This window comes from Nocardia sp. NPDC058705 (assembly GCF_042749305.1).
In the GTDB taxonomy this organism is placed as follows: Bacteria; Actinomycetota; Actinomycetes; order Mycobacteriales; family Mycobacteriaceae; genus Nocardia.
The window spans coordinates 338,288-395,958 of record NZ_JBHYRN010000003.1 but is presented as its reverse complement, the minus strand read 5'-3'; the positions used below and the strand labels follow the sequence as shown (position 1 = coordinate 395,958).

Sequence of the window (57,671 nt, the reverse complement as noted above, 5' to 3'; positions counted from 1 at the left end):
AGGACCAGGGCCCCGGCATCCGTGACATTCCGCGCGCGCTGGAAGACGGCTACTCCACCGGGCGTGGGCTCGGACTCGGACTGCCCGGCGCGCGTCGGCTGATGGACCGCCTCACCATCGATTCCGCCCCGGGCCGCGGGACGTTGATCGAGATGTGGAAGTGGGTACCCGACGTTGTATGAGGACGGGATCATCGGGCGCATGGAGTGGTCGACGGCCGGCCGGGCGCTGCCCGGTCAGGACGTCTCCGGTGACCGCTCGCTCGTGCTCGACACCGGCGCGGGCATCCTGTTCGCGGTGCTCGACGGGCTCGGTCACGGTGCGCCCGCGGCCGAGGCGGCCGATCGGGCCACGGTCATCCTCACCGAGAACTGCGGCGAACCCCTGGATCTGCTGATGGTGCTCTGCCATCGTGCGATGGTCGAAACCCGTGGTGCCGCAGTGTCTTTGGCGTTGATCGAGCCGGGCGAGACGATGCAGTGGCTCGGCGTGGGCAATGTCGATTCGCGACTGCTCACCCTCGGCCCGGCCGGTCCGGAGCTGCGGGCGACGATGCTGCTCACCGGTGGGATCGTCGGCTACCGACTGCCCTCGCACCTGCAGCCGCAGACCCTGCCGATCCGGCCCGGCGATCTATTGCTGATGGCCACCGACGGGATCGTCGCGGTCGGCCCGGAATCGATGGACCTGGCCAAACCCGCTGTCACCATCGCGGGCGATCTGCTCGCCCGCGACGCGAAGGATACCGACGACGCGCTGGTGCTCGCGGCACGTTTCCGTGGGCCCCAACCATGAGGCCGCGAGCCCCGAGGCCTCGACACTGCGGCCCGCACCCCCGGACCCCGCCGATGAGAGGTTGGCGATGAGCGCTGTCCTTGTCGCATTTCTCGACGACTATTCGGCGGCCATGCGCCGCCACGTCGCCGCACCGGGCCAGGCCGGCCTCTCAGAGGGCTACGACCTCGGCAGGCGAGCTCTCGTGGAGGACATCAGCCTGCTCGACCTCACCGAGAACCACTTCCGGGCCGTTGCCGAGGACCCCGATATCCGGGAGGACCCGCGCCGCGCCGAAGTGGCCCTGGAATTCCTGCTGCAGACGATGGCGGCCCTCGACATCGCCACCCGCGGGTACCTCGACGGCACCCGCCGCTACGAGCAACAGCGTTCCCGCGCAGAGGATCTCGAAGGCCGCGACGCGTTTCGCACCGCGCTGGTGGAGTCGTTGCAGGACGGGTTCTTCGTCGCCGACGACCACGGCACCATCGTCGAAGTGAACTCGGCCTTCGGCGTGCTCACCGGGTACGGCGCCAACGAGGTTCCCTTCCCGCTCCCGCATCCGTGGGCGCTGGCAGATCGCAAGGGATATCCCCAGATCGGTACGGAGGCAGCGCGATTCGTGATGCCGGTGCGGCATCGCGACGGCCGGGAACGGTGGCTGGCGGTGAGCGCGAGCTCGCTGGTGAAGCAGGAGAACGACGAACGGATCTTCGTCGGCACCGTGCGCGATGTGACCGCCGAACACGACGCCCAGGCCCGCGACCAGGCCGCCTCCCGCCTGGCGACCGCCGTCGGCGCGGCGACCAGCATGGTGGAGGTGCTTGCGGTCGGACTCGACGAACTGCGCCGCACCATGGGCGCCGAAACCGCCTTGGTCGCGATCTGGCCGAGCCGCACCGGCCGCCCCGATGTCTACTCCTGCGGGGTGACGCCCGCGAGCCCAGCAGCGGAGCCCGAGCCCGAAACCAGCAGTGTCGCACCACAATTCATGGTCGCGCCGATGCGGCAGAGCGGACCGCGCGCGGACGGCCCTGTCGTGCTCGACGACGACACCCAGGCACTGCTTGACCGCTCGCGCAGGCAGTCCGCCCGCGGCCTTTCGGCCATCACCGGTGACGAAGGCGGGGTCGACGCGGTCGTGGCGCCGCTCGGCGAAACCGGTGACGCGGCGCTGTGGGTGCGTTTCGGCGCGCCGCGCGCGGTCAGCGCCCCCGACTGGGCGCTGTACTCACTGCTTGTCGGCCATCTCAGCGTGGCGCTGCAGCGTGCCCGCAACTTCGATCAGGCGCGTGCCACCTCGCTCACCCTGCAGCGGGCGATGCTCGGCCCGATCGAACTGCCGCCCCGATTCTCCGTGCACTACGAGCCCGCCCTGCCGCCCCTCGAGATCGGCGGCGACTGGTACGACGTGGTGCCGTTGCGCGACGGCACCATCGGCGTCGTGGTCGGCGACTGTGTCGGCCGTGGCCTGTCGGCCGCCGTGGTGATGGGCCAATTGCGTACTGCCGCAAGGGCTCTGCTGTTGCGTGGCGCCGGACCGGCGCAGTTGCTGGCCGAACTCGATGCCGTGGCCTCGCGGATTCCGGGCGCCATGTGCACCACGGTGTGCGCGGCCGTGCTCGATCCCGAGCGCGGAATGGTGCGGTACTCGAACGCGGGTCACATGCCGCCGGTCCTCGCGCCGCCCGGCGGTCCGGGCCGGATCCTGGAAGGCGGGCGCGCGGTCCCCCTCGCCACCTTCGACACTCCGCGCAGGCCGGAGGCCACCACCGCGCTCCCGCCGGGCGCCACCCTGGTGCTGTTCACCGACGGCCTCGTCGAACAGCGCGGGTACGACATCGCCGAGGGCTTCGTCAAGATCGCCGAAGTGCTCAGCGAAACCGGTGCGGCACTCCCCCGCGATGTCGCCGACGCGGTGCTGTCGCGGCTGTGCCCGCCGGCGGGTTACGACGACGACGTCGCCATGGTCGTCTACCGTCAACCCCCTGAGCCGTTGCGTCTGGACTTCCCCGCTGCCGCAGCCGAATTGGCCGGAGTGCGCCGTGGCCTCTACCGCTGGTTCGCCACCGCCGCCGTCCCACACGATCTGGCCGCCGACCTCGTCGCCGCCGCCAACGAGGCCTGCAGCAACAGCGTCGAACACGCCTACCGCGACACCGAACCGGGCCGCGTGAGCCTCACCGCCCGCTGCGACGGCGACCGGGTGGTCATCGAGATCACCGACAACGGCAAGTGGATTCCCACCCCCACCGATCCCGGTTATCGCGGTCGCGGGGTCGAGATGATGCGGGTGCTCACCGAGGATCTCACCTTCGACCACGACGAGAACGGCACCCGGGTTCGCATGTGGGTGACCCTGCCCTCGATCACCTTCCCCACCGCGAACCCGCTGCGCGCCTCCTCGCGTCCGCCCACCGTCAGCTCGCGGCAGAACTCATTCTGACCGGGTCGTCGCGTACGCCTCGACGTCGAAGGTCTGCAGCAGCCGACGGAACCGGAAGCTGAAATCCGGCCACAGGGTGGCGTTGTGGCCGTTCTCGTCGACGAACCAGCTGGTGCAGTCGCCCGCGTTCCAGACCGTGCCGTCGAATTTCGTCTGCAGGTCGCGGTTGTAGGCGGCCTGCGCGTCCGCGCGGACCTCGACCGTGCGCAGGCCGGTGCCGTCCATCGTGGTGATCGCGTCGATGATGTAGTTGATCTGGGCTTCGATGGTGAAGATCGCCGAGGTGTAGCTCAGCGCGGAGTTCGGGCCGATCATCAGGAACATGTTCGGGAAGTTCGCGATGGTCGTGCCCTTGTACACGTTCATTCCCCCGGCACCGAAAACCTCTGCCAGCGTGCGCCCGTCGCGCCCGGTGATCAGCTCGTAGGTCGGTGAGTCGGCGATCCGGAAGCCCGTGGCCAGCACGATGGCGTCGACTTCGCGGTCGGTGCCGTCGTCGGCGACGATCGACTGTTCCCGGATCTCGGCGATGCCGTCGGTGACGACCTCGACATTGTCGCGAGTGAGCGCGGGGTAGTACACGTTGGAGATCAGCATGCGTTTGCACCCGAGGCGATAGCTCGGAGTGAGCTTGCGGCGCAGCTCCCGATCCCGGATCACCCACCACATCTTCACCCGCGCACCGGCCGCGAAGAAGTCGGCCAACGGCGGGTACTTGGACTGCCAGAACACGAAAGTCTCGCGCAGCCAGTACACGCCGCTGCGCGCGAGCCGCTGTGCACCGGGCACTCGGCGGTAGTAGAGACGTTCCAGCCGACTGTACTTGCGGCCCATGCGCGGCAGCACCCAGGGCGCGCTGCGCTGGTACAGGTCGAGGCGGGCCACCGCACCGGCGATGGACGGCACGATCTGGATCGCGGACGCCCCGGTACCGACCACCGCGACCCGCTTGCCGGCGAGCTCGACGTCGTGATCCCAGCGCGCCGAATGGAAGATCGGCCCACGAAAGGTGTCGATGCCCTTGATATCCGGTCGATTCGGGGCACTCAGCGGACCGGCCGCCGACACCATGATGTCGGCGGTGTAGGCGCCGTCGGTGGTCTCGATCTCCCAGCGCGCGGCGTCGTCGTTCCAGCGCGCGCCGGTGACCTCGCAGTCGAAGACGATCGACTCGCGTACTCCGTGCCGATCGACCACATCCTGGACATACCGCTGAATCTGCGGCTGCGTCGAGAACGAATGCGTCCAGTGCGGATTGCGGGCGAACGAATACGAGTACAGCTGTGACGGAACATCGCAACCAGCACCGGGATAGGTGTTGTCACGCCAGGTCCCGCCCACCTCGCTCGACCGCTCGAACACGACGAAGTCGGTGATTTCCAACTGGCGCAACCGAATAGCCACGCCCAAGCCGGCGAAACCCGCGCCGATGATCGCGACGCGGGTGTGGTGCGGTGCGGTCATCGCGTCTTCGTCGTGGTTTCGTAGGCGTCGATGTCGAACTTGCGCACCATGCGCCGGTATTTGAAGCTGAAGTCGGGCCACAGGGCGGAGTTGTTGCCGTGCTTGTCGAGGAACCAGCTGGTGCAGCCACCGTTGACCCACACGGTGCGCGCCATCTTCGGCTCGAGCTGCTTGTTGTACTCGACCTGTGCGTCCACGCGGACCTCGAACGACTGCAGGTTGCGCTGCTCCATCGTGGTGATGGCGTCGACGAGGTAGTTGATCTGGGACTCGATCACATAGATCAGCGAGGTGTAGTTCAGCCCGGAGTTGGCGCCGAGCATGAAGAACATGTTCGGGAAGTTCGCGACCGTGGTGCCCTTGTACATCTGGTAGCCCTCGACATCGGCTGCCTCGGACACGGTTCGGCCGTCGCGGCCGGTGTAGAGGTTGAACGTCGGTGAATCGGCGACGTGGAAACCGGTGGCCAGCACGATCGCGTCCACCTCCCGCTCGGTGCCGTCCTCGGACACGATCGAACCCGCACGTACCTCGGCGATGCCGTCGGTGACGACGTCGACATTGTCACGGTCGAGCGCACCGTAGAACTTGTTCGACACGAGCATGCGTTTACAGCCGATGCGGTGCTGGGGCAACACTTTTCGACGCAGTTCCGGGTCGCGGATCTCGGTCCGCATCTTGAACCGGCCGACCATTTCCAGCGCGATGCCGGTCCACGGGTACTTCACCTGGGTGATCACGAACAGCTCGCGGGTGGTGTAGATCAGCGCCCGGATCAGCCGTTGCAGACCGGGAACGTGCTTGAAGGCGAAGCGTTCCACCCCCAGGTACGGGCGGGAGATCTGCGGCATCACCCAGGTCGCGGTGCGCTGGTAGACGTCGAGGTGCTCCACCTCGGGCGCGATCGACGGCACGATCTGCACCGCCGAGGACCCGGTGCCGATGACTGCGACCTTCTTGCCGGTGAGGGTGGCGTCGTGATTCCAGCGCGCGGAGTGGAAGATCTCCCCCTCGAAGCTCGAGATGCCCTTGATATCAGGGAGATTCGGCTCGGCGAGCACACCCGCCGCCGAGACGATGAAGTCGGCGGTGAAGGTGCCCTTGCTGGTCTCGATATCCCACCTGCGGTCGGCGTCGTTCCAGCGAGCCGCGGTCAGCGCGCAGTCGAAGATGTGCTTGTCGCGGACACCGTAGCGTTCGGACACGGCGCGCAGGTACTGCTCGATCTCCGGCTGCGGCGAGAACGAGCGGGACCAGTCGGGGTTGAGCGCGAACGAGTACGAGTACAGGTGCGACGGAACATCGCAGCCCGCACCGGGATAGGTGTTGTCGCGCCAGGTGCCGCCGACATCGGGTCCACGTTCGATGACCACGAAGTCGGACAGGCCGCGCTGGCTCAGCCGGATGGCGGTGCCGAGGCCGGAAAGTCCGCTGCCCACGATCATGACCTGGACGTGGCGGGTGTCGTTATTGCTCATGCGGTGACCTCAGCGGGATTCGTAGATACGTTTGTGGCCGGAGACGGCGGCCAACCGGAACGGGCGGCGAGTTTCCTCGACCATGGCGTGGTAGGCGCCGTCGCTGGGCGAGGTGGCCTCGTGCAGTTCCCGGTAGCGCTCGTACCCGAGCAGCTCACGCGAGCTGATCGCCGCCAGATTCGCCTCGGTCCGCAGATGCTCACGGTAGCCGGACTGCACAGTGCCACTGAAGAATTCGGCGACGCTACCCGACCCGTAGCTGATCATCGCCAGCGCCTTGTCGGTGAGGTCCCCCGAATGGTCGAGCAGCGAGGCCAGGCCGAGATAGAGCGAGGCGGTGTAGCTGTTACCGACCGTGCGGTTGTAGGTGGTCGTGGCACCGAGGGCGGCCTCGATGGCGTCGGCATCGGCGGTGTGGCCCTGGCTTTCGAGCAGGTGGCGGTGCGCCTTGTAGGCCATTTTGGTGAAGGGCTGGTGGTAGCAGAACGCGGCGAACTCGCCGAGGTCACGCCCACCCTGGCGCCGGTAGTCGGCCCACGCCTCCTGGGCGGCCTTCTGGTAGGCGTTGACCGAGGTCTTGCCGTCGACGATGGCTTCGGTGCGGTAGTTCGGGCGCCAGAAGTCCATGATGTCGGCGCTGTAGAGGCCCGAGATCGGGTCCAGCGCCAGGATGGCCGGGTTCGCGGTGACGAGCATCGCGACGGCGGCGGCGCCCTGGGTCGGCTCACCGGGGGTGTCGAGTTCGTACTTGGCGATGTCGGCGGCGATCACCAGCACGCGCTGCGAGGGGTCGCGCGCGATCAAACCGGCCGCGAACTGCAGCCCGGCGGTGCCGCCGTAGCAGGCCTGCTTGAGTTCGACGACCCGGGCGGCATTGGGCAGCCCGATCAGCGAATGCAGGTACAGCGCAGCGGCTTTGGACTGATCGACGCCGGTCTCGGTGGCCAGCAGCACGGTGCGGATGTTGTCGGTGCCGTGCCGTTCGAGGATGGGCTGGGCGGCGGCCGCGGCGATGGTGACGATGTCCTCGTCGGCGGCGGCGACGCTCATCTTCTCCTGGCCGATGCCGAGGTAGAACTTGTCGCGATCCACCCCGAGTCGCTCGGCGAGGACGGCGTGATCGAGGGCGTAGTGGGTCGTGGCGAACGAAAGGTCGTGGATACCGACCGGCGTAGTTGTCATCGTGGGCTTCCGTTGCTCGTGGTGGTCCGCTCGAATTGGGTATGGGCGCGCATCAATTCACCGCGATTGGTCTGGGCCGCCATCAGCGACAGCTCCCCGCACAGCACGGTGGCCGCCCCGATCACCGCGAGGCGCCGGGCGTTCTCGCCGGGCTGCCGGTCTTCACGGCAGCCGAGGCGTTGCAGGTTCTCGTCGACGAAGCTCGCATGCTTGCCGTTGCCGACCGTGCCGACGATCAGGTTGGGCAGGGTGCACGAGAAGTAGAGGTCGCCGTCACGGTCCTCGGCGTGGGTGATGCCCTGGGAGCCTTCGACGATATTGGCGGCGTCCTGACCGGTGGCCAGGTAGTACGCCAGCAGCATGTTGGCGTAATGGGCGTTGGCGGAACGGATTCCACCGGCGAGGAGAGTGCCGATCAGGTTCTTGCGGATATTGAGCTGGGTCACCTGCGCGGCGGTGGTGTGTAAGCGTTGCTCGACGACCTCGCGCGGGATGAGCAGTTCGGTGATGACGTTCTTGCCGCGACCGAGGATGCCGTTGACGGCGGTGGCTTTCTTGTCGGTGCAGTAGTTGCCCGAGATCGAGCCGTAGCGCACCCCTGGCATGGTCGAGAGGATGTGATCCATCAGGTGATCGCTGGCCAGGGTCGCCATGTTGTGGCCCGACGCGTCACCGGTGGTGAATTCGAAGCGCAGGAACAGCAGGTTGCCGGTGATCTGGTGGTGCAGGTCGATCAGCCGAGCGAAACGACTACTGCCCGCGACCACCTCCTGCAGCTCGGCCATCCGGCCTTCCAACTGCTGGACCGTGGTGTACGCGGTGTAGGCGTCGTCGGCTTCGAGGAGGATCGAGCGGGTCATCCGCTCGTCGATCAGGGTCGCGACGATGCCCTTCTCGGCGAGGGTGCTGATCCGCGCGCCGCGCCCGACCGAGGGCCACAGCGGGGTTTCGTAGGTGGCCAGGGGGACGTCGACGGCATCGTCGACGACGTTTCCGGTGATGCGCACAGGTCCCACCCACTGCAGCGGCACCGCCGCGTACGACATGTCATTCATGGGTGACTCCTTCTCGAAGTTCGGATTCGCGCCACCAGGGACTCCGGTGGGCAAGTGCTGCGGCGTCGATGCCGCGCAGCCGGCAAAAGGTCGCGACGTCCCCGGTGATCAGCAGGTCGGCCGCGGTCAGGTCGGCCGGGGTACGGGCGCCGAGCACGGTGAGGATGGTGCGCAGTTGGTCGAGCCAGGTCCCGATCTTGGTGATCAGAGCCTCGGTGTCGTGGCTGACGAGGGTTTCCAGAAACGCGCCCGCGACACCGGTTGCGTTGGCGCCCAACGCGAGTGCGCGTGCGATGTCCAGTGGTGAGCGGATACCGCCGGAGGCCGCGATGTCGATGCCGGGGATTGCTGCGCAGTCGAGCAGGCAGTTCGGGGTGGACTGGCCCCAGCTCTCGATGAACGCGAAATCGCCGCCGACGCGTCGATCGTTCTCGATGCGCGCGAAGTTGGTGCCGCCGCGTCCGCCGACGTCGGCCACGGCGACGCCCGCGTCGCGCAGCCAGGTGACGGTCTGCCTGCTCAGCCCGAACCCGACTTCCTTGACGAAGACGGGCACGGCGGTGGCGGCGACGATCTCCTCGATCCGGCGCGGCCAGGCCCCGAAGGAACGGTCTCCCTCTGGCATGACCACTTCCTGTACGGCATTGAGGTGGATCTGCAGTGCATCGGCCTCGAGGAGGTCGATGGCGCTGCGCACCTGGTCGACGGTGGCGTTCGCGTTGACATTGGCCAGCACGAAGCCGTGCGGGTTCTCCTGCCGCAGCACCCGATACGTGTCGGCGACCGACGGATCCCGGAAGTAGGCGCTCATCGAGCCCGACGCGATGGGGATGCCGGTTTCGCGGGCGGCGATGGCGAGTTGGCGGTTGATCTCGCCGGTCTTGGTGCTGCCGCCGGTCATCGCGTTGACGTACAGCGGTGTGGCCCACTGCTTTCCGGCAACCTCGACGGCCAGGGAGACATCGGCGGCATCGATACCCGCGAGGGCATGGTGGACGAAGGTGACGGAGTCGAAGTCGCTGACACCCGTGGCCTGACGGTGGTGGTTCACCGCGTGGCGGACGTGGTCGTCCTTGCGATCGGCGATCATCGGCGCTCCCCTTCGAGGTGGGTCCGCAGGGGCAGGGGGCGGATTCCGGCGGTGAGCCAGCGGCCGGTGAGTTCGGCGATCGCGGCGGGGCGGGTACGTTCGATGAGCGCGATGCCGCAGTCGCCACCACCGGCGCCGGAGGGTTTCGCCGCAGCGCCGACCGCGGCGCCCGCGGCGCAGAGCGCGTGCAGACGCGGGGTCATGATGCCGAGGCCCGAACTTGCGTCGAGGTCGATGAGCAGTGTTCGCGCACTGTCGATTTCGGTTCGCATGGCCTGGGAGTCGTCGGCCTCGACGGCGGCGACGAGTCGTTCGACGCACTCGTTGCTGTGTGCCCGGAAGGTGGTGCGATCGCCGTCGAGACCGGCGACCAGCGCCGGGGTGGAGGCGGGGTTTCCGGTCCAGCCGACCTGCAAGGTGAGTTCGGTCGGGGTGGGCAGCGGGCGCACCGACAAGCCCGGCCACGGTGCGCGCAGCGTTGCCTCGACGCCGTCGCGGGCGAGCGAGGCTGCCAGCTGCGCGCGGTCCGGAGACCGGTAGGCGAGCCAGCCGCCCCAGGTGCTCACGGCGACATCGCCACCCGAGGCGCGGGGGTTGACCGTGATCGTGGCGAGCATCGCCAGCCGGTAGCGGTCCATGGGATCGAGTTCGAGAGCGAAGTACTGGCCGAGAGCCGCGACGGTGGCCACCGTGACGGCCGCGCTGGAACCCAAACCGAACTTGCGACCGTCGGCGTCGCCGAGGTCGGCGGTGACGCTGAGCCGGAACGGGGATACGGGGATCGCGCGTTCCACGAGCAGACTGTGAATCACCGAAACTGCGGCGAAAACATACGAAAAGGCCGCGGGCACACCGGCATCCGAAGTCGGCGCCAATTCGTCACCGTGACGCGTGCAGGACAGTGTGATGCCGCCGTCCAGATCCGAATGCAGGGTGATGTTTTCGCCGGGATCCGCCGCGGTCACCGTGGCGGTCGCGTAGCGGTCGACCGCCGTGAGCACCGCGAGGTGACCCGGTTCGACCACGGCATATTCACCGGCGATGAAGAGTTTTCCGGGCGCACGACAACTGATCATCGACTGCCGCCAGAGGGCGTGTCGGTGCAGGTCGACAACGACGCACCGGGGCCGATGTGCGCGGTACGGGTGGTGACGAAATCTCCGAGACCGTCCAGTGTGGCGCTGACCTGCAGTGCATCGGCGCGGGTGCACAGCACCTTGACGTTCGGGCCCGCATCGATCGTGGCATACGCCATGATCCCGTCGGCGCGCAGGGCGAGCACCGCATCGAGGATCGCGATCGAATGCGGTGAGAGATAGCGGATTCCGGGGCGCGCGGTGAGCATGGTCGCGTGCATACCGAGGGCGTTGCGCTCGGCAATCTCACCGATAGCGGGAAGGTCTCGGCGGGCAACAGCTTTGCGCATCTCTGCCAGATCCAACACAGACGATTCGGCCCAGGGGCGATAGAACGGTGACGTGGTGACGGTCTCGCGCATGGCTGCCCGGCTCGACACCGCCTTCGCGCCCTGATTCACCACTGCGACCACCAGGGCGGGATCCAGTTCGTCGCCGCCGATCGGCTCCGCGTACGAACTCTCGTCTCCCGCAGCACCTTCGCCCTCCCCCGCATGCCACACGACGAAGCCGCCGAAGATGGAGCGAGATGCGGAACCGGAGCCACGCCTGGCGAGGCGCGACAGGGCGCGAGGGTCGAGATCGACCTCATAGGCGGACGCGGCGGCGGTGGCCAGAGCCGCGAATCCGCTCGCCGAGGAGGCCAGACCGGCGCCGGTCGGCCCGGCATTCGACGTCACCACCCGTGCACGGTCGGACCGACCGGCCTTGGCGCGCACCAGATCCAGGAACGTTTCGATGCGGGCCAGCGCCGCACCGGTCGCCGCGACACCGTTGAACTCGACCGTATCGGTCGACCCGTCGATCACCTGCACCGACGTGGTCGTCGGGAAGATATCGAGGGTCATCGACAGGCTGCCGGTCACGGGCAGGAACAGCTCTTCGTCCCGCTTGCCCCAGTACTTCACCAGGGCGATGTTCGGATACGCGACCGAGACGGCCTCGCCGGACCGACCGCCCGCGACCGCCTCGGCCGACGCGATGGGAACCTCGCCGGTCGAGGCGTCACCGACCGTTCGCGCGGGTGATGCTGAGGTGAAAGTCATTGATTGGCACCATGTTCCGAGGTCGGGACGGATAGGGACTGCGCGCCGGAACGCAAACTGCGCGTGGGGACCGTCCAGGTCTGTACCGCACCGGCGCGACGCAAGGCGGCGCTGACCGTGCGCGCGTCACCGGGTTCGGTGAGCGCGAGAACGCAGCCGCCGAGACCGGCGCCGGTGAGTTTGGCGCCGTACGCACCCGCGTCGAGCGCCGCCGCGACGAGGGCGTCGATGTGAGGAGTGCTGACGCCGAGCCCGGACAGGAGTTCCTGGAAGTCGAGCATCGCCCGACCGAGCGAGGCGGCCTGCCCGGCCGAAAGATCCTCCGCCGCACCACTGATCAGCTCCCCCGCCCTGGCCAGCACCTGTCGCGCGGACTGTGGATCTCGGTCGAGTGTGCGGCGCACCCCGGCCACCGCGTGCTGGGTGGACCCGGGCACCCCCGTATCGGCGATCACCAGGGCGGCGTCGAGACCGATGTCGAGTGCGGTGGCGGTGCCTTCGTGGAACCGGATCGGCCCGTCGGCCAGCACCGCGCTCGCATCGATGCCACTGGCCCTGCCGTGGGCCACCTGCTCACCGCACTGCACGAGTTCGTAGAGCGTGGCGGGCTCGACAGTGCGGCCGTGCAGGTCGGCGACCGCGCGCACCGCCGCACCGGCGCAGGCCGCACTCGAGCCGAGCCCACGGGCGAGCGGAATATCGCATTCCATCACCACGTGGGCCACGTGACCGGTCAGCCCCCAGCGACGCAACGCCTCCTCGACCGCGACGCGCGGCCCGGAGAGCGTGTCCGCCACGGCATTCGGATCACCCGCGACGAACCCGAAGTGCCCTTCGGGAACATCGATATCCGCACCCGGCGCGCCGGGACGCGCGATCGCCCGCACCGACAGGGTCGGCAGCGGAAACGCGATGGCGGGCGTCCCGTGCACGACGGTGTGCTCACCCAGCAGGATCGCCTTGGCGTGGGCGCGACCAACGCCACGCACCGGGCCGGTCGCGGTGGAGTGGTGCTCAGTACGCTCTCGAACGGGACTGTTCACGACGGTTCCTCTCCAGACTCGCACCCGGCCGTGGCCGGTTACCGAGACGATCGGCCGAAAACGGCACGCACGGACGGGAAGAACGCGGGCACCTGCGCGGCGTAGGCGCGATAGGACGCACCGAAGCGAGCGATGAGATCGCGCTCCTCCAGGTAGGTTCCGAGCAGAATGTACCCGGTCAGCCCGAGCGCCCACACCAGGTGACCGACGGTGAACTCGCTGGCGAACCAGAACGAGACGAGCAGACCGGTCATCAGCGGATGCCGAACCAGTTTGTAGACGCCGTTCACCTGCAGGCGGTCGACCGTCGCGTCCGGTACCTGGATCACGTACTGGCGGTAGGCCTGACTGATGCCGAGCAGGTGGAAGTGGTTCAGCAGCAGGGTCGCCGCGTAGACCAGCACGAAACCGATCCAGAACCCGGTGTCGAGGACCAGCCCGAGTGCTCCGTCGGCCGACCACAGCACCTGCGGCACCGGCTGCCACGCCAGCATGATCACCCACATCACCAGGCACACGCCGATGATGTAGACGGTGCGCTCGAGCGCCTCGGGCACCCAGCGGGTGATGAACGCCTTGAACGAGGGCCGAGCCATGCCCGAGTGCTGCAGCGCGAACAACGCGAGCAGCACCAGGTCGATCGCGATCGCGGGAACCGCGGACAGGTGCGGCCCCTTGTCGACCGTCTTCGGCAACCACCAGCCGCCCGCGAACAGCAGCATCAGCGGCACCGTGATACCGGCGAAACCGTAGACGGCGAAGGAGAACAGGAACGGGACGAGCCGCGAGGGAGTCTTCAGCACGCCCCGAACCTGTTGCGGTGACATCAGATCCATGCGAACCACGGCAGGTAGCGCGAGCGAACGGTGCCCGCTTCCAGACGCGACTCCAGCCGCGCCTTCCACTTGGTGCCGTAACCCTCGTTGAGGAAGCCGCCGGGCACGACCAGACGCCAACCCGACTGCGCCACCATCCAATACGGCACGATGACGCCGGGGTTCACATCGCGCATGTAGTCGAGCTTGTCGGGGATCTGGCTCCAGTGGATGCCCGGGTAGCGGTGGTGCACGCTGTGGTAGCCCTGGTTGAAGATCAGGAAGTTCAAGATGTTGCCCGCGTTGTTGAGCGAAGTGCTCGGCTCATCGGTGAATCCGCGTGCCGGGGCGTGGCTCAGCCAGGCGAAGTAGCCCGCGTTGACCTGGGTGATCAGGAACGGCACCCAGTAGAACAGCAGGAATTTCTCCATGCCCGCGACGTACCAGACGGAGCCGATCACAATGGCGTAGACGGCCAGGTCGAAGAGGAACTGGTGGCGCGTCTTGCGACGACGCGGCGCCGGGTTCGCGGCGAAAACCGTTCGCACCGTGTGGATCTTGACGATCACACCGTAGCGAACCCAGTACCAGAGGGCACCGATGCCCTTGTCCATGCCGGTGGTCGCGGTCACGTCACCCGGGCCGTCGTTGAACCGGTGATGGTTGAGGACATGCACCTCGCGCATCTCGGCCGCGGTCAGGTTGCCGGGCAGGCAGCACAGGATGTCGACCACCCGGTTGGGGAACTTGGACACGAACAGCGGGCGATGGGTGTGCATGTGCATCACGCCGATGGTCAGCGAGAGGTTCAGCAGCGCGAGCACGATGATCAGCGGCGCCGCGATGTACCAGGTGGAAGTACCAGGCACGAACAGCGCGGCGGCGGTCATGCCGATCCACAACACGATGTGCAGCAGCGGGCCGACATTGGATGCGTGCTCGAGTTTCAGCGCACGCCGACTGAACGGCGGTTTCTCTGTGGGCGCGACGGGCGTTCCGGTGCTCATGGGAGAGCTCCTTCGCTAGTAGTGACGATCATCGAGGGGAGATGTCCAGTGCGGCGAGCTGCAGCCGGGTGGCCAGCGCCCGGATCGCATCGGGTTCGTGGGTCGGCACCCGCTCCATGGCGCCGAAGGCCAGGTGATCGGCGATCATCATGGTGCGGATCGCCGAGTCGGAGAGCTCGCCCGTCAAACGGCCTTCGGGCAGGGTGTGCACCAGCGCGAAGGTGGTGTCGACGATCAGCGGCATCAGCGAGGTTTCCGTCGAGGCGCGCTCGCCCGCGCCGAGCACCTGCGCCGACGAGGCCGAGCCGGTGGTGAAATCCGGTGAGGCATCGAGCATTTGATGGATCGCCGCATCGCCACTGCGGCGCACGCGCTCGAGCATCTTGGTCCAGTACACCGGCGAGACGGCGGCCAGGGTAGCCGCGGCGACCGGTCGCCGGAAAGCCGGTGGCGCGTCGACGGCACCGCACAGGAACGCCGAGGTCGTGATCGTCATGTACGCCATCGCCGCCCGCGCGCCCACGCTCGGCGTACCGGGGCCGAGCTCGGCCAGCAGCGCGAAGCCGCCGAGTGCCGGGGTGAGCTGGCGCAGCATCACCATCCGCGTGAGTTCCTCACGGTCGGCGGCTCCGTAGATCGCGAGCTCGTTGTCGCGCAGGTCGTTGGCCGACTGGGCGATCACCGCGACACAACCGGTCAGTTCGCGCAGATCCGCTTCGGGCAGTACATCATCGGCGACCAGGACACACGCGTAGTGGGTGATCCGGCCGAGCACGCCCTCGCTGTAGGCGACACGAGGCAGCGGCGCGTCGATATTGCGGGCCATCACCCGGCCGACATCGGTGAGCACGCTGCCCACCCGCTCGCGACCCTGCACCGGCAATGCCGTGAGCAGCGCCCTGATGTCGGCGATGCGCTCGGCGAGCACCCGGTCGACGGCTTCGCTGTCGCGGATCTTGCCGTCGTGCGCTGGCAGCGGTGGTGGCAGGGTCTCGCTGATGCCGTTGAGGTAGTCCACTGCCGCGAGTACGGCACCGCTTGCCACCGCACGGTCGCTGAGATCTTCGAAGGCGTCGAGTACTCGGCAGGCGAGCAGCGCGGCGGTGGCTTCGGCGCGCAACGTCACCGGCAGCAGGCCGACGGCGATGCCAAGGTTGCGACCTGCGGGGATCAGCGCGAGCGCGGCCAGTTCCCGCGGTGACCGGGCGGCACGCAGTGCGTCCAGATCCGGTGCGCGACGCAGTTTGCGCAGTCCGCGGATCAGCAGGGGTAGTCGTGCTGTGCTCATCGGGAGATCACCTGCTGGAGAAGTTCGCGCAGGTCGTCACGCGCGAGGGAGGGTGGGAAGACGTCGAGGGCGCGGGTGGCCTTCTCGGTGGCGTCCATCGCGACCAGACGGGCGGCTTTGGTCGCACCGCTGCCGACCAGGTCTTCTTGCAGGGTGGCGCTGGAAATCTCTGGGTCCAGCCACATTTCGCGTGCGCCGGGGCGGCTGCCGAGCCATTCGATGACCGGCCAGGTCGGCACGCGACGTTCGAGGTCACCGCCCGCGTCCTTGCCGAGGCCGGGTCCGCCCTCGATGTCGCGGACGTCGTCCATGATCTGGAAGGCGAGTGCGAGCTGGTCGGCGTACTCCATCAGGGCGCGCAGTCGATCGAGATCGACGCCGCCCGCGGTCCCGCCGTAGGAACACGACAGCCGGAACAGGGTGCCCGTCTTGGCGCCTGCCACGAGTTCGTAGTGGCGGCGCAGCGCGGCCTCGTCGATCGAGGGTGGCAGGGTCTCGATGAGCTGACCGTAGGACAGATCCGAAAGCCGGTCCGCGTAGGTGATGTCGGGCGCCTCACCGACCCGCGCGAAGATCTCGGCGTTGTCGCTGAGCACCCTGGCGACGACCTGCATCGACGCGCCTGCCAGGTGAAATCCGGCGCGTGCGCTGGTCCGCACCCCGAACGCGGCGGGCACCGACGGTGCGTCACGGCGCAGCAGCGAGCCGTCGCAGATGTCGTCGTGGACCAGCGAGGATTCGTGCAACATCTCCATCGCGCAGGCCAGGTCGACGGCATCGCGCAGCGGGGCGGCGGTGTCGGTGGCATCGGGGAGCAGGCCGGCGCAGGCCAGGACGAGTCGCGCTCTGACCCGCTTGCCGGGAGCGGCGAGGATGTGGGAGTAGATCGCGTCGAAGTCTTCGCCGGTGATGAGCAGTTCCCGCAGCCGTTCGGTGACCAGCGCCAGCTGTTCGACCGGTCCGGCCGGTCTGGGCAGGACCACTACCTGATCGCCCGAATGCTGATCACCCGAGTGCTGGTCGAGCAGGTGCTGGTCATCCAAGTGCTGTGCTGCGGGTAGCGCGGGATTGTCCATTGCGCTGAGCTCCTTCGATGTGGTCACGACGGGCGAGAAGATCACCGGCGACTGGCGGACACAGGTTTACGGAATTCCGGCGGGGCAGTCGTAGGGAGGCACCTCTCGCAGCCGACGGGGTCGAGCGTTCCGTTCGCTTGCTACCGACGGGTAGTGTTGTGGAGGTAGCTCGAGATGTCAAGCATTACAACATCTTCCAAGTTTGAATCCATCAATTGTGGTGTGCCCCAATGCTTTACAACATCCCTGGTTGTGCGCACCAGTGCGCAGATAGGCCTGGCGCGAGGCTCACAGGCACGGCGTAATCGCCTTGTGCCCCAAGCACTTTCACACCATCGAGGTTCACCCGACGTCGGACTGCGATTCGCCGGCAAGGGTCAACGAACAGCCGAGGCGGACACCTCGGGGATCATCCGACGATGGATGCATGCGGTCGAGTCGAAATCGTCAACGTCGATGTTGTTGATACACAAAGGATCTGGGACCAGAGTGACACGAACTGTCAGATCGTCAACAACTCCGGTGACGGGGTACAGCCCTGCGTGAACCATACAATCCGAATCGCGTCTCCGCGAGCGGGAGCGTGTCGAGCGCCGGATTTCACGTCAGTTGACAACATGAAATCCGTTGTCACACTGTCAGTTTCGTCGGCGTGTCGGCAGCGCGGCGATACCCTTCGGCGACGCCGCAAGAATGCCTTCGCGCAGCGCTCCTACCAGCCACGCAACCTCGACGGAAAGTGAAAAGACCGGCGGCGCAGAGGGATGGATCAGCGAGCGGCGGTGCTGCCGAGGACGAACAGGTCCGGCGTCGGATGCTCGACGAGCGGAGCGGCGGAACGGACCGGGGGGCGCAGGACCGTGCAACGGCGAGCCAGGAGGGTGCCGCAGGCACGGATGGTGGTGACGATCAAATCCTCGGCCAGCGGCAGGTCGTCCTCGCGGTAGGCGTACACCGAGAAGCGCACCGTGCCCGGATCTGCCTGCCGCACCGCTTCGGCGGGGCAACTCGACAGCAGCATGATCGCGGCGGCCAGGTCGGCACATGGATCGCCGCCGACCAGCGAACCCGAGGCGCAGGCGGCGAACAGCGTGCGCAGGCACGGCTGTTGGGGGCGCTGCTGGGAATCCTGGATCCGCGACCAGCGACGCAGGGCCGGGTGGTCGGCGATATCGGGCCTGCCCTGCCAGCGCCGGCGCGCGCAGTCGAGCAGGCGCGCGGCGGTCGAGTCCCACAGTTGGGGCGCCTCGATCCGGGCGACGATCCGCAGGCGGCGGCATTCGTCGGCGGCGGCAGCGGCCTCGGGTGGCTCGATGAGCGGCTCGGCCGGGTGACGGTGGGTCTGCATTGCCGATCTCCTACCGCGCGAGAGAAGAACCGAACGGGCGCTGCGCGGCGGCACTACCGCGCCGCCAAGCCAGGCGGAACGCCCACGCCGAGGCGAGCACCGACATGCCGACGAGTACCCCGATCGCCCCGAAAACCGAACCGCTGGACCACCCGACACCGTCGTAGCGGGCGATCAGCGCCGAGGCGAGGATCGGCCCCGCGGTGATGAGCACCGGAATCAGCAGGATCAACCCGAGGGTCACCAGACTCGACGGTGTCATCACTGTTTTCGCTGCGGAGAATTCACGTCGAGAGATCGCTGTGCGCGGCCCCGACGGCTGCGTGACTGTAGCCATTTCCGCCCTCTCCGTTACCTGAATGGAACCCAGCGAAACTATCGATTCCAAACGTACAGCCCCGGCCGGTCCTACCGCGCACTTCGTCACGAAACAGTGATAACCCGAAATTGAACTGGATTCATCTCTGAAGCATATTCCCAGTTCACAGCCACTTTTTATGATTGCTGTCAGTTTGCCGCAACAGACTGACGTCCAGATACGATAACAATTCCGGAGTGCGATCGTGCACGCGTCACCGTTCTATTCGAGCGGGCCGCAACCCATCGAGAACGTACTCGACAACGGCAGGCGTTTCGGCAAGATCGTTACCGCCGAGCAGCAATCGGTAATACAGCGGCGCATAGAAAATTTCGACCATCTCCCTGATCGGAATGTCATCGCGCAATTGTCCCGCCGCCACGGCGATTTCGAGTCGACGGGCGCATTGCTCGACGCGCGGATCGACCATCACCGCGCGCACGGTGTCCATCAACTCCGGGTCGGTCTGCGCCTCGGCGAGGATGCCGCGATAGATCCGGCCGATATCGCCGCTGAGCATGTCGACCATCGAGCGCATGTGCTCGGTCAGGTCGGCGGCGATGTCGCCGGTGTCGGGGAACTCGCCCGCCGAGCCGAGCCGCTCGGCGATCGCTTCCAGCGCCACCGAGCCCTTGCATTCCCACCACCGGTAGATGGTCGGTTTGCCGACGCCCGCCGCGGCCGCGATGCCCTCGATGGTCAGCTTGCCGTAACCCTTGGTGGCGGCGAGTTCGAAGACGGCGTCGAGGATGGCGCGACGGGAATGTTCGTTGCGGCGATCCGACCGGGGAGCGGGAGGCATACCGCTCACTCTACCGGCCACGTGACGTTACGTTCCGTGCCGATCCGATGCGAAGGTCAGCTCGGTTCGCTGCCGAAACTGCCCTCCAGACGATTTCGGGAACCCGGATGCACGAGCCGCGCCACGCTGACCAACCCGCCCGACGACCAGGTGCGGCGCCGGATCAGCAGACACGGCTCGTCGGCGTCGATACCGAGCAGCGCGCACTCCTCGCGCGCCGCCCGCACCGCCTCGACGACATGTTCGCCGCGCAGCAGCGGGGCGACCTCGCTGAGGTAGATGTTCGGGGTGACGGTGGTGAAGTCCTGGGCGAGGTAGTCGGGAGCCTGTGCCGGGTTGACGTAGCGGTCCTCGAGCTGGATCGGCACGCCGTCCTCGAAGTGTACGAGCAGCGAGTGGAACACCGTGGGGCCCATGGCATTCGCGAGCTCGGCCTCGGCGGGCGCCTCGGACCGCACGAACACCACCTCGGTGCGGTGTCGGTGCCCGCGGCCGGTGATCTCGTCGGCGATATTGCGGACCTCGAACAGCGGTGAGGTGGCTTTACTGGCGGCAACGAAGGTCCCGACACCCATCACCCGGGTGAGCGCACCGTCGGCGGTGAGGTCACGCAGGGCGCGATTGATGGTCATCCGGGACAGACCGAGCGCGGCGACGAACTGGTTCTCCGACGGGATCTGCTCCCCCGCACTCCACCGGCCCGCCTTGATCTGCGCCATGATCAGCTGCTTGACCCGCTCGTACGCCGCGAACTCGCTGCCCAGCTCGCCGTACAGCGCGGCCAGCTCCGCATCGATTACCTCGATCGCCACCACCGAAAATCTCCTCGCCTCGCCCAGAGAATACGTTGCGCCCGAACGTCCGCGTTACTTGTATATACAGGACTATACTGGCCCGCATGAACGACGCGACACCTCCTGTCTCCGGCCCACGTCCCGTGTCCGCCCCGCGTGGCACCGAGCTGCACACCCTCGGCTGGCAGCAGGAGGGCGCACTGCGGATGCTGATGAACAACCTCGACCCCGAGGTCGCCGAACGTCCCGATGACCTGGTCGTCTACGGCGGCACCGGGCGCGCGGTCCGCAGCTGGGCGGCGTTCGACGCGATCGTGCGGACCCTCGAAACCCTCGCCTCGGACGAGACGTTGCTGGTGCAGTCGGGCAAGCCGGTCGGGGTGTTCCGCACCAACGAGTGGGCGCCGCGGGTGCTGCTGGCGAACTCCAATCTTGTCGGCGACTGGGCGAATTGGGACGAGTTCCGCAGGCTCGAGCAGTTGGGGCTGATGATGTACGGGCAGATGACGGCCGGATCGTGGATCTACATCGGCAGCCAGGGCATTCTGCAGGGCACCTACGAGACCTTCGGCGCGGTGGCGCGCAAACGTTTCGGTGGCACCCTGGCGGGCACGATCACGCTCACCGCGGGCGTCGGCGGAATGGGTGGCGCGCAGCCGCTGGCGGTGACGATGAACGACGGTGTCGCACTGTGTGTGGACTGCGATCCGGCGCGCATCGATCGGCGTATCGCCCACGGTTACCTCGACACCAAGGCCGAAACCTTGCAGGCGGCACTGGAACTCGCCATCGCGGCGCGCGACGAGCGAAGGCCGCTGTCGATCGGCCTGGTCGGGAATGCGGCGGAGGTCTTCCCCGAACTCCTCGAAATGGGCGCGCCGATGGACATCGTCACCGACCAGACCTCGGCACATGATCCGTTGTCCTACTTGCCGATCGGGGTCGCCCTAGAAGACTGGCACACCCTCGCCGAGAAGGACCCGGTGTGGTTCACCACCGAGGCGCAGGCGTCGATGGCCAAGCATGTCGAGGCGATGGTCGGGTTCATGGATGCCGGGGCCGAAGTGTTCGACTACGGGAACTCGATTCGCGACGAAGCCCGAAAGGGCGGCTACGAAAGGGCTTTCGCGTTTCCGGGTTTCGTTCCCGCCTACATCCGCCCGCTGTTCGAGGAAGGTCTCGGACCGTTCCGCTGGGCCGCGCTCTCCGGCGATCCGGCCGACATCGCCGCCACCGACCGCGCGATCCTGGAACTGTTCCCCGACAACGAACACCTGCGCCGCTGGATCACCATGGCAGGCGAGAAGGTGAAATTCGAAGGGTTACCGGCACGGATCTGCTGGCTCGGCTACGGCGAACGCCACCGTGCGGGACTGAAATTCAACGAGATGGTCGCCTCGGGTGAGCTGTCCGCTCCCCTGGCGATCGGCCGCGACCACCTAGACTCCGGTTCGGTCGCCTCGCCCTACCGCGAAACCGAGGCGATGGCCGACGGCTCCGACGCGGTCGCGGACTGGCCGCTGCTCAACGCACTGCTCAACACCGCGTCCGGGGCGAGCTGGGTGTCGATCCATCACGGCGGCGGGGTCGGGATGGGACGTTCGATCCACGCGGGTCAGGTGTGTATCGCCGACGGCACCGAGCTGGCCGCGCGGAAGCTGGAGCGGGTGCTCACCAATGATCCGGGCACCGGGGTGATGCGACACGTCGACGCTGGATACGAGCGTGCGGCCGAGGTGGCTCGCGCGCGTGGGGTGCGGATTCCGATGCAAGAAGGCTGACAACGCCTCTTTCCACTTTCAATATATAGCGCAAGTGGGGACTTGCGGCAAGGCCCCGTGCGTGCTGCACAATCATCGGCGTCGCACCGGAAAAGTACAGTTAGGGGCCTATGTCTGCGCACGGGTACGAAGAGGAACGCACGTCCGAGCGTGGCTATGTCGCCGGGCTCTACGCGCGGCTCGATGCCGAGCGGGCACGGGTGAAGGGCCGCTACAACGCGGCCCTGCGATCCAAGGGCGAGTCCGCCATGGAGCGCGACAACGAGGTCAGGGCCCTGGGCAAGGAAGTGCAGCGCCTCGACGTGGCCGACAACGGGCTGTGTTTCGGTCGGCTCGACTCCGCCTCGGGTGAGCGTTCCTACATCGGCCGGATCGGGCTGTTCGACGAGTCGAATGACTTGGAACAGCTGCTCCTGGACTGGCGGGCCCCCGCCGCGCGCGCGTTCTACGTCGCCACCGCGGCCAACCCCGAGGGCATGCGCAGGCGTCGCCAGTTCCACACTCGCGGACGTCAGGTGGTCGATTTCACCGATGAGGTGCTCGGCCGCCCGGACGGCAGCGAGGGCGGTGCGGATGCCGCGTTGCTCGCCGCCGTCGATGCGCCGCGCGGGGACGGGATGCGCGATATCGTCGCGACGATCCAGGCCGAACAGGACGAGATCATCCGCCTGGAGCACCCCGGCGTGACCGTGATCGAGGGCGGTCCCGGCACCGGCAAGACCGTCGTCGCGCTGCACCGCGTCGCGTACCTGCTCTACACCCAGCGTCGACGGATGGAGCGCCAAGGCGTGCTCGTAGTCGGACCCAACCCGGCCTTCCTGAACCACATCGCCCACGTGCTGCCCTCGCTCGGTGAGACGAACGTCGTGTTCGCCACCTCCGCCGACCTCGTGCCAGGGCTGCACGCCACCGCGGAAGACGAGCCCGAGGCAGCTCGGCTCAAGGGTTCGCTGCGGATGCTCGATGTCCTCGCGGCGACGATCGCGGACCGGCAGCGTCTGCCCGAGGCTCCGCTGACCATCGAACTGACCGATGTGACGGTGCGCATCGACGCCGCGACCGCCGAGTGGGCCAGGCAGGAGGCCAGAGAGAGCGGGCGCCCGCACAACGAGGCGCGCGCGGTGTTCACCGAGATCGTCACCTATGTGCTCACCGAACGCGCGATCGCCCGGATCGGCGAGGGCTGGCTGACTCGCGACGACACCGAGGCGTGGGAACAGCTGCGCACCGACCTGGTCCGCGAGCTCGCCGACAATGCCGAGTTCACCGCGGCGCTGGATCAGTGCTGGCCGATCCTGCGGCCGGAAACCGTGCTGTCCCAGCTCTATTCGTCACCCGAACGGTTGCGGGCGGCAGGCGCGGACGAGGTGCTGCTGCGGGCCGACGGTGGGGCGTGGACGGTGTCGGACGTGCCGCTGCTCGACGAACTGGTCGACCTGCTCGGTCGTGACAAGGCCGCCGACGACTCCGCCGAGCGCGAACGCAAAGCCGAGGCCGAGTACGCGGCCGGCGTGCTCGATACGCTGGTCAGCCGCGAGGACATGATGGACGACGAGGACCACTTGTTCGCCCAGGACATGCTCTACGGCGAAGACCTCGCCGAACGCTTCCTCGAACGCGACACCCGCGAACTCGCCGAACGGGCTGCGGCGGACCGAGATTGGACCTACGGGCACGTGGTGGTCGACGAGGCGCAGGAACTGTCGGAGATGGACTGGCGGGTTTTGATGCGCCGCTGCCCGAGCCGCTCGTTCACGATCGTGGGCGATCTCGCGCAGCGGCGGTCCGCGGCGGGCGCAACCTCCTGGGGCACGATGATGGAGCCTTACGTTCCGGGCCGCTGGATCTACCGTTCACTGACGGTGAACTACCGCACCCCCGCCGAGATCATGGCGGTGGCCGCCGATGTGCTCGCCGAATTCGCGCCCGATGTGCGGCCGCCGGACTCGGTTCGCTCGTGCGGTGTGGCGCCGTGGTCGCAGTTGGTCACTTCGGATGAGTTGCCCTCTGCTATCGAGGAATTCGTTCGGGACGAGGCGGGGCGGGAGGGGACGAGCATTGTGATCGGCCCTCCGGGTGTTCCCGGCACGGTGCCCGCGTCGGAGACGAAGGGGCTGGAGTTCGACGCCGTGCTGGTCGTCGACCCGCAACTGATCCTCGCCGACGGTCCTCGCGGCGCCGCTGAGCTGTATGTCGCGCTGACTCGCGCGACCCAGCGTCTCGGCGTCCTGCATCAGAGCCCGCTGCCGGAATCGCTGCGCAAACTTACTGCGGTCGAACCGGCACAACAGCTGCGGGCTTAGCGAGCCCCGGGTCAGCCGAGTGGGCCGGTGACCGACTCGGCGGCGGCGAGCAAGGTGCCCGTGGCGGCCATGCGGACGGCTGCCTCGATCTCCGGAGCGAGGTAGCGGTCGGGGCCGGGTCCCGGGACCTCCGCGCGCAGGGCTGCCAGCACGGCCGCCGTCGCGGGGGCCGGGGCCAGCGGTGCGCGCAGGTCCAAGCCGCGGGCGGCGGTGAGGGCTTCGATGGCGAGGACCCGGGTCAACCCGTCGATCGCGCGACGGAGTTTGCGGGCGGCGGACCAGCCCATCGAGACGTGGTCCTCCTGCATGGCCGAGGACGGGATCGAGTCGACGGAGGCCGGGGCGGCCAGGCGTTTGAGGTCGGAGACGATGGCGGCCTGGGTGTACTGGGCGATCATGTGGCCGCTGTCGACGCCGGGGTCGTCGGCCAGGAACGGGGGCAGGCCGTGGTTGCGAGCCTTGTCGAGGAAGCGGTCGGTGCGGCGTTCGCTCATCGAGGCGACGTCAGCGATCACGATGGCGAGGAAGTCGAGCACATAGGCGACGGGGGCGCCGTGGAAGTTGCCGTTGGATTCGACGCGGCCGTCGAGGGTAACGACGGGATTGTCGACGGCACTGGACAATTCGTAGCCCGCGATGCGCTCGGCGTGGTCGAGGGTGTCGCGGGCGGCACCGGCGACCTGGGGTGCGCAGCGCAACGAGTAGGCATCCTGGACCACAGTGCAGTCGGGGGTGGCGTGGCTGGCCACGATCGGCGAATCCGCCAGCACCCGAACCATATTGGCGGCCGCGATCGCCTGGCCCGGTTGCGGACGCAGCGCCTGCAGGTCTGCGGCGAAGACCTTGTCGGTGCCGAGCAGCCCCTCCACACTCATCGACGCGGTCACATCGGCCAGACGAAGCAGCGCGCGCAGGTCGTGGCAGGCCAGCACCAGCGTGCCGAGCATGCCGTCGGTGCCGTTGATCAGCGCGAGGCCTTCCTTCTCCTCGAGCTCCACCGGGGCGATGTCGGCGGCGGCCATGGCCTCGACGGCAGACATCAACTCGCCCTGCGCGTTTCGTACCGTTCCCTCACCGATCGCGGCCAGCGCGACGTGCGACAGCGGCGCGAGATCACCGGAACAACCGAGGCTGCCGTATTCGTAGACGATCGGGGTGATCCCCGCCGTCAGCAGCGCGGCGTAGGTCTGCGCGACGATGGGGCGCACACCCGTGCGGCCGGTGGCCAGGGTCGACAGGCGCAGCAGCATCAGCGCGCGCACCACCTCCCGCTCCACCTCGGCACCGGAACCTGCCGCGTGTGAACGAATAAGGCTGCGCTGCAACTGCTTACGCAGCTCCAGGGGAATGTGGCGGGTAGCGAGCGCACCGAATCCGGTGGACACGCCGTACACCGGTTTCGGGTCGGCCGCCAGCGCCTCGATCCGCGTCCGGCTCGCGCCGATCGCCTCCAGCGCCTCGTCCGCCACTACTACCGCGGCACCGTCCCGGGCGACCCGCACGACGTCGGCAGGCGAGACCGGACCCACGCCGACGACGACTGGCGCGAGATCCTGGACCGGTTCGATGCTCACTGTGCTGCTCCATTCCGAAAAGAATCACAAGGCCGTGAGGTCACGGGCGGACAATCGAGTGATGATGCTCGCCTGCAGCTCAGCGGGGGTGCACGCAAACCGCACCCTATCGCTTGACCTACCTGTCTATACAGGACTATACATACCGGATGAGACCAGCCGCACAGTGCTGACCAGGAGGACTCCCCCGTGCCCACCACCGCGCTGAGCAATATCGGCGCCCTCGTCACCAACGACCCAGCCCTGGGCGACGGCCCGCTGGGACTGCGGCGCCAGGCCGCGCTCGTCATCGACGACGGGCGGGTGGTGTGGGTCGGCGACAGCGCGGACGCGCCCGCCGCCGACAACGGCTTCGATGTCGGCGGGCGGGCGGTGTTGCCCGGATTCGTCGAGTCGCATTCGCACCTGGTGTTCGCGGGTGATCGCGCCGAGGAGTTCGCGGCCAGGATGGCGGGGCGGCCGTATGCGGCTGGTGGCATCCGCACCACCATCGAGGCGACGCGGGCGGCGAGCGACGAGCAGCTCGCGGCGAATGTGCGAGCACTGCTGGACGAGTCACTGCGCGCGGGCAGCACCACGGTCGAATGCAAGAGCGGCTACGGGCAAACCGTCGCGGACGAACTGCGCAGCGTTCAGATCGCGGCACGTTTCACCGACGAGGTGACCTTGCTCGCCGCGCATGTGCCGCCACCCGAATATGCCGGGCGCGCAGACGATTACGTGACGATGGTGTGCGAGGAGATGATTCCGCGCTGCGCGCCGTATGCCCGGTGGATCGATGTGTTCTGCGAGCAGGGCGCGTTCGACCGCGATCAGGCGCACGCTGTGCTGAGCACGGGTATCGCGCACGGACTCGTGCCGCGCGTCCACGGCAATCAGCTGCACCAGGGACCGGGTGTGCAACTGGCCGTCGAGCTCGGTGCCGCGTCGGTGGATCACGTGTCCCATGTGAGCCGTGCCGATATCGACGCGCTTGCTGGCAGCGACACGGTCGCGACGTTGCTGCCCGGCGCCGACTTCTGCACGCGCAACAGCTATCCCGACGCCAGAGCACTGTTGGACGCGGGGGTCACCGTCGCACTCGGCGCGGACTGCAATCCCGGCACCAGCTACACGACGAGCTTGCCGTTCTGTATCGCCCTCGCCGTACGGGAGATGCGCATGACGCCCGAGGAAGCAGTCTGGGCGGCAACCGCGGGCGGGGCGAAAGCGTTGCGGCGCAGCGACATCGGCTCGCTCTCCCCCGGCTTCCGCGCCGATCTCATCGCACTGGACGCGCCGTCGTACCTGCATCTCGCCTATCGCCCCGGCGTTCCACTGGTGAGCCAGGTATGGCGGGCAGGCGTCGCTACGAATCGAGGTGTGGCGCAGTGACTTCCGATTCTTGGACGGGCCGTGTCGACGGTACGACGCCCGAGCACCTGCGCTGGCACCAGGCCGTCACCCCGTACGAGCCGGGCAAGGGTCCCGGCGCCTGCGTGTTCGTCGGTTTCGCCTGCGAGGAAGGCGTACGCCGAAACAAGGGCCGCCTCGGCGCGGCCGAAGGACCGGACGCACTGCGACGCGCACTGTCCCCGATGGCACTCGCCACGGACCTGCGGGCCTTCGACGCGGGCACGATCGCCGTCACTGACGAACGGTTGGAAGACGGTCAGCGTCGCCTGGGTGAGACTGTGTCCGCGCTACTGGACGACGGCGCCTTCCCGGTTGTCCTCGGCGGCGGCCACGAAATCGCCTACGGCACCTACCTCGGCCTGGCCGGCTCCACCCGCCGCCCCCCAGGCACCATCATCGGAATCCTCAACCTCGACGCCCATTTCGACCTCCGCCCCGACCCCGTCCCCAGCTCCGGCACCCCCTTCCGCCAGATCCTCGAATCCGACGACAACGTCCACTACGCGGTAATCGGCATCAGCCAACCCAGCAACACCCGAATCCTGTTCGACACCGCGAACAGCTTCGGCGTGCGCTACCTACTCGACGACGACTGCGAACCGACCCGGGTCACCACCTTCATCGACGACTTCCTAGCCGGGATCGACTTCCTGCACCTCACCATCGACCTCGACGTCCTCCCCGCCTCCACAGCCCCCGGCGTGAGCGCCCCAGCGGCCTACGGCGTCCCACTACCCACCATCCAAGCCATCTGCGACCAGGCCACCACCAGCGGCAAACTCGCAATAGTCGACATCGCCGAACTGAACCCCCACCTCGACATCGATAGCCGCACCGCCCGAACCGCCGCCCGCCTGATCCACCGAATTGTCACAAAACGCACCCCATAGACAGCCCCGTTCGGTGCTGGTCATTCGCGGCCTCAGCTGGCGGCGGAGCGGAGCAGACTACGCGAAGACGTCCGCCAGCGAACCAGCAGTCAGTACCCGTCTGGCCCACACGTGGAGCTCGTCAGCTCCAGCCGCCTGAACTCGCTGCGTCACCGCGTTCGGCAAGGGGCCGAACTTGACAGTCAACTGCTCGAGCAGGATCTCAGCACGGCCCGCTGCGCGCCCGCGCGCTTCACCACGCGCCTCGCCACGCGCTTCCAGTCGTTCCGCTGTGGTCATCACAACTTCCTTCGCTCGAGGACCGAGGCTGTCGGTCAAGGGTTGCAATTCAGTGACGCTCACATCGCAGACGATGAACAGATACGTCACCAAAATGTCGAACTCCCGGGTACCCGAAGGACCGTCCAACAGCGCCCGCAGCTCGTCAACCACCTCCATGATATCCGAGCCGAGGTGCGGATTGCCTGGTCCGATCTTGTGCATGATCAGCATCAACCGCGCCGCCGGGGTCAACTCTCGCGCGCGCAACGCCGCCACATCCAGTGGGGCAACATCATCGAGAAGGAACTCGAATCTGGGCAGGTACCGATCCAGCAGGTCACGGGCGGAGCCGTCGAGGTCGATCAGGTCACCGAGCTGGGTGGGGGCAGTCCAACGCAAACCGGTGTGGGTGCTGTGCACCACCATCGGGACAACGACCGGCAACACCTGCGGAACTGGATGCTCATCCAGATGCCGACGCCAAATGTTGACCACGTAACTGAGCATCCGAAATGCCATCAGTTGGTCATTGCACGATTGGTGCTCGATGGCCCCCTGCTGCGCGAATTGGATCATATTGTGCGGCAATGCTGTTCAACCGGAACGCCGAAGGCCCCCGCACGCAGCGGGGCCTCGGACGAAACGGGGTCATTCCGCGAGCGGGTCGACCTTCACACGCTGTTTGCGATTGATCATCACGCGCATGACCGGTTCCACGATGCGGGCGCCGATCGGGCCGATGATGGCCATCAGCAGCACGTAGGTGGTGGCCAGTGCGGCGAAGCCGTCGGGGACCGCGCCCGCGGCGACCGCGAGGCCGGCGATGACGATCGAGAATTCGCCACGCGCTACCAGGGCGGTGCCCGCGCGGGCGCGGCCGAGTGGGGAGGCACCCGCCCGTTTGGCCGCCCACCAACCGGTGGCGATCTTGGTGGCCGTGGTGACGACCGCCAGCAGTACCGCCCAGCCGAGCACCGGGGGGATGGTCGAGGGGTCGGTGCTCAGACCGAACAGCACGAAGAACATCGCCGCGAACAGATCCCGCAGCGGCTCGAGGATCTTGGTCGCGTCGTGGGCGGTGGAATCGGAGATCGCGATGCCGAGCAGGAACGCGCCGACCGCCGCCGACACCTGCACCGCCGAGGCGATACCCGCCACCAGCAGCGCCGAGCCGAGCAGCTTGAGCAGGAAGATCTCGCGATCCTCGCTCGCCACGATCGCCGAGACGTACTTGCCGTAGCGCAGCGCGACGATGAGCACCAGCGTCACCGCGACCAGCGCGATACCCACGGTGGTCATCCCGGCCACGAACCCGACACCCGCCAGGACTGCGGTGAGCACCGGCAGATACACCGCCATCGCCAGATCCTCGAACACCAGGATCGACAGGATCGTCGGCGTCTCCCGGTTACCCAGTCGGCCCAGGTCGTTGAGCACCTTGGCGACGATCCCCGACGAGGAGATGTAGGTGACACCGGCCATCGCGATCGCGCCGGTCGGTCCGAGGCCGAGCATCAGCGCCACGATCACCCCGGGCGTGGCGTTGAGCACCAGGTCGAGCAGGCCCGCGGGCCACGATTTGCGCATGCCGGTGACCAATTCACCGGCGGTGTACTCCAACCCGAGCAGCAACAGCAGCAGCACGACGCCGATCTCGCTGGCGATGTGGATGAAGTCGTCCACCTCGTGCAGCTCGATCAGGCCGCCGGTGCCGAAGACCAAACCACCGAGCAGGTAGAGCGGGATCGGCGAGAGGCCGATCCGAGCCGCGATCCGCCCGAGCACCCCCAACCCGAAGAACACCGCCCCCAGCTGGATCAAAGCCAGCGCGGTTCCACTGATCTGCACGGGCTCAGCCGTCGGTCAGGATCGAAGCGGCGGCGTCGAGCCCGGCGTTCGTGCCGACCACGACGACCATATCGCCACTGGCGAACACGAACTCCGGTCCCGGCGATGCCAGAACCTGGCCCGCACGCAGGACCGCCACGATCGAGGCGCGGGTCTTGGTCCGCATCTCGGTATCGCCCAATCGCCGTGACACGTACGGCGAATTGGGCGGTACCGGCATGGATCGCGTGCTCACTCCGTCGAGTTCGCGATGTTCTTCCCGCAGTTGCGCGACCAACTGCGGTGCGCCGAGCAGGCTCGCCAGCGTGCGGGCCTCGACGGCGGACAGTGGGATCTGGACAGTCGAATCCGGATCGCCGACCTTGGTGAAGATCAGGTCGGTACCACCGTCGCGGTGGTCGACGATGCCGATGCGACGGTCCACCTTCGACAGCGAAAATTCTTTGCGGACACCGATTCCCGGCAGGGATGTCACTTCTACATTCATGGGATCACCTAACCTCAGCTAGGGGATACCTTACCTGCTCTTTACTATCGGCATGGATTCATCAGCCTGCGCCCAGTAGCCGTCCTGCCGCGTCGAGGCCCTCGTCGGTACCGACCACAACGACCAGATCGCCGGGGATGAAGGTGAAATCGGTTCCCGGCGACGGAGTCACCTCGCCCGCGCGCACCACCGCGACGACCGAGGCCTTGGTGCGGGTGCGCATCTCGGTCTCGCGCAGCTGGCGACCATCGAAGGGACTGCCACGGTCGATGGCGAACTGCCTGGTAGACAGCTCACCCGCACTGTGGGTCTCGCGCGTCTTCTGCACCACCTGGGGTGCGCCGAGTAATCCGGCCAGCACACCGATCTCGGTGTCGGACAAGGGAATCGAGGTCGTCGAGTCGTAGTCCCCCGCGCGCGAGACGACCAGGTCGACCGAGCCGTCGCGATGCTCGATCACGCCGATCCGCCGACGCGCCTCCGCCAGCGGAAAGTCCTTGCACACGCCGATTCCCGGTAAAGGCGTCACATCGATGTTCACGCCCTCACAGTACGACCAGATCCGGATAACACCACCCCCTACCCTGCGCACCCGAGTACACCAGCCGAAACGCCGACCTCACACAAAGTTAAGGTTGTCGACTGCCGGGATGGCCCGGCGTGGAAACAGAACGGAGTTCACGCGATGGTCGTGTCGACACCTCGGGACGACCTCTCGGTACTCGCGGCCCTGCGTAGCCCGAAGCGGTTGCGGATCGAAATACTCGGCGGGCTGGTGGTCGCGCTCGCGCTGATTCCGGAGGCGATCTCGTTCTCGATCATCGCCGGGGTGGATCCGCGGGTCGGGCTGTTCGCCTCGTTCACGATGGCGGTGACGATCGCGTTCACCGGCGGCAGGCCCGCGATGATCTCCGCGGCGACGGGCGCGGTGGCGTTGGTGATCGCGCCGGTGGTGCGCGAGCACGGTGTCGACTATCTGATCGCGACGGTGCTGCTGGCCGGGGCGTTCCAGGTGGTGTTGAGCGTGGTCGGGGTGGCCCGGCTGATGCGGTTCATTCCGCGCAGCGTGATGGTCGGATTCGTCAACGCGCTGGCCATCATGATCTTTCTGACGCAGCTCCCGCATCTGATCGGGGTGCCGTGGCTGGTGTATCCGATGCTGGTGGCGAGCCTGGCGATTCTGTTCTTCCTGCCGAAACTCACCACCGCCGTGCCCGCCCCGCTCGTCGCGATCGTGCTGCTCACAGCGGTGACGATGGCGTTCTCGCTCGATGTACCGAATGTCGGCGACGAGGGCGCGCTGCCCAACAGCCTGCCCACCCTCGGCATTCCGGATGTGGCGTGGAATCTCGAGACCCTGCGGATCATCGCGCCGTTCGCGCTGGCGATGGCGCTGGTCGGGCTCCTGGAATCGTTGATGACGGCCAAGCTCGTCGACGACATCACCGATTCGCATTCGGACAAGACCCGCGAGGGCTGGGGCCAGGGCGTGGCCAATCTCGTCACCGGGTTCTTCGGCGGGATGGGCGGGTGCGCGATGATCGGCCAGACCATGATCAACGTCAAGGTCTCCGGCGCGCGCACGCGGATCTCGACCTTCCTGGCAGGGGTGTTCCTGCTCGGACTGGTCGTGGGGCTGGGCGGGCTCGTGGCGCAGATCCCGATGGCGGTGCTGGTCGCGGTGATGATCATGGTCTCGGTGGGGACCTTGGATTGGCACTCCCTCGCACCGAAGACCTTGCGGCGCATGCCCATTGCGGAGACCACAGTGATGCTGGTGACCGTGGTCGTCACCGTTGCCACGCACAATCTGGCCTACGGTGTGATCGTCGGGGTGCTGGTCGCGATGGTGGCGTTCGCGCATCGCGTCGCGCACTTCACCGAAGTGCTGCCGGTACACACCGTCGACGACACCCGCGTGTACAAGGTGCGCGGCGAGCTGTTCTTCGCCTCCAGCAATGATCTCGTCTACCAGTTCGACTACGTCGACGATCCGGCCAACATCGTGATCGACCTGTCCGAGAGCCATATCTGGGACGCCTCGACCGTCGCCGCGCTCGACGCCATCACCACCAAATACGCGAGCAAGGGCAAGCAGGTGGAGATCATCGGTCTCAACGCCGCCTCCGCGGCACGCCACGATCGGCTCTCTGGCTTCGAGAGCTGAGAACTTACTGCGCGAATCGACTGCGGCTTGCGTATTCGGGCGAAGTTGTGTGTTGTTGAACGGTGACCAACTCTTCCGGAGACGCGTATCCACTCACGGACACGATGACCACCACGACGGCGGTACACGACGGCGTCACGGTGCTGACGGTGACCGGCGAGGTCGACCTGGCGACCGCGCCAGCGCTCGATGCCACCATCGAGGCCATCCTGGCCGACAAACCGGCGACGCTGGTGATCGACCTGACCGCGGTCGGGTTCCTGGCGTCGGCGGGCATGGCGACGCTGGTCGCCGCGCATCAGCGGGCAGGCGAGACCACCTCGATCGCGGTCGTGGCCGACGGACCAGCCACCAGTCGTCAGCTGAAGATGACGAGCCTGGACCAGGTGTTCGCCATGCACACCACCCTGGATGCCGCCCTGGCGTCGTTCACGTCCTGACATAGCAGAACGCGCCGCCGCCCGGGAAATCTCCGGGCGGCGGCGCGTTTGTCGTCGGTGGGTGTCAGCAGAGCGTGCGCAGCTGCTCGATCAGCTTGATCCGACCGGCGGCGTTCTCGGCGATCGGTGTGACGTTGAGCGTGGTGACGCCCGCCTCCGCCATCGCGGCGAGGCGCTCCTTGACGAAGCTCTCCGGGCCGATCAGCGAAACGTCGCGCACCAGGTCGTCCGGCACGGCCTTGGCGGCGGCCTGCTTGTCACCGGCCAGGTACAGCTCCTGGATGCGGTCGGCGGCCTCGCCGTAGCCGTACTTGGTGGCGAGGGTGTGATAGAAGTTCTTGCCCTTGGCGCCCATGCCGCCGATGTAGAGCGCCAGGTGCGGCTTCACGAACTCGAGCAGCCCGGTCACGTTCTCGCCGATCGCCAGTGCGGGACCGGCGAAGATGTCGAGCTCGCCCAGCGCGGGATCGCGCTTGGCCTTGCCCGCGGCGAGCGCGTCGCCCCACACGTCGTTCGCCTTCTCCGGCAGGAAGAAGATCGGCTGCCAGCCGTTGGCGACCTCGGCGGCCAGCTCGACGTTCTTCGGGCCTAGCGCCGCCAGCAGCACCGGAATGTCTTCGCGGACAGGGTGATTGATCAGCTTGAGCTCTTTACCAAGGCCGGTGCCACGCTCGGCGGGCAGCGGGATCTGGTAGTACTTGCCCTGGTAGTTGAGCTTCTCCCGCCGCCACACCTTGCGGCAGATCTCCAGGAGTTCACGGGTGCGACCGATCGGGGCGTCATACGGCACGCCGTGGAAGCCTTCGATGACCTGGGGGCCTGAGGCACCGATGCCGAGGATGAAGCGACCGTCGGAGACGTAGTCCAGGCCGGCCGCGGTCATCGCGGTGAGGCTGGGGGTCCGGGTGTAGAGCTGCAGGATGCCCGAGGCCAGCTGCACCCGTTCGGTGCGGGCGGCCAGGTAGCCCAGCGCGCTCACCGCGTCGAACGAGTACGCCTCCGGCACGAAGACGATGTCGAGGCCTGCGCGTTCCAGGTCGGCGACCTCGGCCGCCGTCTCCTTGAAACCGTCCGTGTAGTTGATGCTCAATCCGATCCGCATGCACTCAACATAGCCTCGGACAATGCGAGCACCCCGACCGGTCGGTCTGTCGGCGCAGGTGCTGGTCGAGCGGGGTGCGTGGGCGGGCACGCGGTAGCGTTGAGGGGAAGATTCCACGCATTTCTCGCCGCATCGAAAGGCCACCCCGTCGTGTCGCAGCCCACCGTGTCGCCGCAGCAGATCGCCCCCTCCTTCGGTTCGGTGACCTTGGAGCACTACCTGTCGGAACTGGCCGCGAAGGTGCCCGCACCCGGCGGTGGCGCCGTCGCCGCGCTGCACGCCGCGCAGGCCGCCGCGCTGGTGGCGATGGTGGCGCGCTACACCACCCGCGCCAAGGACGCGCAGAACCGGCCGGTGATCGACCAGATCATCGTGGCCGCCGACGCTGCGCTGGCCAGGTCCTTGGATCTCGCCGACGCCGACGCGGCCGCGTTCACCGCCGTCGGCGCGGCCTACAAGCTGCCGAAGGACACCGACGCCGAGCTCGCCGCCCGCACCGCCGCGATCAACGCCGCACTGGTCGAAGCCGCCCGCGTGCCCGCCGCCGTCGTCGACGAGGCCGACGAAATCCTCTCGCTGGCTGCCGAACTGCTGCCGATCGGCAACCCGAACGTGGTCACCGACATCGGTGCCGCCGCCGACGCCGCCCGCGCTGCCGCGATGAGCTCGCAGCTCAATATCGAAATCAATGTCGGCTCGCTGCCCGCCGACCTCGGTGACCCGTTCGCCGCGGCCCTGCTGCGCGTGGAGACCATCGCCGCGCGCGCCGACGCCCTGCACGGCGACGTGCTGCACGCCGTACGCGGCTGAGGCCACCGGTCTCGAACCGGGAACAATTGATCCGAGTCCTCACCTGCGTGAACGCAAGGCGACACACCGTCTGACCCGTTGGCCGTTACCACTTCGATAGGTCGAGTTGATCATGTCGGCCTAGACTTGGATTCCGCCTACGAGTGAGTGAAGGGGTGGCGTTTATGAGGAACGCATTTCGTTTCCTGTTCGTCGCGATCATGGCGGCGTTACTGGCCGCATCCTGGTCGGGAGCCGCGTCCGCGGACCTGATCGGCGAGCAGCGCACCCAGTACGGCGGCGGCACCTATGCCGAAGCTGACCTGTCCAACCACACGTTCACCGTGCACCACAACGGTGAAGTACGCGTGATGCCCGCGTCGATGGGCAAACCCGGTTTCGAGACGCCCACCGGCACCTTCAGCGTCCTCGAGAAGGACCGGTCGGTGGTGTTCGACTCGCGCACCATCGGCATCCCCCTGGAAGACCCTGAGGGCTACATCATCGACGGTGAATACGCGGTGCGCCTGACCTGGGGTGGCGTGATGGTGCACTCCGCACCGTGGTCGGTGGACTCGCAGGGCAACGCCAACGTGAGCCACGGCTGCATCAACCTCGCACCCGATAACGCCGCCTGGTACTTCGAGAATGTCGGCATCGGTGATCAGGTCTACATCCACTGGTAAACATTTTCCCCCGTGGCATTCGGCGAACGCGCCGTCAGGGCAGTATCGTGCCCGTAACGAAATCGTTGCGGGACATACCCTGACGGCGACGAGCCTGATGAAGGTGGGGCGATGGATCGACCGGAAGCGCACAGACCGATCGGGGCTCGACGGCACGACCCGGGATCGGCCGGTGCTCCGCTCGCGGCTGTCACCCCGATTCGGCGCTCGCGCGACCTCGGCGCTCCGCGGCCACGTCGGCTGAACGAGCCGGTCAGCGGGGCCCGCCACCGCATCGAGGGCGGACCGACGACACCGGCCGGTATTCCGGTGATCTCGGCGGCCGACGCGACTGTCACCGATCGGCTACCGGTGGTCGGTGGGAAGTTCGATCCCGGTGCGCACCACAGCATCCCGGACATCGCGTTTTCGATCGAGGACAACGGTCCCGACACCGATGAGCTGCCGATCATCACCACCCCTCCCCCGGCCTGGGCGACGCTCGAGCATCCCAAGCCCTGGTCTGCGGCGACCCAGCATTCGCGTTCCGACCGCGGTGCCGCCACTGTTCCGCCGCACCCGGCGCCGGATCACCGTGGCACTGATACCTACCCGCCGCGGGCGGACTATCGAAGTGCCGAGACCTTCACCCCTCGCTCCGCGCCTGAATTCGGCAATGCCGACGGCTCTTCCGCCGACTCCCGCGCCGCGGACAGCGAGCGTCCCGCACCCGATTACAACGGTGACGACGAGGTCTTCGCGCGGATGATCGACCGGTCCAAGCAGCGGCGCGTGCCTCGCTGGGTCGCTCCACTGGTCGCGTCGGTGGCCGGTGCCGTCCTACTCGGTGGCACCTATGTCCAATTGCGTGGGCCCGCACCGACATCCACGGCGGCGAGCACTCCGCTGGTGCCGAGCTCGGTGAGTCCGGTGACCGCCGCATGCCCCACCGAACAGTTCGGCACCATGGTGCGGGGCAACGGGGCGGGCGGCACCGAATCCGGCATCGCGGCGATCCTGGCTTTCCAACACGCGTATTACGTTGCGCGGTCCGGTGATCAGGCACGGACCCTCGTGTCCTCCGATGCCGCGGCACCGTCGGCGGCCGCCATCCAGGCTGGGATCGACTCCACTCCGGTCGGGACCACGCACTGTGTGGAGATCACCCCGGGTGCCTTCGCCGGTCAGTATCTGGTGAAGGTCACCGCGTTCCGGCCGGATTCGGCTCCGAGCACCTACACACCGCAACTGGTGGGCACCGCCGAAATCGGCAACAAAACGCTGATCACGTCATTCGGGGCGGCACCGCGCTAGACCCGAACGATGCCAACGCCCCTGGCGGCCTCGGCCACCGACCGGCCTTGACGGCGAGCTGCCGCCGCGCGATGTGATGACGAGTGTGCGCTCACCGCGCCGCCCGAGGTGTCGGTCGTTCAGCGACGCCTTGTCTGCGGCCCAACAGAGGTCGGCGCGCTGCCGCCTCGACAGCGCGCCGAGCGATCCTGCGGTGAGACCACGAGGACGTTCAGGCGCGGAATTTTTCGGCCGCGACAACCACGTGGCGCATGAGCAGCGCGGTGGTGACCGGGCCGACTCCGCCGGGCACAGGGCTCAGCGCGGCGGCCTTGCCGATGACCGAGGCCGCGTCGACATCGCCGACGATGCCGCCGTCTTCGGCCTCGTTGGTGCCCACGTCGATCACGACCGCGCCCTCACCGATGTGCTTGCCGGTGACCAAGCCGATCCGGCCCGCGGCGGCGACCACGATGTCGGCGGGGGTGGTGACCGCGGCCAGGTCCGCGGTGCGCGAGTGCGCAACGGTGACGGTGGCGTTCTCGACGAGCAGCAGCTGGGCGAGGGGCTTGCCGACGATGTTGGAGCGGCCGACCACGGTGACGAGGCGGCCCTGTAGCGCGATGCCGTGGTGCTTCAGCAGCTCGACGACGGCTTCGGAGGTGGCGGGGACGAAACCGTCGAGGCCGGAGGCGAGCAGGCCGAGCGACAGCGGGCTCACGCCGTCGACGTCCTTGGTCGCGGCGATCGCCGAACTCACGTCGTCGAGGTTCACGCCCGCGGGCAGTGGGGTCTGCAACATGATCGCGTCGGTGGCCGGGTCGGCGCTGCGCGCGCTCAGTTCGGCGCGGATCGTCTCGGCGCTGGCGTCGGCACCGAGATCGATGCGCTCGCAAGCGATTCCGAGTCGCTCGGCGGCCTTGCGCAGCGAGTTCACGTACCAGGTACTGGCCGGGTCGTCGTTGGCGACGATCAGCGCCAGAGTCGGCGCGGTGCCCGCGGCGGTGAGCGCGGCCGCGCGCTGTTTCGAGTCGGCGTTGATGGCGGCGGCGAGTTCCTTGCCGGTCAGCGAAGCGGTATCCACGGTGAGTCACCTTATCCGCCACCGGGCCGAGGACCTGTCGCCGGGCCGCGACGCGCGGAAGGTGGTCGAGGTCCACCACGGCCAGGGCGGGCGGTCGTAGCGTGTTGGCAGCTCTGCTCTCTCAGCACGTACCGAACCGTTCGCGGGAAGGGTTGCGACTGCCGTGAAGATCTCGAGGCACTGGAAACAACTGGCCGCCGCAGTACTGGCGACCGCCGCATTGACCGGCACGACCGTCGGCCCGGCGGCCGCGGAAGCGGATGTGACCGCGCTCTACAACTCCGCACAGCGACATTTCACCGACGGCGACGACGCCGCGGGACGGGCCGACCTGCGCGCCCTCATCGCCGCCGATCCCCACGACGCCGACGCGCTCGCCCTGCAGGCGATCTGGTCGCACTACGCCGGTGACCCCGCCGCGGTGGGTGACGCGCTGACCCGGCTCGGCGGCATCGACCCGGCCAAGGCGGCGGGTACCAACCACGTGCTGCACGCGGTGACCGCGGCCGCCGCCACCCTGCCCAATCCGCTGCCCGCGCTGGTCGGTCCGCAGACCGGCATCGTGGTCCTCGGCTACGGCCTGCTCCCCGACGGCGCGCTGCGCCCGGAACTGGAGAACCGGCTCACCGCCGCGTGGCTGCAGGCGGTCGCCGCGCCGTTCTCCCCGGTGATCGTGACCGGCGGCAATCCACAGAACGGCATCTCCGAGGCCGAGGCGATGCGGCGCTGGCTCGTCGCGCGTGGTCTGCCGGGCGATCGGATCCATGTGGAGGATCGGGCCGGATCGACCGTGCAGAACGCGCTGTTCAGCACGCGGATGCTGCGCGATCTGGGTGCAACCAGCGCGGTGGTGGTGACCTCCCCGAACCACATTCGGCGCGCGGTCGCCGACTTCATCGTGGCGGGTACCGCGGTGGTCGGGGCGATGACCTCACTCGAACAGCTGGTTTCGCAGTTGCCCCCGCCCGCGCGCAGTGCCCAGCGCGGGATCTACCTCGACGCCACGCGAACCTTCGAACTGGACAGTTCACGCTGAGTCGTCGCACCTGCGGCGACAACTCGGTTGCCCGGTCGGGAACAATCGGCACGTGAGCTGTTTTCCCGAGGTGGTCGTCACGTTGCGACGCGCAGGATGTGTGTTCGCCGAGGACGAAGCCACGCTGCTGATCGAGGCGGCGGCAGGCGATCCGCGGCGGCTGGATGTATTGGTCCGGCAGCGGGTTTCGGGGACACCGCTCGAATATCTGCTCGGCTGGGTGGAATTCCGAGGGCTGCGGGTCGGCGTGCGCCCTGGGGTTTTCGTGCCGCGGCAACGCACCGCGTTTCTGGTGGAACAGGCAGTCGAGGGTCTCGTGCCGGGGACTTCGCGGGTCTGTGTCGTCGACTTGTGTTGTGGCTGTGGGGCACTCGGACTCAGCGCCGCGACCGACCTCACCACACGGGGATGCGAGGTGGAGCTGGTCGCCGCGGATATCGACCCCGTCGCCGTGGCCTGCGCGCGCGAGAACCTCGCCCCGATCAGCGCCCCGGTATTCGGTGGTGACCTGTTCGACGCGCTACCGGCTGACCTGCACGGCCGCATCGACATCCTGCTCGCGAACACACCGTATGTGCCGAGCGCCCGGGTCGCCGACCTGCCGCCGGAGGCACGCGAGCACGAGCCGCTCGCCGCGCTCGACGGCGGGACGGACGGGCTCGATGTGTTCCGGCGGGTGGCCGAAGGCGCGGCCGCATGGCTGGCGCCGGGCGGCACCGTGCTGGTGGAAACCGGTGCCGAACAGGTCGATACCGCGTGCTCGGTGCTCGCCGCGCACGGCCTCGTACCCCGCGTGGCGGAGTCAGAGGAGCACTACGCCACCGTCGTTCTCGGCACCCGTGATCCTGGCTGATCGCGCCTGCTCGTCGAGCCGACAGTCCGGACCGGTCGGCACACCTCGAAACAGCAAGCGACGCAGACCTGTACGTCCCGTCGCCCGACATGACGGTGCCCCCGTCGAGCGATCGCTTCCACGACCGGTCGACAGGGGCACCGCGTGAACTACTTACGTCCGGTGAACTGATCCATCGAGTGGTACACGCCCACCGCGTTCAGGTACAGGTCGCGAACCTTGATCGGCAGCAGACCGGTCAGTGCGCGGTTCATCCGTGAGGTCCACGGCATCACCACCAGCGCGCCGCCCGCCTTCATCTCCGACCACGACGTGTCGACCACATCGTGCTGCTCGAGCATCGGCGTGAGGAAGATGCCCTTCGCGCCGTCGAACATGCCGGTGTTGATGTAGGTCGGGCAGACCGTGGTGACCTTCACGTGCTCGTGGCCTGCCTGCTCGAGCTCGAGGCGCACCGAGTCCGACCAGCCAAGCGCCGCCCACTTCGACCCCGCGTACACGGCCATGCGCGGGTTGGCGACCAGCGCGGCCGAGGACGCGATATTGAGCACGCGCGCCTGGCTCGCACCGGCGACCATGCCCGGCAGGAACTCCAGGGTGACGTACATCGGGGCCAGCGAGTTGATCGCCATCGTCTTGTCGATGTCGGCGCGGTTCTCGGTTTCCCAGAAGTAGGTGTTGCCGCGCACGATGCCGGCGTTGTTGACCAGGATGTCGATCCCGCCGACCTCCTTGCGCACCGCCTCGCCGGCCTCGCGGATCGAGTCCTGCGACGACACGTCCACCACGTAGTGGTGCACCTTGCCGCCCGCGGCGGTCAGCTGCGCCGCCGTCTCACGCAGGGCGAGCTCGTTGATATCCCACAGCACCACCGCGTCGGCGCCCTCGGACACAGCCTTCTCCGCGAACAGCTTGCCCAGACCCATGGCAGCGCCGGTGACCAGCACCCGTTTGCCCGCGACCGTTTCCAACTTCATGTGCGCACCTACCCCTGGTTCGTTTCCGCTACTTCTGGCGCAGCGTCTTCATGACACCGAAAACCAGCGTCATCGTCTTGGCCCACATCTGCTCGGACATGCCGGGCAGCGGCGCGATCGGCATGAGCCGCTGGACAGCGATGGTCTGGGTGTCGATGTACTTCAGCAGGCCCTCGGGACCGTGGCGACGGCCCTGGCCGGAGATGCCGAGACCACCCGACGGCGCGTCGATGCTGCCCCAGGCGGCAATGAAGCCCTCGTTCACGTTCACCGAACCGGCGTTGATCCGCGCGGCGATCTCCTTGCCGCGGTTCACATCCCGGCTCCACACGCTGGCGTTGAGGCCGTAGGCGGTGTCGTTGGCTGCCTCGACGGCGGCGTCGTCGGAGTCGACCTTGTACACCGACACGACCGGGCCGAAGGTCTCCTCGCGGAAGACGGTCATGCCCGGCTTCACATCAGCGAGCACGGTGGGCTCGTAGAAGTAGGGGCCCAGATCCGGACGCGCGCGGCCACCGGCGAGGACCTTGGCGCCCTTGGCGACCGCGTCGTCGACATGCTCGCTGACGGTCGCGAGCTGACGCGGGAAGGTCAGCGAACCCATGTCCCGGCTGTAGTCGAGCTCGCCACCGAGCGACATGTTCTTGACATTGCCGACGAATTCGGCGACGAACTGGTCGTAGACCGAGGCGTCGACGTAGATGCGTTCCATCGACTCACACAGCTGGCCCGCCGACGAGAAGCACGCGCGCACAGCCAGTTTCGCGGCCTTGGAGACATCGGCGTCTGCCAGCACGAGCAGCGGGTTCTTGCCGCCGAGCTCGAGGGAGTAGCCGATCAGGCGCTCACCGGCCTGCTGGGCGATGGTGCGGCCGGTGGCGCTGGAACCGGTGTAGTCGACGTAGTCGGCGCGCGCGATCACCTCGCCGCCGATGTCGCGGCCGCGGCCGAGCACGGCCTGCCACAGACCCCGCGGCAGCCCGGCCCGCTCGGCGGCGTCGATGGCCCACAGCGCGGTGAGCGCGGTCTGGTTGTCGGGGCGCGCGATGACCGCGTTGCCCGCGATCAGGGCGGGCAGCGCGTCGGAGGCCGCCAGTGCGAGGGGGTAGTTCCACGGCGAGATGACCGCGACGACGCCCTTGGGCCGGTTGTGTACCTCGACCGAGGTGAGCACCGGCAGCACGCCGCGCGGCTTGCGGTCGGCGAGCAGCTTGGGTGCGACGGTGGCGTAGTAGCGCGCGTTCAGCGCGACGTCGGCGATCTCGTCGAAGGCGTGCGGGCGGGACTTGCCGGTCTCGGTCTGCACGATGTCGAGGATGGTCTCCTGCTCGGCGAGCACGATGTCGTGGAAGCGGCGCACGATTTCGGCACGCTGCTTGACGCTCACCTTCGCCCAGTCACGCTGCGCGTGCCGGGCGACGGCGAAGGCGCGCTCGATGTCCTCGACAGAAGACTGGGGCAGGTCACCGATCTTGTGGCCGGTGGCCGGGGCGAAGGTCTCGACCGACGGCGCACCACCGGCGACTCCGCGATCGAACAGGGGCTTGACCAGGGCGGTCGGCAGCGCGGTGGGTTCGGCGGTCAGCTCGGGGGCGGTCGTCATTGTCGGCCCTTCTCCTCAACAGATGGATCGCGCGCAACAGTCGCGCACGTTCAGATTATTTACTGAACACTAGTGTTAGATTAATGCCAGCGCCCTGGTTCGTGTCAAGCTTTCAGTGCGCGAGCAGTGACGGTGAGGGAGGCGCGATGACCGAGGACTCGACCGCGGTGCGTCGCGGGCGCCCGCCGCAGACGCAGGAGCAGGCCGAAGAGGTCCGCGCTCGGATCGTCGAGGCGACCGCCGCGGTGTTCGCGCGCAACGGGTCGCGTGGCCTGAGTGTCGCCCAGATCATCGAAGAGGCGGGGCTGGCCAGGCCCACTTTCTACCGCTATTTCGGCAATGCGTCCGAGCCGCTGCACGCGGTACTCGACGCGTCCAACGACGGCCTCGTCGGCGGGATCCGCGAAGCGCTCGCCGGCACCGATGAGCCGGTGCAGTTGGGTATCCGGCTGATCGACGCGTATGTGGACTGGGCGCGGGGGCACGGGCCGATGCTGCGGCCGCTGTTCGCCGAATTGCACGACCCGGGCTCGGTTGTCTCGGCCTACCGCGAACGCGCGCTCGACGATATCCGCGATCTGGTGCGCAAGACCTTCGGCGACCTCGGTCGTCCGGTGCCCGCACCCCTCGATATGGACGCGGCGCTGCACGTGTGCGAGTACGTCGTCTACCGGCTCACCATGGGCAGCGAACCGGGCAGCGATCCCGATCCCGCGCTGGCGTCGGAGGCCAGGGTGACCATGATTCGCGTCCTGCTGGTCACCCTGGGCACTCGCGACGATCTCGCCTACGCGATGGAACTACCCGGTCTGTTCCCTGACCTGTAGCGACGCGGTTTTCTCGGTGGCCGCCACCAGGGCGACCGCGAGGAGCACTGCACCGATCCAGCCCGCCACGCCGAGTCGTTCATCCAGGAACAGCACTGCCAGCAGCGTGCCGGTGAGCGGTTCGAGCAGGGCGAGCAGGGCGCCGGTGCCCGCGCCCGCCGCGGTGAGGCCGCGGAAGTAGAGCGTATAGGCGATGGCCGTCGGGAACAGTCCGAGGGCCAGAACTCCCGCTACGCCGGGCACGGTGATGTCGAAGGCGGTGGTGGTCACCGCCGCCGGGACGGCGAGCACTATCGCGCCCCCGGTGAAGCCGATTCCGGTGCTGGTGACGGGGTCGAGGCCGGGTACCGGGACTGCGGAGATCACCGTGAGCACGGCGAACGCGGTGGCGGCGGCCAGTGCCAGGGCCGCACCGAACAGCACGCGCGACCCGCCCGCGCCGGGTGTGCCGACCAGCAGCGCGAGGCCGGTGAGGGCGAGGGCGATGCTGCGCGACCGGGTGCGATCGAGTGCTCGCCTGCCGGTGAGATGTTCGAGTACGGCGACCACGACCGGGGACATGCCGATGGTGATCAGCGTCGCCAGACTCACCGAGGACAGGGCGACCGCGCCGAAGTAGCAGCCCTGGAACACCGCCGCGAGAACGGCTGTCGCACCGATGCGCCGCCAGGCGGGGGCATCACGCGGGATGGCTCTGCGGGTGAGGATGCACAGCCCCACCAGCAGTAACCCGCCGACGGCCAGGCGCACGGCGGCGACCGCCACCGGGGACAGGTGGGTCGAGCGTTGGACGAAGGTGCCGAGTAGGCCGCCGGTCCCCCAGAGGATTCCGGCGATGACGAGATCAGCTGTGCCAACGCGGGCGGACAGCGAAACAGACATGGGTGTGCTCCTGCGACAGAAAGGTGAAGGGGTCGCGAGAAGCGAGGTGCACGACTACATACCGAAACCACCGGCGCGTTGATCAAGCGCCGCGGGGCACCTCGCTCAGGAGGCGGGCGGCGGGGTGGAGCGGAAGCAGTTGTGCACGCCGCCACTGTACTCCACACACAATCTCCACATTTGGCGACATAACCCTCCACACGGGCTCGCTAGGGTCGCACCATGGAAAACAGTGGGGGCGGGACAGGACAGGCGGCACGCCGGATCCTGGTGGTCGACGACGAGGTGACGATCGCGGAGTCGGTGGCCGCGAGGTTGCGGGCCGAAGGGTTCATCGTCGACCTGGCACACGATGGTCCGGCCGCGGTGGCGGCGGCGCAGGCGGGCGAGCCCGATCTGGTGGTCCTCGACGTCATGTTGCCGGGGTTCGACGGGTTGGAGGTGTGCCGCCGGATTCAAGCCGAGCGGCCCGTGCCCGTGCTCATGCTCACCGCGCGCACCGACGAGACCGATCAGCTCATCGGGCTCGGTGTCGGGGCCGACGACTATCTCACCAAGCCGTTCTCGATGCGGGTGCTCGCCGCCCGCGTGCACGCGCTGTTGCGACGGGTGGACCGGGCTGCCGAGCGCGGCGACCACAGCATCGTCGTCGGCGATCTGCGGATCGACCTCGCCGAGCGGCGGGTGTGGCGCGGTGATGCCGAAGCACGGCTCACCCCACTGGAATTCGACCTGCTGACCCGGCTCGCGCAACGTCCGCGGGCGGTGCTCGCGAGAGAGCGACTGCTGGAAGACATCTGGGACTGGTCCGATGCGGCGGGGACGCGGGCGGTGGATTCGCACGTGAAAGCGTTGCGGCGCAAGCTCGGTGCCGATCTCATCCGCACTGTGCACGGTGTCGGCTACGCCCTGGACGCGCGATGACCGACCGCACGGTGACGTTGATGGATCGCATCGCCGATGTGCTGCCGCGTCCGCTGGACCGGCTGCGCTCCATCAAGCTCAAGCTGGCGGTGCTGATGTTGTGCTCGGGTGGTGTCGCGTTCGGGTATTTCCGGTTGCAGATCGGCTGGTTGCCGCCGCTGACCACGGCGACCGCGTTCGGGATCGCGTTGATCACCTCGCAGTTCCTCGCGCACGGGATCACCCGCCCGTTGCGTCAGATGACCGCGGCGGCGCGGCAGATGGCCCAGGGCGACTACAGCTTTCGGGTGCGGGCGTCCTCGCGTGATGAAGTGGGTCAGCTGGCGACCGCGTTCAATCAGATGTCGGCCGACCTGGCCGCCGCGGACCGGCAGCGCCGCGACCTCATCGCGAATGTGTCCCATGAGCTGCGCACGCCGGTGACCGCGCTGCACGCCGTGTTGGAGAACCTGGTAGACGGGGTGAGCCAGCCCGACCCGGCGACGCTGCGGACCGCCCTCGCCCAGACCGAACGTCTCGGCCTGCTGGTCTCCGAACTCCTCGACCTGTCCAGCATCGAGGCGGGCGCGTTCACGCTTGATCGCGAAACCCTGCCGCTGGCACCACTGTTGGCGGAGGTGATCGCCGAAGCCGAGGTGATGACTGCTGCGCTCGGACGTGGTGTTCGGTTCACGACATCCATCGACCCGCCCGACGCGACCGTGTTCGCCGACCGCGCCCGCCTGCACCAGGTGCTGTTCAACCTGCTCGACAATGCCGCCAGGCACGGCCCCTCCGGTGGCGAGGTCCGGGTCTCGGCATCGACGGGCCCCGAAGGCACGGTCCTGGAAATCCAGGACGACGGCCCCGGCATCCCGGAAGCCGAGCGCGCCACCGTCTTCGACCGTTTCACCCGCGGTGGTCGCACCGACGGCGGCGGCACCGGCCTCGGCCTCGCCATCGCCCGCTGGGTGATCGACCTGCACGGCGGCACCATCGCCGTCGCCGACCCCGGCTCCCGCATCCGCGTCGTCCTGCCCACGGACTGACCCCTACATCCCTACGAACTCTCCCGGCACTTTGGTCCCGGGGCATATCTGCACACCTCCAGGAGGGGAAAAACCATGTCCGACAAGCCGATACCCGAGGCTCCTGCGCCTCAGCCGAGTGCTACCGAGAACCCGAATCCCGCAGCCGAAACCTCACAGACGGGCGGCGGTCCAGCAAGTTCCGGCACTCGGTCGACCGCGGCACGCACCGAGACCCCGACACCGGACACGACGATTCCTGCGGCGGCGGACGGCTCGGTGCCGGTCACGACACTGCTTGCCGAGCGGCGCACGCGCGGCGCTGTCCAGCCGGGTACGCCGGGCTGGACGGCCGGGGCATGGCCGAACGCGGCGGCGGCGGCCAGGACCGGATCGTCCGCGAGTTCCATGCCGCTACCGTCGATGCCGCCTCCGCTACCGCCGGTCCCGAAACGCTGGGAGTGCGTCGCCCGCCCACCCGGTGTGCTGCCCGCCGCGGCGCTGGCCGGCATCGTCGGTGCCACGGTGATCCCGGTGGACCGTCCCGGTATCGGCTGGCTCATCGCGGGCACTGCCATCACCGGCGCTCTCGTCGCGGTCGATTACCGCGCCCGGTTGCGTGGTCGGTCCGAATCGTCGGAGGTCGCCTCGGCGTCGGCTACGTCGGCTACGAACACTCCTTCCACTGCGGCACCGAGTACTGATCTGAAGTCTGCTGAGCAACAGTCGACTACGGCACCTGCCGATCTCGCGACGCGCGAAGCGGGCGAGGTCGCGGCTGCCACGGAGGACTCCGATTCGCGCCGCACGGCGGACCCCGTTCAGGGCGACAACGTCCGGCCCGCGGGCGAAACGGTCACGTCGCGATCAGCCGACACCACGAGCGAGCGGGCGGCGGTTCACGGCGGCACGACCGACAACGGTGCCGAGTCCGTGAACAGTGCTGCGAATACTCCTGATTCGACTCCGGGTGACATCAGGGTGGTGACGTCGCCCGCCGAAGGTGGTCCTGCCGAAGCGCCGACAACCTCGCGAACCGACTCCGACGAGGCACGTTCGGCGACAGCATCTGCGCCGAACAGCGCCGTGTCCGCGAACATGGCCGTGTCGACGGACGACGTCATGTCGGCGAATGAAGCTGTGGCGGCGAACAAGACTGTGGCGCCGAAGCCGAATGAGCCTGTTCCCCACTCTGTTTCGGTCGGCGATCGGGTCTGGTGGGCAGCGGCGGCGATAGTGTTGCTCGGGGTGGGGACGGTGCGGGCGGCGGGGTGGCTGTTCGTGCTGTGTGTGATCGCGGCGTGTGTGGCCGGGTCGTTGGCGGTGTTGGGGCGGCGGAGTGTGCGGGGGATCGCGCACGACATGTTCGCGGTGCCGTTGGCGTCGTTCGGGGCTGTGCCGTGGGCGTTCTCGGGGCTGCGGGAGTCGCGGTCGGTGGGGAGCTCCACTGTGCGGCGGTACGGAGTTTCCATCGCGGCGACCGCGGCATTGCTGGTGGTGTTCGTGCCGCTGCTCGGCGGGGCGGACGCCACGTTCGCGAAGATGTTGAACGGGCTCGTGCCGAAGGTGGACGGCCCGGCGGCGTGGCAGTGGATCTTCCTGTTCGTGGTCGTCACGGTGGGTGTGCTGGGGGCGCTGTACCTGCTCGCGGGACCGCCTTCGCGGGCGGCGGATTCGGTTCGGCCGGTGCGTCTTTGGTCGCGCAGCGAGTGGATGCTCCCAGTTGGCGCGTTGACCGTGTTGTTCGCGGTGTTCGTCGGCGCCCAGTTCGTGGCACTGTTCGGTGGCGACGATTACGTGCAGCGCACCGCGGGTCTGACCTACGCCGAATACGCGCGCAGCGGATTCTGGCAGCTGTCGGCGGTGAGCATCCTGACGCTGGCCGTGATCGTCGCTGTTCTGCACTGGTCGAAGCAGGAAACTGCCGCTGACCGCCTGTCGTTGCGCGTCCTGCTGAGCGCGGTGAGCGTGCTGGCGCTGGTCATCGTCGGATCGGCACTGGGCCGGATGTGGACCTACCAGCAGGCCTACGGGTTCACCGTGCTCCGGTTGCTGGTGACGATGTGCGAACTCTGGGTCGGTCTGGTCTACGTTCTCGTGCTGGTCGCCATCGCCCGACTGCGGTGGACCTGGGTGCCGCGCGCCGCGATCGGGACGGCCCTGGCAACCCTGATCGCCCTTGCCGCGATCAACCCCGAACACCTTGTCGCCGAACGCAATATCGACCGCTGGTCCACCAGCAAGCGCCTGGACGCGGGCTACCTGGGCACCCTCTCCCCCGACATCCTGCCCGCCCTCGACGGTCTACAGGACCCGTTCCTGCGCATGCAGATCAAGGACGCCGTCCTGCGCGACTTGGACGACGACCGCTGGTGGTCGTGGAACTGGTCGCGCAGCTCGGCTCGCTGACGGTCACGTCATGCGGTCGCCCGCCATGGGCGACCGCGTAACACCTCACTACCCTTGCGGCGCGACGGTTCTCGACAGACCGCTGGCTCGGAGAACGCGGCGGCCGATCGCGGCGCGGATGGATTCCTCGGTGCCGATGATGCGGACGTGCGTGCGCGCTCGGGTGATGGCCGTGTAGAGGAGTTCCCTGGTGAGCAGGGTGGATTCGGGTTCGGGGAGGACGACCGAGACCGTGTCGTACTGGCTGCCCTGGCTGCGGTGGATGGTCATGGCGAAAACCGTGACCACGGCCGGGAACTGGGTGGGATGGACGAGGTAGGGCTCGCTGCCGCGCTGCAATGCGGCGCGCAGCGAGCCGTCCGGGCGTCGGATGATGACGCCGGTGTCACCGTTGTAGATCCGGGCTTCGTGATCGTTGGCGGTGACCAGCAGCGGCTGACCGGGATACCAGACCGATTGCGGCCCTTCGGGTCCCGCGCCACCGGCCGCGGCCCACTCGGCCGCCATCCGATCCCAGCGTTCGACGCCGAAGGGACCCTGGCGATGGGCGCAGAGCAGGCGGTGAGATTCCAGTGCGGTCAGTGCGCCGATCGCGTCGCCCGCTTCCGCCGCGGCCGTGACGGCGAGGGCAGCGGTTGTCACGTCCGCCCGCACAGCGCGGATGTCGTCGGGGCCGCACAGCGACACATCGTCGCCACCCGCCCGCAGAATTGCCAGTGCCGCATCGGCATCGCCGGCCCGGACAGCAACCGCCAGGTCCGCGATGTGCCCGCCGAATCGCCTCCCCCTGGTCAACCGGACGATCCCGCCCTGCAGCCGCCGCTGTTCGAGAGACGTCAGCGAGTGCGCCGCTGCCGGACTCACCGAAGATCCGGCCCCTGCCTCCGGCGACTCGGCCACGCCGCCCGCGTCACGCCCCACATCCCGGACGTCACCATCGGGTTCGCGAGCGCCACCACTCTGGGCCGGGGTCTCAGCGCCTGCCACGCCGCTCGACGCAGGTGACAGGCCTGCCCGCACCCCATCGACATCGAGCACCTCGCGCAGCGCCGGATTGGGCGCGCCACTGACGGGACCGGCGACGAGGTCGGCCAGTACCGCACCCGCATCGACCGAGGCGAGCTGGTCGGGGTCGCCGACGAGGACCAGGCGGGTGTCGGGGCGCAGGGCGGAGAAGAGGTGGCTCATCATCGTGAGCGACACCATCGAGGTCTCGTCGACCACGACGACGTCGTAGGGCAGGCGGTTGTGCTCGTGGTGGCGGAAGCGGGTGGTGCGGCCACGTTGCCAGCCGAGGAGGCGGTGCAGGGTCGAGGCGGTGAGCTCGGGCAGGCCGAGCTCGGCGGCCTGTTCACGCACCGCTTCCTGTAGGCGGGCCGCCGCTTTGCCGGTCGGTGCGGCGAGGGCGATGCGCAGGGCGGGCAACTTGGGCGATGCGTTGCGGTGGGCGGTGAGCAGGGCCAGGATGCGGGCGATGGTGTGGGTTTTGCCGGTGCCGGGGCCGCCCGCGACGACAGTGGTCCAGTGGGTCGCGGCGAGGGCGGCGGCCAGGCGTTGCCGGTCGGGCCCGTCGCCGAGCGGGTCGGCGAAGAGCCGATCCAGTTGTGCGCGAACGAGTTCGGTGTCGATGACGGGGTGATCGGCGCTGCGTTCGGTGAGTACTCGCCGCAGAATCTGTTCCTGCTGGTAGTACCGGTCTAGGTAGAGCAGCGCGCCACCCTCGGCGTCGGCTTCGACGATCCGCAACGGGCGCAGCGGACCGGACTGCCCGCCGCAGCTCAGCGGACTCCGCCGCAGGGCGGTCAGCACCCGATCGGTGTCCGGCCACGGCAGGGTCGCCGGGTCGATTCCCGTTGCGCTGTCCCGTGTTTCGTCGGCATCGATGCCGATCTCGCGCATCCGGGCCAGCTCGAGACACACCGAACCCGACCGCACCGCGCGCACCGCCAGCGCCGCGGCGAACAGCACGTCCTCGCTGTCCTCGCGCCCCATCCGACCCAACCGCACCGCGACGTGCACATCCGCCGCGGACAGCACACCGGCCTCGTTGAACACCCGCAGCAGCCCGGTCCCCCGCTGCGCCACCTGAATAGACGTCATGATCGGTGCCTCTCCGTCGTCAGCACCGGGCGCCGTCGCGCCGCACACCGGCCACCAGCCGACCGACAATCGCGGACGGCACTGTGGAGAATTCGTCTCGGAGCGGCCCTCATAGCTCCCCCGCAAGCAGATCCGACAGCGCGACAACGAGTTCCGCGGACGGGTACCAATCGAAGACACCGTGCCCCGGCGGCGTCGCCGCACCGATCATGCCTCGCACGAACAGGTACCTGGCACCACCGAGATGGCGAGCGGGGTCGTATCCGGGCAACCGCCAGCGCAGATACCGGTGCAGGGCAACGGCATACAGCAGTGCCTGCAGCGGATAGTGCGAGCGGATCATTTCCGCGACCATGTGGTCGCGACGGTAGTGCTCGACGGTGAGATCGCCGGTACCCAGCCGGTTGGTCTTGTAGTCGACGATGAGATAGCGGAGCTCGCCTGTCTCGTCGGGCACCCGCAGGACAGCGTCGATGCTGCCGGTGAGAAAGCCGCGCAGCACCGTATCGGGCAGCGCGGCAACATGATCGGCGTAGTCGACGAGATCGTCGTCGGCGGGAAGGTGGGTGCGCAACAGTGTCGCGATGGCGTGCATCCCGGCCGAGCGCGGGCCGGGCGTGTCACCACCACCGAGCGGCAGTTCGAATTCCAGTTCGTTGAGCCGGTCACGGGTTGCGATCGCGGCCAGTGAACCGAAATCCGCTGGGGTGCGCAGCACTTCGAGCAGGGCGTTCGAGAGCACGTCGACGTCGAGCTCGGCCATCGTGTGTTCGACCGCCGCCACACACCGCTGGTGGACCTCGGCGGCGAGGTCGGGCACCGAGGTGTCGACCGTTTCGAGAACGCCGTGGACCAGCGTGCCGAACTCGGCGCCATAGGGCAGCTCGTTCATCAACGACGGCGCGGCCGTACTGGCGGTCATGGCGTCGATCGGGGCTTGCGTCGGCTCGTCGTCGGGGCCGGGGCCGTCCTCGGGTTCGGAGTCGCTCACGCCGGGCGCATCGTGTGCCCCCGCGGTGAGCGCCGAATACGAGGTGCGCCGCCACTGCTGGTCGAGCGCGCGGTTGAACCCCGCGGCCGCCAGTTCGCCGGTCGGCAATTCGGTGCGCACCCGTCGGGGCGCCACATCCTCGGGGCGGTCGACCATGGTCACCGAGATCACGTCCGAGGCGGAGGATGCCCACTCGGAAATACGTTGCGCCGCAGCGGTGTCGGCGGAAATCTCGGCCCGGCGCGGCACCTGCGCCGAACCCTGCCGTCTACCCAGCATCATTCGGTGCAGCGGCGCGGCACCGGTCGTCACCGCGGGCGCCCACCACACAACCGCCTGGCACATCGCCCGGGTGAACGCCACATAGAGCAGCCGCAGCTCCTCCCCCGATTCCTCGGCCTCACAACGCAATTGGCGTTCGCCGTAGCCGGGGGCGTCCTTGCCGCCGATGTCGAGGACCCTGGTGCCGTTGTCGTCGTGGAACAGCAGCGTCGCCGGATACGGGTTCTTGGCGCTGTCCCAGGTGAAAGGCAGGTAGACGATCGGGAATTCGAGGCCCTTGCTGGCGTGCACGGTGGCGATCTGCACCGCCGCCGCGTCCCGATCGAGCCTGCGGCTACGACCGCTGACGCTGCCCGCCTCGGGCTCGCGCACCCGGTCGGCGAGCCAGCGGGTGAGCGCGGTCAGACCCAGACCCTCGGCGAGTGCGACCTCGTCGAGGAGCTGGGCGATGTGGCGCAGGTCGGTCAGTTCGCGTTCGCCGTTGTCCATCGCAAGCAGGCGCGGCGCGAGGTCGGTTTCCGTGGCGAGCTTGTCGAACACGGCGGCGAATCCGGCCCGCGCGAACAGGCGGGCGGCATCGCGCAACTGGGTGGAGACCCGGCCGACGAGATCCGCACCGCCCGAGTCGATTTCGGCGGCAGTGACACCGAGGATCGGGGTGCACGCGGCCAGCCGCACCCGGTCACCGCGATGTGGTTGTTCCAGCGCCCGCAACACCCACAGCCAGTCCGTCGCGGCGACCGTCGCGAACACGCTGGTACCACCGGCGAGCACGGAGGCGACCCCGACACGATCCAAAGCCGCTCGCACCACGTCGATTTGGGAGCGAGTCCGCACCAACACCGCGATATCGCCGGGCCCGATCGGTCTGCGCACCCGTCCGTCGCCGACCTCGCTGAGTGAATGATCCCCGCCGCGTACGGGTTTGGCGTCGATGGTGGTGCCGGATTCGAGCAGGGTGACGATATCGGCGGCCAGATCGTCGGCGACCTTGGCCCGCTGCCTGCCCACCGACGGAAACCCCGACCGATTGCGCGGGCCCGCCCCGGTCCGCGGCAGTACCCGCAGCCGCAGCGGGCTGATCACCTCAGGGTCGCCGTGCAGGCGCGTCGTCGGCCGCGTCGGCGTGACCGGGTACACGCTGATCTCGGGGTGACCCAATTCGGCGCCGCCGCACAGGTGGTCGATGGCGCGCAGCAGGCCGGCGTCACTGCGCCAGTTGCGGGTGAGTTCGCTGCGTCGGTCCGCCAGTGCCACGGCGTCGAGGTAGCTGAGCACTTCGGCGCCGCGGAAGGCATAGATGGCCTGCTTCGGGTCGCCGACCAGCACGAGGGTGGCGTGCTGGTGGAATGCCAGGCGCAGGATGTCCCACTGCAGCGGATCGGTGTCCTGGAACTCGTCGACCAGCGCGACCCGGTAGCGCTGCCGGATCCGCGCGCAGGCGCGGGGCCCGTGCTCCGGGTCGGCCAGCACGTCGTGCAGCAGGACGAGCAGATCGTCGAAATCGCGCAGTCCCGCACGGCGTTTGCGGCGTTCGGTTTCCGCGCGCACGGCGGTGGCGAAGGCGACGCGCTCGCCCGCCGCGCCATCGGTGCGCGGCGCCAGGTCGGCGTGGCGGTCGTGGACGGCCGCCAGGGCGAGGGTGTGGGCATCGCGCAGCGTGAACGGGGCACCGTCACGGGCGTAGCGGGCCAGATACAGGTCGTCGGCGACGGTGGCGACGAGGTCGTCCACCGATTCGACCAGTCGCGCGCCCGGATCGTGTTCACCGGCCAGACCGAGTTCGTCGAGCATTCGCTGACAGAACGAGTGGGTGGTGGCGATGGTCCCGGCGTCGAAATCGGCCAGGGCGGTGAGCAATCGGTGCCTGCGCAGCCGCACTGTCTCCGGGTCGGTGTCGGCCATCGCGCGGACGAGCTCGTCCTGGTGGTGGCGCGCGGTGTCGGGCTCGGCGAGCGCGGTCGCCACCGTGACGAACCGGTCCCTGGTGCGTTCCCGCAGTTCCTGGGTGGCGGCGCGGCTGAACGTGACGAGCAGCAGTTCGGTGATGGATATGCCCGCTTCGGCGACATAGCGGACCGCGAGCCCGACGATGGCATGGGTTTTGCCGGTGCCCGCGCTGGCCTCCAGCACGGTGGTGCCCTGGGGCAGTGGCCCGGTCGCATCGAATGCGGTCGGCGCCGAGACGGTCCCGGTCACGGCTGCCCCTGACTCTCGGCGGCGAGCAGCGGCGCCCACCAGCGGCGCGCGAGAGCGCCGAAACGGTTGCTTTCCGGTTCGCCCGGTCGGTTGGATTCGGTAGCGAGACAGTCGAATCGGGGTGCGCGACCCCAGACGTAGCGCAGGTAGCGGTCGGTGTGGTCGCCGAACCTGTCGGGGCCGTTGGGGCCGCCGTCGAAGGCGTGTTCGGCGGCGAGCAGGGCGTCGGCCACGCTGTCACCGCGGAAGCGGCGCTCGGCGTAGGCGGCGGTGGCGGCGGGCGCGCAGGGCAGCGGTTCGCACAGCCCCTCATCGCGCAACCGGACCAGATCACGCAGGATCTTCAGTGCGGCAGGCGCTTCGGGTGCGGTGATCACCGACCTGGCCACCGGCCTGCTGCGGAATTGCCCGCGCCCGGTACTGATCGCCTGCCACGACCGGTCTTCGGTGGCGGCGAGCGCGAGCAGCGAAACCCAGGACGCGAGACGGTGTTTCGGTGCAAGACGGGAATAGGTGGTGCGCACCAAGGTTTCGCCGCGGACCTCGGGGACGGTGCCCGCGAGGGTGCGGCCGTTGCCCAGGTCGATGGCGATGTCGACGGCACGCGGCGGTGCCTCGTAGTCGGCTCGAGCGGTGCGGACGAGTGTGTCGACGGTGCCTTCGACCTCGTCGAGCACCTTGGTCCCGAAACCGAAGGGCGGCAACGTTCCTCGACGCCATTCGGCGGCCCGCAGACCCGCCGGGTCGGCGCCGGTGAGCCGAGCGGTCAGCATCCGTTCGCCCAGATCCCACTTCGCCAGCCCGTCGAGTTCGATCGGGAGCTGATCGGCAATGTCCTCTGATTCCTCGGGCACCCGCAGGCCCAGTCGCTGCCACAGGAACGCACGCACCGGGTGTTCGGCGAACGAGATCAGTTCCGCCAGTGCGATATCCGCGACGGGGCCGGGCGGCAACGGCGCGGTGAGCAGCGGCGGGCGCGGCCGGGACGGGCGAGCGGCGGCGCGCGCACCGGCCAGGGCGACGGTGTCGAAACTGCGCGGCTTCGCGGGGGCGAAGTTGCGGCGGTCGAAGGCCTGCAGCGGGTGCCGGATGTGGACGTCGTCCATCGCCGCCGGACCCACATGGGTGGCCAGCACGTCGAGGAGTTCGGCGACCGGGACAGCGGGCGGCCGAACCGCGCCGGTCACCGGGTCCGCGCCCGTGTGCAGGACGAACAACCGGTCGCCGGCCGCCATGATGGCGTCCAGGAGGAGTTGACGGTCTTCACTGCGCGCGTCGCGTTCGCCGACCAGTGGATCGCGCGCCAGCAGGTCGTCGCCGTCGATGCTGCCGGGCCGGGGGAAGACATCGTCGTCGAGTCCCAGCAGCACCACCACGCGGTGCGGCACCGACCGCATCGGGACCAGGGTGCACACGGTGAGTTCGCCGGTGCGGAAATTGGCGCGGCCGGGACCGCCTGCCAGGCGGCTGGTGAGCAGGACCGACACGTCGGCCAGGCGCAGTGGGGTGTCGCCCGCGTGTTCGGTGGCGGCGACGATCTCGCGGCGCGCTTCGGTGCGGATCCACGAGTGCGCGTCGGGCACGTCGGTGAGCAGCTCCACCGCACGCAGCAGCACGGTGGTCCAGTCGGCGGCGGGTCGCGGACCGCGCAGGTCGCGCAGGCAGACGGCGAGCCGGTCGATGAACTCCGCGAAGCGGCCCGCGAGGTCGACATCGTTGGAGTCGACATCGTCGAGGGGCAGCGCCAGATCCAGCCAGTCGTCCCCGGATTCGTCGGCCGTGACGCCGAGCAGGATGCGATCGACCGCGGCGTTGAGGGTGTTCTGGGCGAAGTCGGCGAGTCCGAACGCTTCGCGCTGACGTTGCCCGATCCCCCACCGCGCGCCCGACTCGGCCGCCCACTCGCGCAGCCGCTCGATGTCGTCGTCATCGAAACCGCAACGGCGGCGCACTGTTTCGCTCGCCGCCAGGTCGAGTACCTGCGTCACCGTGACGCGACCGTCGGCAAGTTCGAGCAGGGCGATCACCACCGCCAGCATCGGGTTGGTCACCGCCCGCCCGCGATCGGCGAGCCGTACCCGCAACTGATGCGCGGGATGTTCACCCTCGGTCGGCAGGTCTACACCGGACCCGCGCTGACCGAACGCCGCCCGCACCAGCGGTGCGAACGCCTCCACGTCCGGGCACATGATCAGCACGTCGCGCGGTTCCAGGGTCGGGTCCGCCGCGAAGGTGGACAGCAACAGATCCCGCAGCACCTCGACCTGCCGTGCCGGTCCGTGACACGCGTGGACCTCGACGCTTCCGTCCGGCATCGCACCCGTTTCAGGGGCAGAATCCGCCCGAACGGCGGCCTGCACAGCACCGAGAAGGGTGTTCGCGCCGGTTTCGCCGGCGAGGTGAATATCGCTGTCCAGCACCGGATTCAGGCACTGCTCCAGTTCCCGCACGTCCCGAGCCAGCCCAGCCAGCAGCGGATGCGAAACCAGATCCGCGCCGTGGTCGTCCGCGCGGGGACGAACGGCCGCAACATCAGCGACCGCCTGAGCCTCGCTGAGCGCGGTCCACATGGCCGGGCTCGGGTGCGCCAACCAGAGGTGCACGTCGCGGTGGGCGGCGAGGGCGGTGAGAACTGCCAGTTGGTCGGCGGGCAGGCGGGTGAGGCCGAACAGGGACAGCCGGTCGGGCAGGTCGATCGAGGTGGGTTCGGCGCGCAGGTGGGCGCAGGCGTCGGCGAGTCGTTCGGCGGGACTCGGTGCGTCGACCGCCGCGCGCAGGGCTCGCCACAACCGCGGTTGCCAGGCGAGGTCGTCGGGCACCGGCCCACCCGCACCGTCGGTATCCGCGCCTGCCGCCCAGTCGAGCAGCACCTGCGGACGTTGCGCGGCGTAGGACTCGAAGAGTGCGGCGAGGTGCGCGGCGGTGGAGTAGCGCCGACCGAGGCGATGGTCGGTTCCAGGGAGGCCGAGGTGACGCGCCAGCACCGCCGCCCACGGCTGGTCGGCAACTTCGTCGATCACCGGCAACAGCGTCCACACCACGCGCTGACCAGCCCAGGGATCGTCAGCGGGCGCGACCCCGCTCGCCCCTGCCAGCACCTCGGCAACGAGCGCGGCCGGGGACGGAAACGCGATGTTCGCGGCTATCCCATCGGCGATGCCGTCCTGCGCACCCACCCCGAGCACACCCGACAGCCGCTGCGCCAACCAGCGCTCCACCCCTTTGGCCGGCACCGCCACCACTTCCGTGACGAACGGATCGGCGGGAATTTCGCCCAGCAAACGGCCCAGTCCGTCGGCC

47 protein-coding genes and 1 pseudogene (2 of these 48 running past the window's edge) are annotated in these 57,671 nt (G+C 68.3%); 18 read left to right on the top strand and 30 right to left on the bottom strand.

Annotation, left to right across the window (positions count from 1 at the left end; all coding sequences use genetic code 11):
- From ACFW6D_RS07280 to ACFW6D_RS07270, 3 genes are all read left to right on the top strand, one after another.
- Nucleotides 1–182: the 3' portion of an ATP-binding protein gene (locus ACFW6D_RS07280; protein WP_379325673.1), read on the top strand. 232 nt of this gene lie to the left of the window's left edge; 182 of the gene's 414 nt are visible here — the last part of the coding sequence; its start codon lies beyond the left edge, outside the window; its stop codon occupies nt 180–182.
- Nucleotides 183–201: 19 nt separating this feature from the next.
- Nucleotides 202–795: a SpoIIE family protein phosphatase gene (locus ACFW6D_RS07275; RefSeq protein ID WP_379325671.1), complete on the top strand. Its 594-nt coding sequence runs from the start codon at nt 202–204 to the stop codon at nt 793–795.
- Nucleotides 796–862: 67 nt separating this feature from the next.
- Nucleotides 863–3,220: a SpoIIE family protein phosphatase gene (locus ACFW6D_RS07270; RefSeq protein ID WP_379325669.1), complete on the top strand. Its 2,358-nt coding sequence runs from the start codon at nt 863–865 to the stop codon at nt 3,218–3,220.
- Here ACFW6D_RS07270 and ACFW6D_RS07265 read toward each other — a convergent pair.
- The 16 genes from ACFW6D_RS07265 to hutC form a co-directional block, all read right to left on the bottom strand.
- Nucleotides 3,212–4,684, bottom strand: a complete 1,473-nt coding sequence (locus ACFW6D_RS07265; protein ID WP_379325667.1) for a flavin-containing monooxygenase — start codon at nt 4,682–4,684, stop codon at nt 3,212–3,214. The two genes, ACFW6D_RS07270 and ACFW6D_RS07265, sit on opposite strands and share 9 nt — an antisense overlap.
- Nucleotides 4,681–6,162 (bottom strand): flavin-containing monooxygenase, encoded by a 1,482-nt coding sequence (locus ACFW6D_RS07260; RefSeq protein ID WP_379325665.1) that lies wholly within the window; start codon nt 6,160–6,162, stop codon nt 4,681–4,683. The genes ACFW6D_RS07265 and ACFW6D_RS07260 overlap by 4 nt, the downstream gene beginning before the upstream one ends.
- A gap of 9 nt (nt 6,163–6,171) precedes the next feature.
- Nucleotides 6,172–7,344, bottom strand: a complete 1,173-nt coding sequence (locus ACFW6D_RS07255; RefSeq protein WP_379325663.1) for a hydroxymethylglutaryl-CoA synthase — start codon at nt 7,342–7,344, stop codon at nt 6,172–6,174.
- Entirely contained in the window at nt 7,341–8,399 is a 1,059-nt protein-coding gene (locus tag ACFW6D_RS07250; RefSeq protein WP_379325661.1) for a hydroxymethylglutaryl-CoA reductase, read from the bottom strand. Before ACFW6D_RS07250 ends, ACFW6D_RS07255 begins: the two co-directional genes overlap by 4 nt.
- Complete coding sequence (fni, locus tag ACFW6D_RS07245; protein ID WP_379325659.1) at nt 8,392–9,489, bottom strand: type 2 isopentenyl-diphosphate Delta-isomerase; 1,098 nt, start codon at nt 9,487–9,489, stop codon at nt 8,392–8,394. Before fni ends, ACFW6D_RS07250 begins: the two co-directional genes overlap by 8 nt.
- The gene (locus ACFW6D_RS07240; protein ID WP_379325657.1) at nt 9,486–10,565 is read right to left on the bottom strand and encodes a phosphomevalonate kinase; all 1,080 of its coding nucleotides are present in this window, start codon (nt 10,563–10,565) and stop codon (nt 9,486–9,488) included. The genes fni and ACFW6D_RS07240 overlap by 4 nt, the downstream gene beginning before the upstream one ends.
- Nucleotides 10,562–11,671 (bottom strand): diphosphomevalonate decarboxylase, encoded by a 1,110-nt coding sequence (gene mvaD, locus ACFW6D_RS07235; RefSeq protein ID WP_379325655.1) that lies wholly within the window; start codon nt 11,669–11,671, stop codon nt 10,562–10,564. The genes ACFW6D_RS07240 and mvaD overlap by 4 nt, the downstream gene beginning before the upstream one ends.
- The gene (mvk, locus tag ACFW6D_RS07230; protein ID WP_379325653.1) at nt 11,668–12,714 is read right to left on the bottom strand and encodes a mevalonate kinase; all 1,047 of its coding nucleotides are present in this window, start codon (nt 12,712–12,714) and stop codon (nt 11,668–11,670) included. The genes mvaD and mvk overlap by 4 nt, the downstream gene beginning before the upstream one ends.
- A 38-nt stretch (nt 12,715–12,752) precedes the next feature.
- The gene (locus tag ACFW6D_RS07225; RefSeq protein WP_379325651.1) at nt 12,753–13,517 is read right to left on the bottom strand and encodes a methyltransferase family protein; all 765 of its coding nucleotides are present in this window, start codon (nt 13,515–13,517) and stop codon (nt 12,753–12,755) included.
- Between the two features lie 23 nt (nt 13,518–13,540).
- Nucleotides 13,541–14,536 carry a fatty acid desaturase gene (locus ACFW6D_RS07220; RefSeq protein ID WP_379325649.1) on the bottom strand — a complete coding sequence of 332 codons (996 nt, stop codon included), beginning with the start codon at nt 14,534–14,536 and terminating at the stop codon, nt 13,541–13,543.
- A 28-nt stretch (nt 14,537–14,564) separates the two neighbouring features.
- Nucleotides 14,565–15,824 (bottom strand): hypothetical protein, encoded by a 1,260-nt coding sequence (locus ACFW6D_RS07215; protein ID WP_379325648.1) that lies wholly within the window; start codon nt 15,822–15,824, stop codon nt 14,565–14,567.
- Nucleotides 15,821–16,900: a polyprenyl synthetase family protein gene (locus tag ACFW6D_RS07210; RefSeq protein WP_379325646.1), complete on the bottom strand. Its 1,080-nt coding sequence runs from the start codon at nt 16,898–16,900 to the stop codon at nt 15,821–15,823. The genes ACFW6D_RS07215 and ACFW6D_RS07210 overlap by 4 nt, the downstream gene beginning before the upstream one ends.
- 769 nt (nt 16,901–17,669) lie before the next feature.
- Nucleotides 17,670–18,248 carry a hypothetical protein gene (locus ACFW6D_RS07205; protein WP_379325644.1) on the bottom strand — a complete coding sequence of 193 codons (579 nt, stop codon included), beginning with the start codon at nt 18,246–18,248 and terminating at the stop codon, nt 17,670–17,672.
- A 10-nt stretch (nt 18,249–18,258) separates the two neighbouring features.
- Entirely contained in the window at nt 18,259–18,585 is a 327-nt protein-coding gene (locus ACFW6D_RS07200) for a hypothetical protein (RefSeq protein ID WP_379325642.1), read from the bottom strand.
- A 235-nt stretch (nt 18,586–18,820) separates the two neighbouring features.
- Nucleotides 18,821–19,408: a TetR/AcrR family transcriptional regulator gene (locus ACFW6D_RS07195; protein WP_379325640.1), complete on the bottom strand. Its 588-nt coding sequence runs from the start codon at nt 19,406–19,408 to the stop codon at nt 18,821–18,823.
- Nucleotides 19,409–19,464: 56 nt separating this feature from the next.
- The gene (gene hutC / locus ACFW6D_RS07190) at nt 19,465–20,220 is read right to left on the bottom strand and encodes a histidine utilization repressor (protein WP_379325638.1); all 756 of its coding nucleotides are present in this window, start codon (nt 20,218–20,220) and stop codon (nt 19,465–19,467) included.
- A gap of 86 nt (nt 20,221–20,306) precedes the next feature.
- On the opposite strand from hutC, the gene hutU reads away from it, so the two are divergent.
- Both hutU and helR read left to right on the top strand, forming a co-directional pair.
- On the top strand, nt 20,307–21,983 hold the full coding sequence (gene hutU, locus ACFW6D_RS07185) for a urocanate hydratase (protein WP_379325636.1): 1,677 nt from the start codon (nt 20,307–20,309) through the stop codon (nt 21,981–21,983).
- 110 nt (nt 21,984–22,093) lie between these two features.
- On the top strand, nt 22,094–24,286 hold the full coding sequence (gene helR / locus ACFW6D_RS07180; protein ID WP_379325634.1) for an RNA polymerase recycling motor ATPase HelR: 2,193 nt from the start codon (nt 22,094–22,096) through the stop codon (nt 24,284–24,286).
- Nucleotides 24,287–24,297: 11 nt separating this feature from the next.
- Here the strand turns inward: helR and hutH are convergent, their stop codons facing one another.
- Entirely contained in the window at nt 24,298–25,860 is a 1,563-nt protein-coding gene (hutH, locus tag ACFW6D_RS07175) for a histidine ammonia-lyase (protein ID WP_379325633.1), read from the bottom strand.
- A gap of 189 nt (nt 25,861–26,049) precedes the next feature.
- Here hutH and hutI point away from each other — a divergent pair, with 189 nt between their 5' ends.
- Nucleotides 26,050–27,234 (top strand): imidazolonepropionase, encoded by a 1,185-nt coding sequence (hutI, locus tag ACFW6D_RS07170; protein WP_379325631.1) that lies wholly within the window; start codon nt 26,050–26,052, stop codon nt 27,232–27,234.
- On the top strand, nt 27,231–28,145 hold the full coding sequence (hutG, locus tag ACFW6D_RS07165) for a formimidoylglutamase (protein WP_379325629.1): 915 nt from the start codon (nt 27,231–27,233) through the stop codon (nt 28,143–28,145). The genes hutI and hutG overlap by 4 nt, the downstream gene beginning before the upstream one ends.
- Before the next feature lie 57 nt (nt 28,146–28,202).
- Here hutG and ACFW6D_RS07160 read toward each other — a convergent pair whose 3' ends face one another.
- From ACFW6D_RS07160 to ACFW6D_RS07145, 4 genes are all read right to left on the bottom strand, one after another.
- Nucleotides 28,203–28,982, bottom strand: a complete 780-nt coding sequence (locus ACFW6D_RS07160; RefSeq protein ID WP_379325627.1) for an Rpn family recombination-promoting nuclease/putative transposase — start codon at nt 28,980–28,982, stop codon at nt 28,203–28,205.
- 72 nt (nt 28,983–29,054) lie between these two features.
- Nucleotides 29,055–30,248, bottom strand: coding sequence for a cation:proton antiporter (locus tag ACFW6D_RS07155; RefSeq protein WP_379325742.1), 1,194 nt, complete (start codon nt 30,246–30,248; stop codon nt 29,055–29,057).
- Nucleotides 30,249–30,258: 10 nt separating this feature from the next.
- The gene (locus ACFW6D_RS07150; protein ID WP_379325625.1) at nt 30,259–30,741 is read right to left on the bottom strand and encodes a cation:proton antiporter regulatory subunit; all 483 of its coding nucleotides are present in this window, start codon (nt 30,739–30,741) and stop codon (nt 30,259–30,261) included.
- 61 nt (nt 30,742–30,802) lie between these two features.
- Nucleotides 30,803–31,282, bottom strand: coding sequence for a cation:proton antiporter regulatory subunit (locus ACFW6D_RS07145; protein ID WP_379325623.1), 480 nt, complete (start codon nt 31,280–31,282; stop codon nt 30,803–30,805).
- Nucleotides 31,283–31,426: 144 nt separating this feature from the next.
- On the opposite strand from ACFW6D_RS07145, the gene ACFW6D_RS07140 reads away from it, so the two are divergent.
- Nucleotides 31,427–32,908: a SulP family inorganic anion transporter gene (locus ACFW6D_RS07140; protein WP_379325621.1), complete on the top strand. Its 1,482-nt coding sequence runs from the start codon at nt 31,427–31,429 to the stop codon at nt 32,906–32,908.
- A gap of 104 nt (nt 32,909–33,012) precedes the next feature.
- Nucleotides 33,013–33,348, top strand: a complete 336-nt coding sequence (locus ACFW6D_RS07135) for an STAS domain-containing protein (RefSeq protein WP_379230692.1) — start codon at nt 33,013–33,015, stop codon at nt 33,346–33,348.
- Nucleotides 33,349–33,412: 64 nt separating this feature from the next.
- On the opposite strand, the gene ACFW6D_RS07130 is transcribed toward ACFW6D_RS07135, so the two are convergent.
- Complete coding sequence (locus ACFW6D_RS07130; protein ID WP_379325619.1) at nt 33,413–34,450, bottom strand: LLM class F420-dependent oxidoreductase; 1,038 nt, start codon at nt 34,448–34,450, stop codon at nt 33,413–33,415.
- A 150-nt stretch (nt 34,451–34,600) separates the two neighbouring features.
- Here ACFW6D_RS07130 and ACFW6D_RS07125 point away from each other — a divergent pair, with 150 nt between their 5' ends.
- The 3 genes and pseudogenes from ACFW6D_RS07125 to ACFW6D_RS07115 all read left to right on the top strand — a co-directional run bounded on the left by ACFW6D_RS07125 (nt 34,601) and on the right by ACFW6D_RS07115 (nt 37,218).
- On the top strand, nt 34,601–35,260 hold the full coding sequence (locus ACFW6D_RS07125) for a cyclodeaminase/cyclohydrolase family protein (protein ID WP_379325617.1): 660 nt from the start codon (nt 34,601–34,603) through the stop codon (nt 35,258–35,260).
- A gap of 296 nt (nt 35,261–35,556) precedes the next feature.
- Nucleotides 35,557–35,925 (top strand): annotated as a pseudogene (locus ACFW6D_RS07120) (L,D-transpeptidase); the annotation flags it as partial.
- Nucleotides 35,926–36,036: 111 nt separating this feature from the next.
- Entirely contained in the window at nt 36,037–37,218 is a 1,182-nt protein-coding gene (locus ACFW6D_RS07115; protein WP_379325615.1) for a hypothetical protein, read from the top strand.
- Nucleotides 37,219–37,429: 211 nt separating this feature from the next.
- On the opposite strand, the gene ACFW6D_RS07110 is transcribed toward ACFW6D_RS07115, so the two are convergent.
- Nucleotides 37,430–38,281 (bottom strand): bifunctional 5,10-methylenetetrahydrofolate dehydrogenase/5,10-methenyltetrahydrofolate cyclohydrolase, encoded by an 852-nt coding sequence (locus tag ACFW6D_RS07110; protein WP_379325613.1) that lies wholly within the window; start codon nt 38,279–38,281, stop codon nt 37,430–37,432.
- A gap of 163 nt (nt 38,282–38,444) precedes the next feature.
- Between ACFW6D_RS07110 and ACFW6D_RS07105 the strand changes: the two genes are divergently transcribed.
- Nucleotides 38,445–39,317 carry an ElyC/SanA/YdcF family protein gene (locus ACFW6D_RS07105; protein WP_379325611.1) on the top strand — a complete coding sequence of 291 codons (873 nt, stop codon included), beginning with the start codon at nt 38,445–38,447 and terminating at the stop codon, nt 39,315–39,317.
- A gap of 52 nt (nt 39,318–39,369) precedes the next feature.
- Nucleotides 39,370–40,170, top strand: a complete 801-nt coding sequence (locus tag ACFW6D_RS07100) for a putative protein N(5)-glutamine methyltransferase (RefSeq protein WP_379325609.1) — start codon at nt 39,370–39,372, stop codon at nt 40,168–40,170.
- 149 nt (nt 40,171–40,319) lie between these two features.
- Here ACFW6D_RS07100 and ACFW6D_RS07095 read toward each other — a convergent pair whose 3' ends face one another.
- Together ACFW6D_RS07095 and ACFW6D_RS07090 are read right to left on the bottom strand one after the other, a co-directional pair.
- A complete protein-coding gene (locus ACFW6D_RS07095; protein ID WP_379325607.1) occupies nt 40,320–41,147 on the bottom strand; it encodes an SDR family NAD(P)-dependent oxidoreductase in 828 nt (275 codons plus the stop codon).
- Between the two features lie 28 nt (nt 41,148–41,175).
- Nucleotides 41,176–42,750: a succinic semialdehyde dehydrogenase gene (locus ACFW6D_RS07090; protein ID WP_379325605.1), complete on the bottom strand. Its 1,575-nt coding sequence runs from the start codon at nt 42,748–42,750 to the stop codon at nt 41,176–41,178.
- Nucleotides 42,751–42,896: 146 nt separating this feature from the next.
- Here ACFW6D_RS07090 and ACFW6D_RS07085 point away from each other — a divergent pair, with 146 nt between their 5' ends.
- Entirely contained in the window at nt 42,897–43,577 is a 681-nt protein-coding gene (locus tag ACFW6D_RS07085; protein ID WP_379325603.1) for a TetR/AcrR family transcriptional regulator, read from the top strand.
- Here the strand turns inward: ACFW6D_RS07085 and ACFW6D_RS07080 are convergent.
- On the bottom strand, nt 43,551–44,459 hold the full coding sequence (locus ACFW6D_RS07080; RefSeq protein ID WP_379325601.1) for a DMT family transporter: 909 nt from the start codon (nt 44,457–44,459) through the stop codon (nt 43,551–43,553). The two genes, ACFW6D_RS07085 and ACFW6D_RS07080, sit on opposite strands and share 27 nt — an antisense overlap.
- Nucleotides 44,460–44,681: 222 nt before the next feature.
- Here ACFW6D_RS07080 and ACFW6D_RS07075 point away from each other — a divergent pair, with 222 nt between their 5' ends.
- Together ACFW6D_RS07075 and ACFW6D_RS07070 are read left to right on the top strand one after the other, a co-directional pair.
- A complete protein-coding gene (locus ACFW6D_RS07075; RefSeq protein ID WP_379325599.1) occupies nt 44,682–45,383 on the top strand; it encodes a response regulator in 702 nt (233 codons plus the stop codon).
- A complete protein-coding gene (locus ACFW6D_RS07070; RefSeq protein WP_379325597.1) occupies nt 45,380–46,411 on the top strand; it encodes an ATP-binding protein in 1,032 nt (343 codons plus the stop codon). Before ACFW6D_RS07075 ends, ACFW6D_RS07070 begins: the two co-directional genes overlap by 4 nt.
- A gap of 110 nt (nt 46,412–46,521) precedes the next feature.
- On the opposite strand, the gene ACFW6D_RS07065 is transcribed toward ACFW6D_RS07070, so the two are convergent.
- Nucleotides 46,522–46,800, bottom strand: coding sequence for a hypothetical protein (locus ACFW6D_RS07065; RefSeq protein ID WP_379325595.1), 279 nt, complete (start codon nt 46,798–46,800; stop codon nt 46,522–46,524).
- Between the two features lie 13 nt (nt 46,801–46,813).
- Between ACFW6D_RS07065 and ACFW6D_RS07060 the strand changes: the two genes are divergently transcribed.
- Nucleotides 46,814–48,799 carry a DUF4153 domain-containing protein gene (locus ACFW6D_RS07060; protein ID WP_379325593.1) on the top strand — a complete coding sequence of 662 codons (1,986 nt, stop codon included), beginning with the start codon at nt 46,814–46,816 and terminating at the stop codon, nt 48,797–48,799.
- 48 nt (nt 48,800–48,847) lie between these two features.
- Here the strand turns inward: ACFW6D_RS07060 and ACFW6D_RS07055 are convergent, their stop codons facing one another.
- From ACFW6D_RS07055 to recC, 3 genes are all read right to left on the bottom strand, one after another.
- Nucleotides 48,848–50,899, bottom strand: a complete 2,052-nt coding sequence (locus ACFW6D_RS07055; RefSeq protein WP_379325591.1) for an AAA family ATPase — start codon at nt 50,897–50,899, stop codon at nt 48,848–48,850.
- A 109-nt stretch (nt 50,900–51,008) separates the two neighbouring features.
- On the bottom strand, nt 51,009–54,371 hold the full coding sequence (locus ACFW6D_RS07050; RefSeq protein WP_379325589.1) for a UvrD-helicase domain-containing protein: 3,363 nt from the start codon (nt 54,369–54,371) through the stop codon (nt 51,009–51,011).
- Nucleotides 54,368–57,671: the 3' portion of an exodeoxyribonuclease V subunit gamma gene (gene recC, locus ACFW6D_RS07045; RefSeq protein ID WP_379325587.1), read on the bottom strand. 41 nt of this gene lie beyond the right edge of the window; only the last 3,304 of its 3,345 coding nucleotides appear in the window; its start codon lies off the right edge, out of view; the stop codon is at nt 54,368–54,370. Before recC ends, ACFW6D_RS07050 begins: the two co-directional genes overlap by 4 nt.

What these genes read in the sequence shown, in the direction of transcription:
- ACFW6D_RS07275 (WP_379325671.1), top strand. Translation starts at nt 202, where the DNA reads ATGGAGTGGTCGACGGCCGGCCGGGCGCTGCCCGGTCAGGACGTCTCC.
- ACFW6D_RS07270 (WP_379325669.1), top strand. Translation starts at nt 863, where the DNA reads ATGAGCGCTGTCCTTGTCGCATTTCTCGACGACTATTCGGCGGCCATG.
- ACFW6D_RS07265 (WP_379325667.1), bottom strand. Translation starts at nt 4,684, where the DNA reads ATGACCGCACCGCACCACACCCGCGTCGCGATCATCGGCGCGGGTTTC.
- ACFW6D_RS07260 (WP_379325665.1), bottom strand. Translation starts at nt 6,162, where the DNA reads ATGAGCAATAACGACACCCGCCACGTCCAGGTCATGATCGTGGGCAGC.
- ACFW6D_RS07255 (WP_379325663.1), bottom strand. Translation starts at nt 7,344, where the DNA reads ATGACAACTACGCCGGTCGGTATCCACGACCTTTCGTTCGCCACGACC.
- ACFW6D_RS07250 (WP_379325661.1), bottom strand. Translation starts at nt 8,399, where the DNA reads ATGAATGACATGTCGTACGCGGCGGTGCCGCTGCAGTGGGTGGGACCT.
- fni (WP_379325659.1), bottom strand. Translation starts at nt 9,489, where the DNA reads ATGATCGCCGATCGCAAGGACGACCACGTCCGCCACGCGGTGAACCAC.
- ACFW6D_RS07240 (WP_379325657.1), bottom strand. Translation starts at nt 10,565, where the DNA reads ATGATCAGTTGTCGTGCGCCCGGAAAACTCTTCATCGCCGGTGAATAT.
- mvaD (WP_379325655.1), bottom strand. Translation starts at nt 11,671, where the DNA reads ATGACTTTCACCTCAGCATCACCCGCGCGAACGGTCGGTGACGCCTCG.
- ACFW6D_RS07220 (WP_379325649.1), bottom strand. Translation starts at nt 14,536, where the DNA reads ATGAGCACCGGAACGCCCGTCGCGCCCACAGAGAAACCGCCGTTCAGT.
- ACFW6D_RS07215 (WP_379325648.1), bottom strand. Translation starts at nt 15,824, where the DNA reads ATGAGCACAGCACGACTACCCCTGCTGATCCGCGGACTGCGCAAACTG.
- ACFW6D_RS07210 (WP_379325646.1), bottom strand. Translation starts at nt 16,900, where the DNA reads ATGGACAATCCCGCGCTACCCGCAGCACAGCACTTGGATGACCAGCAC.
- ACFW6D_RS07205 (WP_379325644.1), bottom strand. Translation starts at nt 18,248, where the DNA reads ATGCAGACCCACCGTCACCCGGCCGAGCCGCTCATCGAGCCACCCGAG.
- ACFW6D_RS07200 (WP_379325642.1), bottom strand. Translation starts at nt 18,585, where the DNA reads ATGGCTACAGTCACGCAGCCGTCGGGGCCGCGCACAGCGATCTCTCGA.
- ACFW6D_RS07195 (WP_379325640.1), bottom strand. Translation starts at nt 19,408, where the DNA reads ATGCCTCCCGCTCCCCGGTCGGATCGCCGCAACGAACATTCCCGTCGC.
- hutU (WP_379325636.1), top strand. Translation starts at nt 20,307, where the DNA reads ATGAACGACGCGACACCTCCTGTCTCCGGCCCACGTCCCGTGTCCGCC.
- helR (WP_379325634.1), top strand. Translation starts at nt 22,094, where the DNA reads ATGTCTGCGCACGGGTACGAAGAGGAACGCACGTCCGAGCGTGGCTAT.
- ACFW6D_RS07160 (WP_379325627.1), bottom strand. Translation starts at nt 28,982, where the DNA reads ATGATCCAATTCGCGCAGCAGGGGGCCATCGAGCACCAATCGTGCAAT.
- ACFW6D_RS07150 (WP_379325625.1), bottom strand. Translation starts at nt 30,741, where the DNA reads ATGAATGTAGAAGTGACATCCCTGCCGGGAATCGGTGTCCGCAAAGAA.
- ACFW6D_RS07140 (WP_379325621.1), top strand. Translation starts at nt 31,427, where the DNA reads ATGGTCGTGTCGACACCTCGGGACGACCTCTCGGTACTCGCGGCCCTG.
- ACFW6D_RS07135 (WP_379230692.1), top strand. Translation starts at nt 33,013, where the DNA reads ATGACCACCACGACGGCGGTACACGACGGCGTCACGGTGCTGACGGTG.
- ACFW6D_RS07130 (WP_379325619.1), bottom strand. Translation starts at nt 34,450, where the DNA reads ATGCGGATCGGATTGAGCATCAACTACACGGACGGTTTCAAGGAGACG.
- ACFW6D_RS07115 (WP_379325615.1), top strand. Translation starts at nt 36,037, where the DNA reads ATGGATCGACCGGAAGCGCACAGACCGATCGGGGCTCGACGGCACGAC.
- ACFW6D_RS07095 (WP_379325607.1), bottom strand. Translation starts at nt 41,147, where the DNA reads ATGAAGTTGGAAACGGTCGCGGGCAAACGGGTGCTGGTCACCGGCGCT.
- ACFW6D_RS07090 (WP_379325605.1), bottom strand. Translation starts at nt 42,750, where the DNA reads ATGACGACCGCCCCCGAGCTGACCGCCGAACCCACCGCGCTGCCGACC.
- ACFW6D_RS07085 (WP_379325603.1), top strand. Translation starts at nt 42,897, where the DNA reads ATGACCGAGGACTCGACCGCGGTGCGTCGCGGGCGCCCGCCGCAGACG.
- ACFW6D_RS07080 (WP_379325601.1), bottom strand. Translation starts at nt 44,459, where the DNA reads ATGTCTGTTTCGCTGTCCGCCCGCGTTGGCACAGCTGATCTCGTCATC.
- ACFW6D_RS07075 (WP_379325599.1), top strand. Translation starts at nt 44,682, where the DNA reads ATGGAAAACAGTGGGGGCGGGACAGGACAGGCGGCACGCCGGATCCTG.
- ACFW6D_RS07070 (WP_379325597.1), top strand. Translation starts at nt 45,380, where the DNA reads ATGACCGACCGCACGGTGACGTTGATGGATCGCATCGCCGATGTGCTG.
- ACFW6D_RS07065 (WP_379325595.1), bottom strand. Translation starts at nt 46,800, where the DNA reads ATGGAACTCGCGGACGATCCGGTCCTGGCCGCCGCCGCCGCGTTCGGC.
- ACFW6D_RS07060 (WP_379325593.1), top strand. Translation starts at nt 46,814, where the DNA reads ATGCCGCCTCCGCTACCGCCGGTCCCGAAACGCTGGGAGTGCGTCGCC.
- ACFW6D_RS07055 (WP_379325591.1), bottom strand. Translation starts at nt 50,899, where the DNA reads ATGACGTCTATTCAGGTGGCGCAGCGGGGGACCGGGCTGCTGCGGGTG.